Origin of the sequence: Acetivibrio saccincola (assembly GCF_002844395.1) — a bacterium.
Lineage (GTDB): Bacteria > Bacillota > Clostridia > Acetivibrionales > Acetivibrionaceae > Herbivorax > Herbivorax saccincola.
The window spans coordinates 2710563-2768233 of sequence record NZ_CP025197.1 but is presented as its reverse complement, the minus strand read 5'-3'; the positions used below and the strand labels follow the sequence as shown (position 1 = coordinate 2768233).

The window sequence follows — 57671 nt, the reverse complement described above, 5'->3', positions numbered from 1 at the left end:
CAGAAAAAAGGATTATATAGTAAAGATGTCTGATGAGTATAAAAACTATGCAAAATTTACAAACAACAATTATATTGTATGGATAACGCCAACGGAAGAAGAAAAGCGGGAAAACGCACCAACAATTTCTATGTTAAATATTGTTGAAATTGATGACATTCCTTAAAAAGTGAAATAATTTATAAATGTGAAATGCAAAACTAAAACGGGATGTGATTTAGTCACTCCTGTTTTTATTTTTTAATTTTGAACTAACATACTAAAACAGCATAAAGGATATTGTATACAATCCGCCTATTATTTTAAATACACATAAAACCTTGCAAATGCTTAAATACCGATATGTTAAATTATTTGGAAGTTAAACAATATTGATAAAATGTATTGAATGTTTTGCGTATATTTGTTATAATAAGCAGGGTTATTGTTAAAATGTTAACATACAATTTTTGAAAACAAAACTATCGTCTGTTAGGGGGTTATTGGAAATGAGCACAAATAATTGCTGCTGCTGTGGCGCTAAAGATGTAAGAGATGAAAAGCTCCAGGAAATTATTGAAAAGTATAAGGATACTAAAGGGGCTTTAGTTCCGGTACTTCATGAGGCACAAGAATTGTACGGGTATCTGCCAATTGAAGTTCAAAAAAAGATCTCAGAAGGTCTTGGAGTTTCACTTTCTGAAATTTACGGAGTAGTAACATTTTACACACAGTTTTATTTAAATCCAAAAGGAAAATACAAAATTAATATTTGTATGGGAACAGCTTGTTATGTAAAGGGAGCAGGACAGATTCTGGACAAATTCAAAGAACTGCTAGGTATTGATGTAGATGAATGCACAGAAGACGGGATGTTTTCTTTAGAAGCTTGCAGATGTATAGGAGCATGCGGATTAGCACCTGTTATAACAATTAATGATGATGTTTATGGAAGACTTGTACCAGAAGATGTTGAGGGAATTATTAAGAAGTATAAAGAATAATGAGGGACTTATCTTTACACATAATGGACATAGTACAAAACTCACTTTCTGCAAAAGCAGATAAAATTGATATAACAATATGTGCCCATACAGATGCTGACTTATTGGAGATAAAAATAAAAGATAACGGCGTTGGAATGGATGAAGAGTTTTTAAAAGACGTGAAAAATCCTTTTAAAACAACCAGAACAACCAGGAAAGTGGGGCTTGGTATTTCCCTCTTTGAAGCATCTGCAAAAAATGCTGACGGGGAACTTATTATAGATTCTAAAAAAAATGTGGGCACAGAAGTTATAGCTTATTTTAGAATATCTCATATTGACAGATTACCTTTGGGGAATGTAGCTGAAACTTTGACAACTCTTATAATGGCACAACCTCATATTGAATACAATCTGATAATTGACAATAAAAAAAAGCAGTTTGAATTTAGTACACTTGACATAAAAAAGACCCTTAAAGATGTGCCTATTACCCAGTTTGAAGTGATAAAGTGGATAGGCGAGTATGTAAATGAAGGAATAAAGACTATTTTTGGAGGTGTATTGGATGAAATCCATAGCTGAATTAGAAGAGATAAGAAAAAAGACTTTAGAACAGATTAATTTAAGAACAGCAGAAAAGGAAATGAGAATTGTAGTAGGTATGGCTACATGCGGTATTGCTGCGGGTGCAAGACCTGTGATGAACGCTTTTATCAGTGAACTTTCTAAAAGAAATATAAATAATGTGTCTGTAACAATGACAGGTTGCATAGGAACATGCAGGCTTGAGCCTATTGTTGAAGTAATAGACAAAGAAGGAAATAAAGTAACTTATGTAAATATGACTCCTGAAAAGGCAGTACGTGTTGTTGCAGAACATATTGTAAACGGAAGAGTATGTATTGATTACACAATTGGAGAAGCAGAAAAAGAATAATGTGTTTTATTTTGTAAAGGAGGGTTCAAAATGCAATTATATAGATCACACGTTTTGGTTTGTGGCGGAACAGGTTGTACGGCTTCAGATTCTGTCAAAATCATAGAAGAACTGGAAGTGCGGATAAAAGAATTCAACCTTCAGGAAGAAGTTAAAGTGGTAAAAACAGGTTGTTTTGGACTTTGTGCAGAAGGTCCCATTATGGTAGTGTATCCTGAAGGTGCAATGTATACAATGGTCAAAGTTGAAGATGTGAAGGAAATAGTTGAAGAGCACTTATTAAAGGGAAGGATTGTAAAAAGACTTCTTCAGGGTGCAAAGGCTGAAGAAGATGCATCTATAGAAAAATCTGACTTTTTCAAAAAGCAGATGAGAGTTGCACTTAGGAATTGCGGTGTAATAAATCCTGAGAATATAGATGAATATATTGCTTTTGACGGTTATAAAGCTTTAGCAAAAGTTTTGACTGAAATGAAACCGGAAGAAGTTATTGAAACTATAAAGAAATCCAATTTAAGAGGAAGGGGCGGCGGAGGCTTCCCTACAGGACTAAAATGGGAGTTTGCAGCAAGGCAGGAAAGCGACCAGAAATATGTTTGCTGTAATGCTGACGAAGGGGACCCGGGAGCGTTTATGGACAGGAGTATATTAGAGGGAGACCCTCACAGTGTTATTGAAGCAATGGCCATCGCTGGTTATGCCATAGGTGCAAATCAGGGGTATATTTATGTAAGAGCTGAATACCCTATTGCTGTAAATAGGCTTAATATCGCCATTAAAGCTGCAAAAGAGTATGGACTTTTAGGAAAGAATATATTTGGCACCGGTTTTGATTTTGATTTAGAGATAAGGCTTGGGGCAGGAGCTTTTGTGTGCGGTGAAGAGACTGCTCTTATGACTTCTATAGAAGGAAACAGGGGAGAGCCAAGACCAAGACCTCCATTTCCTGCAGTAAAAGGTTTGTGGGGCAAACCAACTATATTAAACAATGTTGAGACTTATGCAAATATCCCGCAAATTATTTTAAAAGGACCTGAATGGTTTAACAGTATAGGTACAGAAAAAAGTAAGGGTACCAAGGTATTTGCTATAGGCGGAAAAATTAACAATACCGGTTTGGTTGAAATTCCAATGGGAACTACACTGAGGGAAGTTGTATATGAAATCGGAGGGGGAATCCCTGGGGGTAAAAAGTTTAAAGCAGCGCAGACAGGTGGACCTTCTGGAGGATGTATTCCGGCAGAACATATCGATGCACCCATTGATTATGATTCATTAATCCAACTAGGTTCTATGATGGGTTCAGGTGGACTTATCGTAATGGATGAAGATACCTGTATGGTAGACATTGCGAAATTCTTCCTGGAGTTTACTGTTGATGAATCCTGCGGAAAATGCCCGCCATGCCGTATAGGTACCAAGAGAATGTATGAAATATTAGAGCGTATCATAGATGGAAAAGGTGAAGAAGAAGATATAGAAAAACTAGAAGTGCTTGCTAAAAATATAAAAGCTTCAGCCCTTTGCGGACTGGGACAAACAGCTCCAAACCCTGTTCTTAGCACATTGAGATATTTCAGGGACGAATACATTGCTCACGTTAGGGACAAGAAATGTCCGGCAGGAGTATGTAAATCAATGATGAAGTATGTCATTAATAATGAAATATGTAAGAGCTGTGGTATATGTGCAAAACAATGTCCGGTTTCAGCAATAAGTGGAGACAGGAAAACACAAACACCTTATGTTATAGATCAGGAGAAATGTATAAAATGTGGTGTTTGTATGGAAAAATGTCCGTTCAAGGCTATCTTTAAGAATGTTTAGTGAAAGGAGAGGTTTTAGAATGCAAATGGTGAACATTACGATAGATAACCAGAAGTTGCAAGTGCCAGCTAATTACACTATTTTAGAAGCTGCAAGAGAAGCGAATATAGAAATACCTACCCTTTGTTATTTAAAAGATATAAATGAAATAGGTGCTTGCAGAATGTGTGTGGTGGAAGTAAAAGGGGCAAGAAGCCTTCAGGCTGCATGCGTGTATCCTGTTTCAGAAGGATTGGAAATATATACTCAGTCTCCAGCAGTAAGGGAAGCTAGAAAAGTTACACTGGAACTGATTTTATCAAACCATGATAAAAAATGCTTAACATGTGTAAGAAACGGGAACTGCGAACTTCAAAAATTATCTGAAGACCTTAACATTAAAGATATTAGATTTGAAGGGGAAAGCGGCAACTATTCCCTTGATAACTTTTCACCATCAATTGTAAGAGACCCAAATAAATGCGTATTGTGCAGACGCTGTGTAAGCATGTGCAAAAACATACAGAAAGTTTCTGTTATAGATACAAATGAAAGAGGATTTAAGACAATAGTTGCTCCGGCATTTAACAAATCATTAAATGAAGTTCCATGTACTATGTGTGGACAATGTATTAATGTATGTCCGGTTGGAGCTCTTAAGGAAAAAGAAGATATTGACAGGGTATGGGAAGCTTTAGACAATCCGGAACTGCATGTCGTAGTTCAGACAGCTCCGGCAGTAAGGGTTGCTCTTGGAGAGGAATTTGGAATGCCAATTGGTTCCAGGGTTACAAGCAATATGGTTGCAGCTTTGAAACGCTTAGGATTTGACAAAGTGTTTGACACAGACACTGCAGCTGATTTGACTATAATGGAAGAGGGAACAGAATTAATTGACAGAATTAAAAACGGAGGAAAATTGCCTCTCATAACTTCCTGCAGCCCAGGATGGATAAAGTTCTGTGAGCATACCTATCCTGAGTTTATAGAAAATCTTTCAAGCTGCAAGTCACCGCATGAGATGTTTGGTGCAGTGTTAAAGTCTTACTATGCAGAGAAGGAAGGAATTGATCCTTCTAAAGTATTTGTTGTATCAGTTATGCCATGTACTGCAAAGAAATTTGAAGCTCAAAGACCTGAACTTGCTTCTACTGGATTTCCTGATGTAGACGCAGTTTTAACTACAAGGGAGCTTGCAAGAATGATAAAAGAGGCTGGAATTGATTTTAAACAGCTTCCGGAAGAAAACTTTGACGACCCAATGGGTGAAGCTACAGGTGCAGGGGTTATATTTGGTGCTACAGGAGGCGTTATGGAAGCGGCTCTTAGAACTGTGGCAGAAATCCTGACAGGTAAGTCCATTGAAGATATTGAGTACAATGAGGTAAGAGGTGTAGAGGGAATTAAGGAAGCTACCATTGAAGTGGCAGACCTTAAACTAAAAGCTGCTGTTGCTCATGGGCTTGGCAATGCAAGAAAGCTTCTTGACAAAATTAAAGCCGGAGAGGCAGAGTACCACTTTGTTGAAATAATGGCATGTCCAGGCGGATGTGTTAACGGTGGAGGACAGCCTATACAGCCTTCAAGTGTAAGAAGCTGGACTGACCTAAGGGTTGAAAGGGCTAAGGCAATATATGAAGAAGACAGAGCTTTGCCTATTAGAAAGTCCCATGAAAATCCAAAGGTAAAAATGCTGTATGATGAATATTTCGGAGAGCCTGGCAGTGAAAAAGCACACAAACTCCTACACACACATTATGAAAAGAGAGAGAATTATCCGTTGGATAAATAAAAATTCAAATAAAATTCCAATTTAATAAATATAAAGAACGGTAAATTTAAGGTGGGGTTTTTACTTCACCTTAAATTTTTATTATTACCATCTATTGAAGTTATGCCGTAATTATATTAACATTAAATTAAGAAGAATTTTCTACTTTTTTAAGTTGCTTTTTATTTAGGTATAGTCAAAAATTATAATTTTAACTGTAATTTAAGGGGGAAAATATGTTTAAAAAAATTTCAACGGTACTTATTTTTATGTTTTTATTCACATCTTTTATGTTTAACACTGTATTAGGTGAAGATTCAGATGAAGCGGCTGTAGAGGGTTTTATATTAACAATCCCGTCAGGCAAAATCGGGGATATTGACGGGGATAAAGAGGTAAATTCTATAGATGCTGCAATTTTAAAAAGGTATATAATAGAAGCCATTTCAAAACTTCCTGCAGAGGATGAAATGTGGGTGGCTGATGTAAATGGGGATGAGGAGATTAACTCAATAGACTATGCCCTTATATCCCAGTATATTCTCCACTATACAGACCAGTTTCCAAAGGAAGAAAGAAATGATTATATACAGGTTGAGTGCGGTATATCACACACAGTAGCATTGAAATATGACGGAACGGTGTGGGTTTGGGGAGACAACACCAACAGAAAATTAGGTATAGAAGAAGGAGCAAATATTACCAAACCTTTCAACATCAAAGAACTTCAAGATATAGTTTTGGTGTCAACAGGGGACGAACATTCCCTGGCACTTAAAAAAGACGGTTCTGTGTGGGCATGGGGAAGAAATGTTGATAACCAGCTGGGGGACGGGACAAATATAACAAGAAGGGTTCCTGTAAAGGTTGAACTGGAAAAGATAGTGGGTATAGCTGCCGGCGGAAATTTTTCCGTTGCACTGAAAAATGACGGAACGGTGTGGACATGGGGCGGCAACAGAAGGGGGCAGCTTGGAGACGGTACAACTTCCCAAAAAGCTTTTCCTGTAAAAGTAGAAGGCTTAAGCGGGGTAAAGAAAATAGCAGCAGGATACGACCATGTACTTGCTTTAAAAGAGGACGGAACGGTATGGGCATGGGGTTCAGGGGCTTTTGGACAGCTGGGAAACGGTTCTGAAGACTTAAGTACTGTTCCTGTAAAAGTAAATAATCTTACAAAAGTAAAGGATATATATGCAGGAAAGAATGTATCTTTGGCTTTAAAAGAGGACGGGACTTTGTGGCTTTGGGGAAATAATGACTCAGGCATGATGGGGGATAATTCTAAGGACTTTTATAATACTCCCAAAAAATATGAACATATAGAAAACATCAAAAAGGCTAATATATCTCAATCTTACATAGCTGTTTTAAAAAATGACGGAACGGTTTGGACATGGGGATATAGTGAAAAGGGTGCTCTTGGAAACGGAAGTACCGAAATTAGCAGTTTGCCAGGCAAAGTTGAGGATTTGTCTTCAGTAAGGGCTTTATCTGCAGGTGAAAACCATATGGCTGTAATAAAATCCGATGGCTCCCTGTGGTGCTGGGGGGATAATAAATATGGTCAAATGGGTAATGGCACGGGGAATTTTGTAAATGTACCTGTGAATGTACCTGATATTTCTAAAATTACAAAAGTAGTGACAGGGCTAAGGCATGTAGTGGCACTGGATGAAGACGGAAATTTATGGGGATGGGGAGACAGTTCAAGTCTTCAGTTAATAGACAGCATTGACTCTAATATAGTGGATTTTCCTCACAAAATAGAGAGGGAATCATTGGTAGCTGACATTGTTGCAGGACCAGGGCGTACAGGCGTAATCAGGCAGGATGGGACTGTTATGCTTTATGCAACTAAAGGTTTTTCAGATAATCAGATAAAACCTTTGGAAATTGAGTTTTTTAAAGACTATAAAAAGATAGGAATAGGAGATAAACATATAGTTGGAATAGCTGACAATCAAAAAGTATATTCTTCCGGGGACAGCTATTGGGGGCAATTAGGAAACGGATCTCAAAACCACCACAACAATTTTGGGGACAATTTCAACACCAGTGTGGAAGTAAGCTATTTAGAAGGTATAATAGACATATCCACAGGTAAAGACCATACAATAGCCCTAAAGGAAGACGGGACGGTTTGGGGCTGGGGGGTGAATTTAAACGGCGAGCTGGGCAATGGGTTAACATCTCATATTAGCTTAGTTCCAACCCAGGTGCTTGAGGTGGAGGATATTGTTGCAATATCTTCCGGCATGTATCATGTATTGGCTTTGAAAAAGGACGGTACAGTGTGGGCTTGGGGAAGAAACAGTTCAGGTCAGCTTGGAAACGGAACAACGGCATCCAGTGTGCGTACCCCCGTTCAGGTAAAAGGTCTTGACAATGTAGTTGCCATAATGGCGGGAAAAAGCCATTCCATGGCCATAAAAGCAGACGGTTCAGTTTGGGTATGGGGGGATAACACTTTTGGCCAATTAGGGGACGGCACAAATGAAAACAAGCTTCTTCCTGTGGAAAATGAAAAATTAAAAGGTGCAAAGCTAATATCGGGAAAAGGCGATTTTACAATAGTTTTAAAAGAAGACGGAAGGCTTCTTAGCATGGGCGACAACAGCTTTTCCAATTTAGGAATAGGAAGAACGGATATAGTAACCCGGCCGGTAAAGGTTTATTAATTGGAGGTTGGAAGTGGGAGGTGAGAGGCTGGATTTTCCACCTATCACTTCTTGCTTCCCACCTCTAACATCTAACCTCTAATTTCACATCGCTCTGTGGAAAGTCCTTGCTATTACTTCAGACTGCTGCTTTGGAGTAAGTTTAATAAAGTTAACTGCATATCCTGAAACCCTTATGGTCAGCTGCGGATAATTTTCAGGTTCCTTCATTGCCCTTTCAAGGACAGCCTTTTCAAGAACGTTAATATTAATATGGTGTCCCCTTTGGGCAAAATATCCGTCTAATATTGCAGCCAGATTTTTAATTCTGGAGTCAGTATCTTTTCCCAAAGAGCCGGGTACAAGGGTGGTTGTGAGGGATATCCCGTCTTTGCAGTATTCATAAGGAATTTTTGCCACAGAATTCAAAGCTGCCAAAGCACCTAGTTTATCTCTTCCGTGCATTGGATTTGCACCTGGTGCAAAAGGCTCACCTTTTTTCCTTCCGTCAGGGGTGGCGCCTGTTTTCTCACCATAAACAACATTTGAGGTAATGGTGAGGATTGAAAGGGTGTGTTTTGAATTTCTGTAAGTGGGGCATTTTTTTAATTCAGTATAAAAATCCCGCACTACAGAAACTGCAATGTTGTCTACCCTGTCATCATCATTTCCGAATTGAGGGTAGTCACCTTTTATCTCAAAATCCGTTATAAGACCTTTTTCATCCCTAATGGCTTTAACATAAGTGTATTTAATGGCACTTAAAGAGTCAACGAGAACAGAAAGACCTCCCAGACCAAAAGCCATAAATCTCTGGACTTCTGTATCGTGAAGTGCCATCATAAGCCGTTCATATGCGTATTTGTCATGCATATAGTGAATAATGTTCATAGTATTTACATATAATTTAGCAAGCCATTTTTGCATATGCCTAAACCTGTTCATAACTTTGTTGTAGTCTAAATATTCATCAGGGTAAGGTTCCATTTCAGGGGCAACCTGCTCACCTGTTATTTCGTCCCTTCCGCCGTTTAAAGCCAAAAGAAGAAGCTTAGGAAGATTGCAGCGAGCTCCGAAAAACTGCATGTCTTTACCTGTACGCATAGCAGATACACAGCATGAAATGCTGTAGTCATCCCCAAAACCGGTTCTCATAATGTCATCGTTTTCATACTGGATTGAACTGGTTTCCATAGAAACTTTAGCACAGAATTTTTTAAAGTTTTCCGGCAGCCTGTGAGACCAAAGTATCGTAATATTTGGTTCAGGAGCAGGGCCTAAATTAAACAATGTTTGAAGAAAACGAAAAGAAGTTTTAGTAACCATATGCCTTCCGTCTTCACACATCCCAGCTATTGATTCGGTTATCCATACCGGGTCACCTGCGAACAATTCGTTGTATTCAGGGGTTCTAAGGTGTCTTATCATCCTCAGCTTTATAACAAATTGATCAATTAGCTCCTGTGCTTCAGTTTCTGACAAAATCCCTTCTTTTAAGTCCCTTTCAATATATATATCAAAGAAAGTGCTTACTCTGCCTAGTGAGTTTGCAGCTCCATTGGTTTCCTTTAGTGCACCGAGAAATGCAAAATACGTCCACTGAATGGCTTCTAAAGCGTTTTGGGCAGGTCTTCTGATGTCACATCCGTATTCTTTAGCCATTTGGACAAGTTCATTTAAAGCTTTGATTTGCTCAGAAACTTCTTCCCTTAGACGTATTGTTTCTTCTGTCATATCCATATCCAGAAGTCTGTCTAAATCCTCTTGTTTTTTATTAATAAGCTTGGTAACGCCATAAAGGGCAACCCTTCTATAGTCTCCGATAATCCTGCCCCGGCCGTAAGCGTCAGGGAGACCTGTAATCACTCCGCATCTTCTTGCAAGTCTCATTTCTTTTGTATATGCACTAAATACACCTTCATTATGTGTTTTACGGAACTTATTAAAAACTTCATCAATTTCAGGAGATAATTTATATCCGTACCTTTCGCAAGCCTGTTTAGCCATCCTGATACCGCCAAAAGGAATAACAGCCCTTTTTAGGGGACTATCTGTTTGGAGTCCTTTAATTAGTTCATTTTCTTCATCAATATATCCCGGCGGGTGGCTTGTGATACCGGAAACTGTATGGATGTCAACGTTTAGCACTCCGCCTTTTGAATGCTCTTCCTTAAGAAGCTCTTTGCACTTGTCCCATAGTTTTTCTGTTTTAATACTTGGGGAAGCCAGAAAACTTTCATCCCCTTCATAAGGTGTATAATTTTTTACTATAAAATCACGGACATCAATATTTTCCTGCCAGATACCAGGTGTGAAGTTTCTCCATGCCCTTTCAGTCATAATATCCCTCCTTTTCTAAATCCTAAATTTAAAGTTCCCTCTCAAAACAAAAACCACCTGAGCGCTAATAATGCCCAGGCGGTCGGCAACCTTTAAAATCATACTCCCTTGTGGTAAACTCCACTTCCGCCAGTCGTATGATTTTGAACCACATTTAAAATTTATTATATGCATTTTTTTATATTTTACTTAGCAAAACATAAAAAAGTCAATGTTACTTTTTAGCTAAAACTTTTTTCAATTTTGCAAATCTTGGCAGTCCGTCTTCTTTTGGAGGAGCTGATTCTCCTTGAATTAACGGAAGAGCATATTTAATAAAGTCTTCTGTAACCCCGTTTCCTTCTTTGTTTATCCACTCTAATGGGAATTTCTTTTCTGTGTTTGCCACTTCATCTAATTTAACAAGCTTGGTTTTGCATTTGTATTCGCTGCCTTCTTCCCTTTCAAAAGCAACCATGTAGTCGGTTTTTCCTTCAACTGCGTATTTAACAGCCATTTCACCAGCCATATATGCTTCATTTACATCTGTTAGCGAACCAATATGGGAAGCACATCTTTGAAGAAGGCTGAATTCAATTCCGCGTACTTTGGTATTTAGTCTTTGCTTAACGGCATTAGCCAATATAGCAGCCGCACCACCTAGCTGGGCATGTCCGAAGGAGTCTTTTGAAAGCTCTGCTCCCATTTCTGCAATGTAACGTCCTTGTTCATCTTTACAGCCTTCTGAAAAAGCAACTAAAACCTTTCCGGTTCTGTTGTAAACTTCAGCTACTTCATCAAGGAATTTTTCCATACTGAATGGAATTTCAGGAAGATAAATCAAATCAGGACCGTATCCTTTGTATGAAGCTAAAGCAGATGCAGCTGTAAGCCAACCAGCATTTCTTCCCATAATTTCAAATATTGTTACCATACCTGTATCATAAACCCTTGCGTCAAGGTATACTTCCATTATGGATGTTGCAACGTACTTTGCAGCACTTCCGTAGCCAGGACAGTGGTCTGTTGCCCATAAGTCATTGTCAATTGTCTTAGGAACACCCATAACCCTGCATTCGTATCCGGCTTTCTGCATGAATTTGCTTACTTTATTGCAGGTATCCATAGAGTCGTTTCCGCCGTTGTAGAAGAAATACCTGATATTATATTTTTTGAAAACTTCTAAAAGTCTTTTATAATCAGTATCGTCTACATCAGGGTCTGCCAGTTTATATCTTACTGAACCAAGAGCAGATGAAGGAGTGGTTTTTAAAAGATCCAACTCGTACTTATCTTCTTTACTCATGTCATAAAAATTTTCTTCCAAAATACCTCTAATTCCATGGGCAGCACCATATACCTCAGTTATACAGTCTTGTTTTAAAGCTTCTTGTATAACACCTGATGCACTTGCATTGATAACTGATGTAGGTCCACCTGACTGACCAAAGATACATGCACCTTTCAATTTACTCATATTAAAAACCTCCTGAAAAAATTAATATACACATTTTGATATATACATTGTATGTATTTTCTTATTTTTTGCTTTTGCATTACCCATTGTATTATCCAATTTAAATACGACCAAATAAAAATATAACACAATAATGTGCAAATTGCAATTAAGTTTGATAAAAATTTATCAAATTTTTTTTAAAATTAGCTTGATTTTCATCTTGAATCTGATAAAATAAGTATGGTAAAAACTTAACAATGAGAATTTAATGCCTTTATTAGAATATGCATGAATTTTTAGCAAAAACTAATTGAAGCAATTGAACGCCATTTTATATATTTATGTAAACTTTACGTTCAATTAATTTCATATATAAGGAGTTGAAAATATGCCTTTAGTTACAAGTAAAGAAATGTTCAAAAAAGCATATGAAGGTGGATATGCTATAGGAGCTTTTAATGTTAACAACATGGAGATAATACAGGGGATAACGGAGGCTGCAAAAGAAGTTAATGCACCTTTAATTCTCCAGGTTTCAGCAGGGGCAAGAAAGTATGCAAACCACACATATTTAATGAAGCTTATTGAAGCTGCAATTGAAGAAACAGGGCTTCCAATATGCGTACACCTTGACCATGGTGACAGTTTTGAGCTTTGTAAATCATGTATAGATGGTGGATTTACATCTGTTATGATTGACGGCTCACACCTTCCTTTTGAAGAAAACATCAAACTTACAAAACAGGTTGTGGACTATGCCCATGAAAAAGGCGTGGTAGTTGAAGGTGAGTTAGGAAGGTTGGCAGGTATTGAAGATGATGTTAATGTATCAGAGGAAGACGCAGCATTTACAGATCCTGATGAAGTTGAAGAGTTTGTAGAAAGAACAGGGGTTGACTCATTAGCTATTGCTATTGGTACAAGTCACGGTGCTTTTAAATTTAAAGGTGAACCAAAATTAAGATTTGACATTTTAGAAGAGATTCAAAAAAGACTGCCAGGTTTCCCTATAGTTTTACACGGTGCTTCATCAGTAATACCAGAATATGTTGAAATGATTAATAATAATGGCGGTGAAATACCGGGTGCACAGGGTGTTCCTGAAGATATGCTAAGAAAAGCAGCATCAATGGCAGTTTGTAAAATAAACATAGACTCAGACTTAAGACTTGCTATGACAGGTACTATCAGAAAGTACTTTGCTGAAAATCCGTCTCATTTTGACCCGAGACAGTACTTAGGACCGGCAAGAAATGCCATAAAAGAATTGGTTAAACATAAATTAATTAATGTATTAGGATGTGCCGGAAAAGCATAAAATAAGTTTTAAGTTTAAATAGAAACTCTGCAAAAACAGACATGCCAGGTTAGAAAGTTGTTTTTTAACCTGGCTTTTTAATTTATATTAGTACCGGTGTCCCTTTTGTCAATCTAATTGAAAAATTATAGCAGTACCGTTATAATTATTTTATAACACTTTAATTCAAAGGATTTTTTAAAAGCTTATTTATTTTGGAGGTAGTTTTAAATGACCAGGAAAAAAACATTTTTGGCGCTATCCTTTGTGTTGATTATATTAGCAATTGCAGGGGGGATTTTTTTTCTCTCAGATAATAAAGAAGAAAAAGCAGAAGAACCAAAGCCCTTTGGACACGAAGCACTTAAAATAAACGGTACTTTTGTAAGTTCTGATATTTTTATTTCAGAAAGAAATGATTTTTTCCAAAAACACAAAAGAAATCCTGATATGATGCGTAAAACCGACGAAGAAAGAAATGATATGCTTCTTGATCAGATAATTGAAAAGGTAATACTTGATGACTATGCATTTGAGAAATCCGGAATAACAGTGACGGAAGAAGAAATAGATGCATACATATCAAGGTTTATAGATGCAAAATATGAAAATCCTGCAGAGAGAAACCAGTTTATGTTATCCCAGGGCTATCAAAATGAGGAAGAAATGAGGCAGGGCATAAAAGAATATATTACAAAACACCAACTGTTTTATAATGCGGCGCTTAAATACTCTGTACCTGTTGACCAAAAAGAATTTGAAGAAAAATACAATGAACATAAAATGCAAAACAAAAAAGTTGACTACAGGCATATATTTATTTCCAAAGAGGATATAGGAAAAGAAAAAGCGTATGAAAAAGCTAAAGGCATTTATGAAAGCCTTTTAGAAGGAGAAGATTTTGAAGAGCTGGCAAAAAAACATTCTGATGATAAAGAAACAGCAGAAAACGGCGGATTAGTTACCGGGGCAGTTTTTGCCAAAACCCACCCGGAAATAAACAGGCAAATATTCAGTGCAGAAGTTCACCAGTTACTAGAGCCTATAGAGACTTTAAATGGATATGAAATTATATATATTGAAAATATTGTGGAATATTTCAGGACGGAAGAAGAGTATAGGGAAATGTTTATTGTAAATGCATTCCTTAATTCTGAGGAATATAAAGAGTGGATAGAAGAATTAAAGAAGGAATATGAAATTGAAATTTTAGATCCGGAAATGAAAGCCTACAGGCTCTACAGGGAAGAAAATTACCAGGAAGCTGCAATTATGTACGAGGAGTTATACAAGGATTCAGGTAATGACTTTTATATTGTTAGAGCAATGGACAGCTATACTTTGGCTGAAAACTGGACAGGGTTAATACGTGTTAGCGAAGAAGCCCTGAAAAAAGGTCCTAAAAATGTTATGAATTATTTAAACTGTGCAGTAGGTTACTACTACGCAAATAATGAGAAAAAAGCATTGGAACTTTTAAAAAAGGCAGAAAAACTATCAGGGGAAAATCTGTATTGGCAGACTATGGTTAAAGAGACTTATGAACGCCTAGGGCTTACAGAACACATGGAAAATAAGTAATCATACTATTAGGATAAGGTAAAAGCTACATTAAACCTTAAGCCCTGATTTTAGCAAAAACCATTGAAAGAGCTGAAATTTTCGGCTCTTTTTTCTTTTACCTTTAAAACTTAAAAAATGCAAAAGACTCAAAATTAAGTATAAAAAAGATTCCAGAAGTAAATAATAGCTTTTGAGGTGTTGACTATGAACAAAAAAGTGGGAATACCCAGGGCATTATTTTATTATCAATACTATCCTTTATGGAAAGTTTTTTTTGAAGAACTTGGTGCGGAAGTGGTATTGTCTGACAACACAACAAAAAAAATTATGGATGACGGGGTAAAACTAACTGTGGACCAAGCATGTCTTCCTGTGAAATTATTTCATGGACATGTTTTAAATATTAAAGACAAAGTGGATTATTTATTTATACCTAGACTAACAAGTGTATCTAAAAATGAATATATATGTCCTAAATTCGGCGGGCTGCCGGATATGGTGAGGAATACAATAAAGGACATCCCCCAAATAATAGATACAGAAATAAATTTAAGAAAGTCTGATAAAAAAGCCTTAGAAGCTGTTTTGGAAATAGGAAAATTTTTTACCCAGGATGTAAGGCGTATAAAGAATGCATATAAAAAAGCCCTGGAAAACTATTATGAGTTTAGAAATAAAGTAAAAGGAGGAACATTGCCTTGCGATATTTTGGATAAAAAATTCAATGTCATTAGAAAAAACAGCAAACGAAGACTAAATATTGCATTAATAGGGCATGCATATAATATATATGATAAATATAGCAGTATGAATATAATAGATAAACTTAAAAAAAATGATATAGATATAATAACCATTGATATGATTGATGACGGGATTATCAATGAAAATGCTAAACATTTAAATAAACAAATGTTTTGGAATTATGGCAGAAAGGCCATTGGAGGAGCAACCTACTTAATAGAAAGAGGAGATATAGACGGTATAATATGTTTGATGGCTTTTGGCTGTGGCATAGATTCTTTTGTTTGCGACTTAATAGAGAGAAAAATCAGAAAGAATTCTAAAATTCCATTTATAGTGTTAAACATTGATGAACATTCGGGAGAGGCCGGAATGAATACTAGATTAGAAGCCTTTATTGACATGATAAGATGGAGGAATAGAGATGAAAATAACCTTCCCGCATATGGGTAATACATATATTGTTGCAAAATCCCTTTTGGATGATTTAGGAATTGATTATGTGATACCGTCCTTTAACAATAAAAAGGCATTGGAAACAGGCACAAAATATGCCCCTGAAATGGCGTGCCTGCCGCTTAAGATGAATTTAGGAAATTATATAGAGGCTTATAAAAAAGGGGCGGACACAGTATTAATCGTAGGCGGCTGCGGTCCCTGCAGGTTTGGCTATTATTGTGAAATGAGCAGGGAGATTTTGCAGGATAACGGTTACGATATGGATGTTTTGACTTTGGAGCTGCCTAACGGGGATATAAAAGAATTTTTAAGAAGGATAAAAAAGCTTACAGGTGGCTTTAATATATATAAAATTTTAAAAGTTATAAAAAATACAATTATGGTAGCAAAAAAAGTAGATGATTTAGAAAGATTAACATTTAAATTCCGTCCAATAGAAATTAAAAAAGGTTCTGTGGACAAAATATATACCGGATTTCAAAACAAAGTTTTAGAAGCAAAGGGCTCCGGAGAAATTTTAAAATTAATAGAAAAAACAAAAAACCAGATTTTAAGGCTGGAGATAGATAAAAAGATAAATCCTATAAAAATAGGAATAGTAGGAGAGATATATACCACAATAGATTATTTTACCAGTTTTAACATTGAAAAAACATTGGGGAATATGGGTGTGGAAGTTGATAGGGCAATAACGATAAGTGATTGGATAATTGAACATATAGTAAAAAATATTTTGCCAATTAAAAAGGACGATGGTTTTAAAATAGCTGCAAAGCCTTATTTAGGAGCAATGATAGGAGGACACGCACAGGAGACAATAGGAAACACGGTAATATATGCCAATAAAAATTATGACGGGGTAATTCAAATCTATCCCCTCACATGCATGCCGGAAATAGTTGCAGAAAGTATACTTCCGTCTATAGAACGGGATTTAGGCTTCCCAATACTGACCCTTATTATTGATGAACTTACAGGAGAAGCCGGATATATGACTAGAGTGGAAGCTTTTATAGACTTACTTGAAAAGAGAAGGGAGAGAACAGAAGTTGGAAATGAAATTGCTTTATCTGGGAGTTGACGTTGGTTCGGTAAGTACAAATTTCGTATTGATAGATGAAAAAGACCAGGTGGTGGAAAAAATATATCTGAGAACAGGCGGTCAGCCAATTAATGCATTAAGAAAAGGAATTGGGCTGTTATCAGAAAAGCTTGGTGAAGATACAATAATAAAAGGTGTCGGGGCTACCGGAAGCGGAAGACAGTTAGCCGGTGTTATAATAGGGGCGGATATAGTAAAAAATGAAATTACAACCCATGCCGTTGCAGCACAAAAAGTTGTACCGGATGTAAGGACAATTTTAGAAATAGGAGGCCAGGATTCAAAAATAATATTATTGAGAAACGGAATTGTATATGATTTTGCAATGAATACAGTTTGCGCTGCCGGTACCGGGTCTTTTTTAGACAGACAGGCAGCAAGGCTTGAAATATCCATTGATGAATTTGGAGCTTTAGCCCTAAAATCCAAGTCTTCTGTAAGAATTGCAGGAAGATGTGCAGTGTTTGCTGAATCGGATATGATACACAAGCAGCAGACAGGACATAGTGTAGAGGACATTTTAAACGGACTTTGTGAAGCACTGGTGAGAAATTATTTAAACAATCTTGCAAAGGGAAAAGAAATAGAAGAACCCATTGTGTTTCAAGGAGGAGTTGCTGCAAACATTGGAATTGTTTCTGCTTTTGAAAAAACACTTGGCAAAAAAATTATAATTCCTTCATATTATGATGTAATGGGGGCATATGGTGCAGCGTTAATTGCAAAAGATAAAATGAAACAAGGGGTTAAAAATACGAAATTTTATGGGTTTGAAATGATAAAAAACGACTACAAAGCAAAAAGCATTGAATGCAATGACTGCTCAAATCTTTGTGAAATAATAGAGATTACTTCCAACGATGAAGTGTTAGCCAGATGGGGAGATAGATGCGGGAAGTGGTCAAATGTGAAAAAACACGGTGAAGAGGTGGGGTAAAGTTTAAAAAAAGTGACAAAAACACTATATAAATGGCAATATTCGAAATAGATTTACATTTTCATTCATAAATTCATAAATTATTATGTATAATCCCCCGGGAATTCGATTTTTGCTCGGAAAACGGCATTATACAGCGTTTTAGGCACCTTGACATATTTTAAAATTACACGTATAATTTAAGTTATGGATTAATGGGTTATTGACAAAAAAGAAAATAAATAATAAAATACTCTTAGTTTTAGGTTAATTATTTTAAGAAAAAAATAAGATAAGTAAAATAGAAAAATAAAAAAGTATTGTAGCGGCCTTTTAAGAATACATATGTAGTGATGTATGCAGTGGATATTATGGAGGGTATATTAGCAAATGCGTTAAACGTACACACTCTTGATATGTAGTACGTTTAATATAAAAAACAAAAACATTAAACAAGGGGGAACCGAAATGAACAAACAGTATATTAAAAAAGGTGTAGCGGTTGTACTTAGTGTACTTATGACGGCTTCACTTTTGGTTGGTTGTAAAAAAGATACTGATCAACCACAGCCAACAGATCCAGCTGAAACACAACAAAATGGCGGCGAAGAAACTCAAGGCAGCGGTGAAGAAGGGAAGAAAGAATTAAAAGGCACACTTGTATTTGCGCATTTCAATAACGACGAAGCTAGTGTACTTGCAAAAGCATTTGAAGACAAATACCCAGGTGTTACAGTTGAAGTACAGATTACAGACAGAGCTAATGATGCTTATGTTACAGCAGTTACTTCAGACATAAGAGCAGGAAATCCACCTGATGTATTTGCAGCAGAAGCAGCTGACGTTAAAAGACTTGTTAACTATGAGGGCGGGTACGAAGATCTATCAGCAGCTCCTTATAACGCAGAAGAATTAAAATCAAAATTACTTCCTTATACCATTGAAATTGGAAGAAGTGATGACGGTAAGATAAGAGCGTTATCACACCAGGGAACACCTGCAGCTATAGGATACAAGAGAAGTCTTGCAAGAAAACATTTAGGAACAGACGATCCTGCTGAAATAGCAGAAATGTTCTCAAGCAAAGAAAAAATTCTTGAAACGGCTAAAAAATTAGGGGATGCAGGAGTAAATATCTTCCCAACTTGGCAAGAATTAATGAGAATTTATCTAGGTGCACGTGAAAAACCTTGGGTTGTAGATGGTAAACTTACAATTGATGATAAAATATATGAAATGATAGACCTTGTTAAAGAATTGAGAGACAATGGCTATGAAGGAGAAATGAATGCTTGGGATACACAGTGGTATGCGGCAATCGAAGACGAAGAAAACTTTGCATGGGCAATTCCTACTTGGGGATTAAGATGGATAATTATTGCCGGAATGGAAGGCGAAGAAGATAACCCAATGGCAACTGCTGGAGAATGGGGTCTTGCACATGCTCCTACACCATACTACTGGGGTGGAACATGGTATGGTATAGCTCAAGACAGTGAAAATAAAGAACTTGCTTGGGAGTTCATTAAGTTCTTAACACTTGACGAAGAACAGTGTGAAGCACATGCAAGGAAAACCGGAGACTTTACAAGTAACTTAGCAGTAATAGAAAAGCTTTCAAAGGATGAAAGTTTCGTACATGAATTAATCGGTCAGAACCCATATGAATTCTACCTACCATTATTAGATAAAATTAATCCTAATCTTATGACCAGATACGACGGAACAATCGAAGACGCTTTCCAAGAAGCAATGAAATCATACTTAGCAGGCACATTGACTAAAGATGAAATGCTTCAGCAATTTAAAGACAAAGTAAGAAGTGACATTCATGATATAGAAGTTGACTAATTTGAAATTTAAATATTGATTATTTATAAGAGTTCTATTGCCCTATTGCCCAGCTTGGGTAATAGGGCAAAGATTTTTGAGTATAGGAGGGTGTATCTTTTGCTTAAAAGTATTAGGAAAAATGACAAATACGCCCATTGGGGATATATATTTGTATTACCTTTCTGTGTTGTAATGGCTATATTTTTGCTATATCCTATTTTTACTACATTTTATTTAAGCTTTACTGACTGGAATGGTGGAAAAGCAGGTCCAAACTTTGTAGGGTTTGATAATTATGTTAAGCTTTTAAAGGACATTACAACAGGGGGGCTTTTTCTAAAAAGTATTGGTAACACATGGATTATGTGGATAATGAATGTTATACCACAGTTTGTTATAGCATTGGCATTGGCTGTATTGTTAACAAATAAAGACTTTAAAGGGAAAGATGTTTTTAGAGCAATTTTTTATTTACCAAATCTTATAACAATGGCATCGGTAGGTGCATTATTTGTATTCCTTCTACAATACCCTGGAGGCTCAATTAACAACCTTTTAGTATCTGTGGGTATTTTAGAAAAACCCTTTAATTTCTTTCAGAGCGTTTGGGCATCCAGAATTGCAATTTCTACTATTTTGACTTGGATGTGGTTTGGTTATACAATGATTATTTTTATGGCAGGTATAAAAGCTATACCAGAAGAGTACTACGAAGCAGCAAGAGTGGATGGTGCAACTAAATGGAAAGCGTTTTTGAATATAACACTTCCTTTGCTTAAACCTATAATGTTGTATCAGATTGTTACATCTATTATTGGCGGACTTAGTATGTATGACTTGCCTGAAGTTTTAACACAAGGTCAAGGTGGTCCATTGAATTCAACTATGACTATGGTTATGCAGGTTTACAGACATGCATTTGGAAATGATAATTATGGATATTCAGCAGCACTTGCCATCGGATTGTTCTTACACATATTTGTCGTTGTTTTCATTGCAATTAAATTTGTAAAACCACACCAAATTGATTAATTGAAGGGGGGATATTATGAATACAAATTTATCTAGTCGTAGTGGTTCGGTTATTAAAAGGAAGAAACAAGGCTTTAAAATTGACATTGGGAAAATATTGATTTATATAGGTCTATTCATTTTGGCTGTTGCTTGTTTTTTACCATTTTATATAATGATTATTAATGCAACTCATAGTAATGCAAGTATTGCACGAGGTCTTAATCTATTACCGGGAAGCAGAGCATGGGCTAACTATTTAACTATGAGTAAGCGCGTTAATATATGGAGAGGATTTCTAAATAGTATATTAGTTTCAGGAATAGGTACAGCATTGTTAGCTTATTTTGGAACTATGACATCATATGCTTTATCTAAATTTAAATTTCCTGGAAATAAGATGATATTTTGGATTATACTGTGTACTATGATGATACCACCTCAGTTGTCTGTTATTGGTTTTTATAATATAATTATGAAATTAGACTGGATGAATAAATTAAGAGCATTAATTATACCTATGATAGCAAATGCTCAGTTTGTATTTTTTGTTAAACAGTATCTGGATGCAAACTTGCCTAAATCCATACTTGAATCGGCAAGAATAGACGGGGCGTCTGAAATCGGAATATATAATAAAATAGTATTGCCCTTGGCCAGTCCGGCAATTGCGACAATGGGAATGTTTGCTTTCATCTTCCAGTGGAATCAATTATTAATTCCTCAGATTGTTTTAAGAAAAGAATCTGTTAAAACTGTTCCTATTTTAGTTGCAAATGCAAGGGGAATATATAAGTCTGACGTTTCTGCTGCATATATGGCAATTGCCCTTTCGGTTATACCTGTAATGATTGTCTTTGTAATGTTCTCTAAACGTATAATAGGCGGAGTTACAGCAGGGGCAGTTAAAGGATAATTTATGTGAAAATTTTAATAAAGCTATTTTAAGGCTGTTGCGCTAGAAAATTGGTGCAGCAGCCTCTTTTGATGAAAAAATTTTAGCATAATAAAATCCTGACTTTAAGAAACTTATTAAATATTAATAAATATAAAGAGGGCTGTGCAAAGCAGTTAAAACTTCTTTGTACAGCCCGTTTTTTATGAATATTTCATTATAAAATCCTTATTATTGTATTGCCCATCTAATTAAAGGCAAATCAAACTGATTTATTAAATCAGGGTGATTTGGAATTACCCTGAAGGTATAACCATATTCTCCGCCTTCAAAAAGGGTTATATTTGTACTATAACTGTAAGTATTGTCGGATATTTTTTCTTCCAATTGCATATCAACTATATGTGGATTTTCTATTTTATTGCCGTTGGTTACATTTCCATAGCAAATTTGAACTTTAACACTTGATGGTTCAATATTTCCAAGCTTAACTGATGCGTATATAGGTATTGCTTCCCCTGATATAAAGTTTTTGTTGTTTAGCTGGGTTATTTGCTTATCAGGGATAATATCCACCTGAGGCCATTCTCTTGAAATATGCTTTTTCCAGTTGGATAAATCAGTTGCAAGCTTAAAGTTATTTGAAGTCAGTCTATCAACTCTTTCCATTAAAGGAACATAGTACATATTTGTGTAGTCTTGAACCATTCTATGAGTGCTAAATAAACTTGCAGCTGATTTTATCGATTCCTTCATAATTTCAACCCATTTCTCAGGTATACCTTTTTCATTTCTCTCATAGAAGGCAGGAATTATTTGTTTTTCAAGTATCTCATAAATTGATTCACTATCTGCATTATCCTGGTGGTATTCATTGTCGTAGAAGGTTTCATCTCCAATAGCCCAACCATTTTTACCGTTGTATCCTTCACACCACCAGCCGTCTAAAACGCTGAAATTAATAATTCCGTTTATACAAACTTTCTGACCACTTGTTCCACTAGCTTCTAAAGGTCTGCGCGGGTTATTTAGCCACACATCAACTCCCTGTACTAAATTGCGGGCAAGTGTCATATTATAGTTTTCAACTAAAACAACTTTTCCATAGAAGCCTTCTTGTTTTGCAATGTCATTAATATGTTTGATTATCTCATGTGCTGGTGCATCAGCAGGGTGTGCTTTTCCGGCAAATATAATTTGAACAGGTCTTTCAGGGTCATTAAGTATTTTTTGAATCCTTGCCAAATCCCTGAATATTAAGTTTGCCCTCTTATAAGTTGCAAACCTTCTGGCAAATCCGATGGTCAGGGCATTAGAATCCAGGAGAGTATCAACTTCCTTGATTTTTTCTATGGATTCATTATTGGCTATTCTTTGTTCCTTTAGTTTTTCACGTACATATCCAATCATTTTTGTTTTCAGTACACAATGGGATTTCCACAATTCTTCTGCAGGAATATCATCAACTTTATCCCACACACTTTGATCATAAAGTCTTTCATACCAGTCGCTGTCTAAGTATTTATCGTATAAATACTTAATTGTGGGAGACAGCCAGGTAAGAGTATGAATACCATTGGTAATGTGACCAATAGGAATTTCATCTTCAGGAATTCCCGGCCATACATTTTTGAATATGTTACGGGATACAGCCCCGTGAAGTTCACTAACCCCGTTTCTTTGACCTGAAAGATTTAGGGCTAAAACAGTCATATTAAAGTTTTGATGATCCCCAATTTTCAATCCTAAGTCTAAAAACTCATGTCTGCTTATTCCTAAAGAAGGCCAGTAATGGCTGAAATATTTGTCAATCATCTCCAATGGGAAGACGTCGTTTCCGGCAGGTACAGGTGTATGAGTGGTGAATACAACTGATGATGTTACAACTTCCCTGGCCTCATTAAATGGAAGATTTTTCTCCTGCACAAGCTTTCTGATTAGTTCAAGACCTAAGAAAGCTGAATGACCTTCATTCATGTGGTAAACAGTAGGTTTGATTCCTAAGGCATCAAGAACCCTGGAGCCTCCGATGCCAAGGAAAATTTCCTGCTGAATCCTGGTTTCCTGGTCTCCACCATATAATCTTGCAGTGAGTGCTCTGTCACTTTCATTATTGTGTTCATGATCTGTATCCATTAAGTATAGTTTCACCCGACCAATTTGCACATACCATACTTTAGCAAAAACTATACGTCCAGGAAGTTCCACCTCTATGGTAACCTTATTACCATTCTGGTCTAAAACCGGTCTTATAGGCAAATTAGACGTATTCAGGTCGGTAAATATTGTCTCTTGCCACCCGTCTGCATTAATATGCTGGTGAAAGTAACCTTGTTTATAAAAAAGTCCTATTGCAGTAAAAGGTATTCCCAGGTCGCTGGCAGACTTACAGTGGTCTCCTGATAAAACTCCCAGACCGCCTGAGTAAACAGGAAGGACTTCATTTAAACCATATTCAGCAGAAAAGTATGCAACCATGTGATCCTTTTTATCTGGAAAGTTCCTGCTAAACCATGTATCGGTTTCATTCATGTAGGCTTCATACTTTTCGACTACCTTTCTGTACCTACTCATAAAATCCGGATCATTGACTTTTGCTTCTAATTTTTTTTGACTAACCTCTTTGAGAAACCTGACTGGGTTTTTCCCGAGTTTTTCCCAAAGAGCAAGGTCAATTTCCCTGTAGAGGTCTATGGCATCAGAATTCCAAGACCACCACAAGTTATAAGCAATGTCTTTTAGTTTAGATAGTTCTTCGGGGATAACAGCAGTTACAGTAATTTTTCCAAATAGATACATAGGCACCCTCCATTTTAGTTTATGTTATATTATTATCCTGTTTGAGATAATAAATAACATAAATTTTTAAATATATTATATTTTTTAAATAGAACAATAAAACTGTGCTCAAAAACAATGGTTTAAATTAGTAATAACTTTGCCGGTAAAGAAATAAAATTACAATAGAAAAGATTACCTGAATAACTTACTAAATATAATACCACATATTTTTAAAATATGATAGGGGTTTTTCATAAAAAAATAAAACTTTTATATTAAAATGTATTCAAATTAACTTTTTTTGTACATTAAAAAGCCGTGATTTGTGTCTTTTATTTTGCAATCACCACCTTTTGAAAGCATATAAATAAAGAGGATTATGTCACCTATGGAACATGCCATATTAAATATCGTACAAAATGCAAAATAAAAATAAGTTTTTTTAAAAAAATAAGATAAAATTATAAATAAAACTGATAAAAATAATAATGGTGAAAACATTATTACAAACATTTCTTTAGTTCCGTATACATTACCGGAGGTATCTGCAGTGTATATATTAAGATGCTTAAATCCAAATTTAAGCTTAGCCCCAAAAAATTTATATGCAATACCATGTATGAATTCATGTAATATAATTATAATTACAAAAAGACAGAAAATTAAAAGTAAGAAATTGATATTTAAAATATAATTTAAAAAATTTAGATTATATAATTTTAAAAATGCAGATGTTGCCAACACAAAAACCAATAAAGATATTAAATTTATAACAAGTGAATTTGTTTTATTTAATTTAAATTCTCCAATTTTAGTCAATACAACACCCCGTTTGATTAAATTTTTCTAAGTAATTTAATAAATCACAAATTAAATCACAAATTTTATAATTCTCAAAAGTAACCCAATATATTCATAATTTGAAGCTAAACTATATATGTTAAAATATGGGTAAAAACAAGGCGTTTAAAAAATTAGCAATGCAAAATAGAAGTAAAAGCTAATAAAACAATAAATTACAACTATTAAAAAGTTTTATCATGTAAAAAATAAAAGTATGTTAAAAAGATTTATAATTTATGGCGTAATTGGATGGAGTATAGAAATAGTATGGACCGGTTTGCACTCCCTGATTTTTGGGGACATAGTAATGCAAGCCTACACAAATTTATGGATGTTCTTTATATACGGTTGTGCAATCTTTCTAGAACCCTTACATGATATTATGAAAGAGTGGAGGTGGGTATTCAGAGGAGTTTTATGGGTTGTTATAATCTGGGGGATAGAATATACCAGCGGGACAATACTACTTAACCTTTTAGGACGTTATCCCTGGTACTACTCAGGTAAATTTGCCATTGATAATCTGGTAAGGATAGATTATGCACCGGCATGGTTTGTGGCAGGATTGTTTTTTGAGCGAGTTCACAAAACTTTAGACATATATAATATTGCCTGACATAAATATATTTAAGGGAGGGCTTTTCAAAAATCTCTCCCTCCTTTAAAAGTATTAAATATTTGTGTAAATAAAATCTTAACAACTGTAACAAAATGTATTTTTATTAATTTATGAATAAGGGCTTGGTTTTTTTGATAATTTAAGGTATAATTGATAGTAAGTCAAGTATTATTTGAATATAATAATTCACATAGCAATTCTTCAAATTTTTAGATATAACAACTCTTCAAACTTTTCAATGTAGTATCCTTCCAGGGTCATTTTGCTTAATTTAAAAGGGGTGATGTCATGAGTAATAAAAAGGAAGCACTAAGCTCGGTGAATGAGGGTATGAGGAGTTTAGTTGATATCATTTCATCTAAGTTGGCATCAGGGCAAAGTCAAGGAAAAGAGATATTTTCCAGTCTGTCAAAGAATTTAAAAGACAGTATTCATGATACTTCAGAAAAAGCTGCTGATTTTATTAATTCACTAAAGAAGGATAAGATAAGAAGTTTAGAAAAGCTCTTAAATGTTGACAAAAAAGATCTTATGACATCTAATAAGAAAAGCTTTATATACAGTAATGAGTCAGGCAAAATGGTAATTGTGGAAAGGGACATATGGGGTGATCCTTGTACAGTTACTATTAAGGACTCTAATAAAGTTGAATTAAAAATGGTGAAATTTTTTAAAAACCGTCCTTATTTGTTCCCGCCATTTAGCGAGAAGAAAATAAACGGGGACATTATTTTCATGGGCGAAAAAGAAATTTGGTATAGAAATAAGGACGATGTCACTGTTGTTTTATTTGAAGATGAAACCCCTGATTTTTTAAACATTAATCTTAAAGGAGTTCAAAATTTCAAAGAGAAAGATGTTTTAGACTATATTGAAAAGAGGAAGAGACTTTATATTGATGAAAAGCTTAGAAACTTGCTGTTGGATGAAAGACAAATTGACATAAATGATATTTGTAAAATATCCTCCAATCACACTATTTATAAAAATTCCAGCGGCAGTTATACAGTACTTTTATTTGATGAATTTAAGGAATTGTATAAGGAATTTACTCTAAGAAAAGTGCCTGATTTAAGTGATGAGGCAATGACCCTGATTTTCTCAAAGGATATAGCAGAGTACATTTTTTCAAAAGGGTATGAATTTGAGAGTTTTAAACAGTCCGGTAACCATATAGAATACTGGCAGGATATAGGAAGAAACAAAGTTTGTGTTATGAGAGTTAAAATTTAAAAAAAGCTATTAGCTTTTTTTTTGTCTATAATTATTTACATAAAGCCCGTAAATATATCAGTTGAACTTTATATTTTTTTTTAGTAGAATGTATATAAAGTTATATTCGGTGAGGAGAGATGAGAAAGATGAGTAAAAAAGATGTGAGAAAAGTATTTTTAAGCGAGGAAGACATTCCTAAGAGATGGTACAATGTATTAGCAGACATGCCTAACAAACCGGAACCGTATTTCAGTTCAAGGACAAATGAAGTTGCTACTCCGGATGAGCTTCAAGCAATTTTCCCCATGGAATTAATTAAACAGGAAACTTCCGAAGAGAGATGGATAGACATTCCTGACGAAGTAAGGGAGATGTATAAGCAGTGGAGGCCAAGTCCTCTCTATAGGGCTGTGGGTTTAGAAAAACTTCTTGATACACCGGCCAGAATTTATTATAAATATGAAGGGGTAAATGCTACCGGAAGTCATAAGCTTAATACTGCCATACCACAAGCATATTACAATAAGAAGGCCGGCATAAAAAAGCTTACGACTGAAACCGGTGCCGGTCAGTGGGGAAGTGCATTAAGCCTTGCATGTAATCATTTTGGCTTGGAATGTGAAGTATATATGGTTAAAGTCAGCTATGGGCAAAAGCCATATAGACGTTCATTTATGAAGGCATTTGGTGCTAATGTAATACCCAGTCCAAGTAATTTAACTGAGTGTGGAAGGTCTATATTAGAAAAGGATCCGGATTCTACAGGTAGTTTAGGTATAGCAATAAGTGAAGCTGTTGAAGTTGCAGCCACAAATGATGATACCAATTATGCACTAGGCAGTGTTTTAAATCATGTATGTTTGCATCAGACAATTATTGGGCTTGAGGCTAAAAAGCAGCTTGAGGTGCTGGATGAATATCCGGATATTGTTGTTGCTTGCTGTGGTGGAGGAAGCAATTTTGCAGGAATTGGTTTTCCATTTGTAAAGGACAAGTTAGACGGAACCAATATTAGATTAATTGCTGTAGAGCCTACAGCTTGCCCTACACTTACAAAAGGTGTTTTTGCATATGATTATGGGGATACTGCAAAGGTTGGTCCAATTGCAAAGATGTATACATTAGGACATGATTTTGTTCCGGCGGGTATTCATGCAGGAGGACTTAGATATCATGGAGCGTCACCAATTGTAAGCCAGCTTTATCATGATGGAATTATTGAAGCACAAGCTGTTCCACAAAGAGAAGTTTTTGATGCAGCACTTAAATTTGCAAAGACAGAGGGTATAATACCTGCTCCTGAGTCTGCCCATGCCATAAGAGGTGCTATTATTGAGGCGTTAAAGTGTAAGGAGTCAGGTGAGTCAAAAGTTATTCTGTTTAATTTAAGCGGACATGGATATTTTGATATGGCTGCATACGACAATTATTTAAATGAGAAGCTTGTAGATATTGAGTATTCAGATGATTTGATAAAGGAAAGCATGAAGAATCTGCCTGATATTAAAAAGTAAATTGGAATTGGCGAAAAGGACCCGTTCTGGAAACAGGACGGGTTTTTTTAATTTTTGTTGTCAAATAAAAATATAAAATGAAAATTAATTAAATAATGTCAAAAAAGTGTTGACAAAAAACAAATAAATATGTATAATCATATGAAGAAGGTACCTTCAATAACATGAATAACAAAAATGGTTAAAATGTTGAAAAGAGTAAGTGTTTTTGTATTATCATTAGCTCTAGTTTTAACATTTGCAGTAACAGTTGTAAATGCGCAAAACCCTTCCTGGGGAGGAGAGTATTATACATCAGGCGGTGCTAGTGGAGGCGATACCTACGGTGTTTATATGGTAGGTATAGGAGGTTCAAATAGTACATATGATGCACCTTTTGCTTACATTACATCTGCACACAAAGCCGATTTAAAGATTACAGATTTATCCATAATTTACAATGGTCAGGTAGTATCATTTCCAAATCAAATATCTAATGACAGTAATTACAGTAATTATTTAAGATGGGAGAAAGGATACAGACCAAGAACAGTTACTTATATACAATGTAATTTTTCAAATACTTCACACTTATATGGTGTGTGGTATGGTGCAGCACGTTTTCCTTCCTAGAAACTACATGAATGTTGTAGTAAGTATCATAGTTGTATAATATTAATCATACAGGCAGCTTAAATAAGCTGCCTGTATGATTAATATTAAGTTCAAAAAACAAAAGGTGATTTAGCATGACAAAAAAATGTATAATAATGATTTGGAGTATGATTTTTTCTGTTTATTTTTGTGGGTGCTTAATTAATGTTAATGATGATGCTGTATTGAGTGTAGATAGTAGAAATATAAAATTTCAAAAGAGCGACTATGGAAATCAAATTGGAAACAATTCTTCCGTTTCGATGTCCCAGTTGCCGTCTGCAAATGGGTGTATAGTGAGAATGTTTAAAGGAAACTATGTTATAGATTACGACAGTTTAGAAATAAATTATTTATGCGGCAGGTTAGGATGCAGTCACAGTGGACCACCCTGTATCTCCCGTTATTCGATATATAACCTTCAATCTTATGAAAATATGATATTGTGTAAAAATGCCGATTTGTCCTATACCACCATATATAGTATAGAAAATAATGTAATGAAACCGTACATAAACTTGGAGAAAGATTTTGAGTATTTTATAAGGTATAAGGATTACCTTATTGTTGTTAGTACTAATAATATGCTGCGGGTGGACTTAAAAACAAAAGAAGTATTGGAAATTAATCAAAAACCCGGATTAGTTGGCAATATTAACTGCTATAATGATAAAATTTATTTTTGTGAACAGGATTTTTATTTATACGAAATGGAACTTAATGGCAGCAATAAGAGGCTTTTAGCAAAGCAGGCTGTAAAACCGCAGGCTGTAGATTCAGCATTATATTATCTGCAGATAAAAGAAGATAACTGTAATTTAATGCGTATAAATCTTGAAACGGGGGAATCTGAATTGATTTTAGATAATGTAAGTGGGAGTTACAACGTAAGCGGTAGGGATATTTTTTATATAACTGAAGATAGAGATGGCATTCCCAGTCTGTATAAATATAATTTAGACACATCAGAAATAACTTTATTGAAGAAAGATCACCATCGATTAAATCTTTATGTATGTGATAATTCAGAATGGATTTTTGAAGTGGTTGAAACGGATGAAACCGGGACCGGAATAAGTAATCCATATATAAATGCAATTAAAAAAGACGGAACTGAAATTGTAAAAATAGAACCTTGAAATGTCTATAATTTGATGGAGGGTGTCATGAAAATAGAGGTACAGAATTTAACAAAATATTATGGGAAGAAATTGGCATTAAATAAATTAACAGCGGTATTTGAGCCGGGTATTTATGCTCTTCTCGGACCGAACGGGTCAGGTAAATCAACCTTTATGAACATTTTAGTGGATAATTTAAAAAGAACGGAAGGTACTATTTTATGTGATGGTACGGAAATTTTATCTTTAGGAAAACACTATAGAAAGAGAATAGGATTTCTTCCTCAAAAAGCAGGGTTTTATCCTAATTTTACAGGAAGGGATTTTTTATATTATATATGTGCATTAAAAGGCATTAAAAAGGACAAAGAAAAAATGGTCAGCCAGCTTTCAGAGAAGGTGAATTTAAATGATGTAATAGACAATAAAATCAGTACATATTCAGGGGGAATGAAGCAGCGGCTGGGGATTGCACAGGCATTTATTGGTGAACCGGAATTAATTGTACTGGATGAACCGACAGTTGGCCTTGATCCAAAGGAACGAATGCATTTTAAAAACATGTTGATGGATGCAGGAAAAAACAGCATAGTAATTTTATCCACTCATATTGTTTCAGACGTGGATGAGATTGGGAAAACAGTACTGCTGCTAAAGAATGGCCAATTAATAAAGAATGATTTACAGGAAAATATTACAAAGGAATTGGAAGGTGCTGTTTGGAAGATAGAAGATAAGTACCTGGATTATGTAAATAAAAAGCAAATAATAAAGACAATAACCGAAAAAGAAAAAACTTACTGTATAGTATATGACAAGAAACAACCAATAAAAGAAGCCGTCAGTCAAACTCCGTCCTTGGACGATGTTTATTTCTACTATTTTGGGGAGGGGAACCAATGATAGAGCTATTATATGGTGAGTTAAAGAAAATTTTTTTTAGAAAATCTACAGTTATTGTAATAATTTTAATGCTGTTATTAGCCGTGATTGGGACAATTTTATTTAATTATAAATATACATTTACATATGGGGACGGATACCGGGAAGTATGTGATAAATATGGAGGAAAGATGACGGAAGAAAAGGAAAAAGAATTAAGAAACCTTGCTGACATGTGGTTGGATCCCATGCTTATTGAAATTATATATGCAAGATATATTTTAGAGCAGCTTGATCAAATAAATAATAGAAAAGATTATGTAGAGTTTATTAGAAGCCAGGGGAAAGAATTAGAACAATATGGATTAAAAAACAATGATAAGCACATTGCAAATAAAGGGAAACTTGTTCAGGCTCTGTATAAAAACGAGAAAAGCCCTGTGTTTGTGAACAATATAGAGTATGTGTGTATACTGAACTTAGGAATTTTATACTTGTTGTTTTTATTAGGGATTGTTTTTTTAGTTGGCAATTCTTTTAGCATGGAAAGTACATACAATATGTTTGAAATATTGAATGCTACACCGAATGGAAGGATAAAGCTAAGATGTGCCAAAATATTGGCGGTATTTTGTTTTGTATTGCTATTAAATGTTTTATTTTTTGGATTTTTAATTATAATGCTTAAATGTTTTGGATATGAATTTCAAAATCTGAACGCTCCTTTATATATGTTGAAGGGTTTTGAAAAAACTGCTTCCGGTATGACAATTGGTAAGTTCTTTATGTATTCTGTTTTAGCCCAGGTTGTATTGTCTCTTATTTGGGCTGCCGTTATGATGTTTTTTTCCAAGATTACAGACAGTTTTATAGCGAGTATAGTTATGGGCGTTATTTGTATTTTAGCAAGCAGTTATTTTGAAATTAATTATTTTTTGAAAAATATAGGTTGGATTAGAGATTTTAGAGATTATTCTCTTCAAGAATTGAGTTTTATTAAGTATCAGAAAGCATTTAATCCCATGGCTTATTTAAACCCGGCTTATTACTTTGAAATGCCAAGATATGGGGAGATAGCCGGACATCTTCTCAAAATTTACTATTTTCCTATAATTACATCAATAATTATTGTAATTATATTGGGAGCATATCTGATTTTAGGTGAAAAAAACATTTTAAACAGGAGAAGTAGAAAAGATGGAACTTTTAATAAAGGAATTTAGAAAAAATTTAAACGGCAAAATGATTTTTTTCCTTATTGCCATGTTTTTTGTTTGCCTTTGTATTTCTATTTGTTATGTAAAATTGGATTTTACAATTGACAATTTAAAAGAGAGTGTTATTTTGGAATATCAGGCAAAACTTAGTGGACCGTTAAATGCTGAAAAGATAGAATATCTGATGGATGAGGAAGAGTTTATTATACAAACATTTAATCTGTATCCTGAAATGCATGAAAAATTTTTGAAAGGCGAGTTAGAGAGGGATGAGTATAATACATTTATGGATGATTATAACAGTTGCATGACAAGAGAAAGAGAGTTTCAGTATATATACGAAAAGTGGCAGTTGGTAAAAGAAAAAGAAGAGCCTTGGATTGTGTATGATTATTATTGGGAAAAACTGTTTAATCAAAAAAATGTTGTACTGTTTCAATTAATTGCAGTTATATTTTTAGCCTGTGCGGTGATGTTGGTGGAAATGAGAAACGGGTTTTATCCTATACTAAACTCTACGCCTTTTGGAAGATGGAATGTTTTAAGATGTAAAATGATATATGCTGTTGTAAGCAGTTCAGCGTTCAGCCTTATGTTTTCATTCTGTAATTTATATATTTATGACAAAGTATACGTGCTGCCGCAAAAGGGAGCACCTGTATACAATATTTCTTTATTTTCAAATGTATCCGCTTCTTTAACACTGTTACAGTATTTTTGGCTGAATGCAGCAGTTAGAATATTATTAATATCATTGCTGTGTGTGCTGGTTGTGCTTGCATGTTATTATTGGAAGCGTCCATCTGCTTTGTTTATGCTGCTGTGTGCCATAATCGTAGTAAGCGAAATATCCTATATGATTTTTAATTTTCAGTATGGTTTGCCGGTATCTGAAATATTTCAGGCAAACTGGATTTTAAATATATGAAATAAAAGGGAGTGAAGTTATGAAAACAATATCAAAAAATAAAAAAATAGGTATTGTTTTGGTATTGGCATTAATTTTTATTGGAGCTGTTGTCAAAGTTATTATTGATGGTTATAAGGGAGAAGAGCCTGATAATGTAATTACAATGGAAGATGATGTATCTTTGAAAGAGAAAGATGCACCTGATGAGCAAAGATTAAAGATTATTAACAGAAGAGGATATTAAAGAATTTGAAGAGAAGTATGACATGGCTGGAGGATTTTATTTATATCATAGAGACGGTAAACTTGTTGGCAGGGAAGACTTTTTAGAATTTTAGAATTGAATAATGGCTGTTTAGATTGTAGTTTTGAATTTATGAATATTTCTAAAGAAGAGATACAATTTACATTACTTTTATTTGTAGATGGTGAAATTCAAAGCTTTTCTGCAAATGGTGAGAGTGAAAAATATTTTTACCATAATAAAAAGTTGGCTAGCAGAGAAACTGATAAAATAAAGATTAAATTAAAGCCAAATTTAAAAGGTGGCAGAGAAGAGCATAAAATAATGTTTTACTCAATATTTTTTCCTGTTGACTGCTACGATGACAAAGCAACTTTGACAATTAAAGCAATTGCAGAACATGAACTTAGGGGAGAAAGTACCTCATTTAATTTTAATACAGAAACTGAAAGTTATGATTATACTGAACAAATTACTTTTATTGATGGGGAAAAACTTTCAAGCGGAGCTTTGTATTCACTGGCTTTAAGTGGTGAACCGGATGACGATATGACATTTAATAAAAAAATAACTGCTGATGAGCAAAATAAGATTTATTATAAACTGCTTACTGCAAATACAGGCACTTATAAAGCAGTTGTATTGCGTGATGGGGAAATTATTCCTGCATTTGACGATAATTATATAATTGAATGGGAACAAAAAGAAGGATTATTATCTATCATTCCGGTAGATACAAAAATTGAAGACTTAAAAGAGCATTCTTTTCTTTTAATTTTTTACGGTGAGGATATAGAAAATTTTGAAGTACATAATTCTTATGTAAATATTGTCAGAACCCGCTAAACTATATAAAAAACTTACTCACTCTTTGCAAGCTTTATTGTGTACCTTGATACAATGCCGGGTAAAATTTTAATTGAAAAAGGTTCAGGCACAATGTATTCTTGAGGGAATTTGTCCTCTGAAAATTCCGCCTTATAAATTCCTTCTTCCATTTTAAACAAAGCTATTCCATCTAAATTTGTTATAGAAAAGTACCTGTCAGGTTCAGTTCCCGGTTCTAAGCAGTTTTCGTCCGGTGGTTCTAAACTGTTTTTGTGCTCTCCTTCTAAGTTTTTATTTGTTTTTAAATTTTCAATAAAAACCTCTATACCTTCAAAAGGCTCATTATTTTCATCTAATATTTCTATTTCCACTATCCCATAGTTCTCCATTTCATTGTATTTGTCAAGATTAATGGTAATAATGGTGGTTCCTACAGATGTTAAATCGAAGTAAAAAGGTGAAGGCATAATATAATTATCTGACAACTGGGTAGATGAAAAATCAATATAAAAAGTACCCTTCCCAAGATGAAACTTTGCAGTTCCCTCATGGTCGGTAACTTTTGACAAATTGTAATGCCTGTCGCCTGTTTCCGTTTTACCGTCTACTTTTATTTCAATGTTTTCAACAGGGTCATTTGTATCGGAATCTACGAGATTAATCTGTAAGGTATATATAGTTTCATTTTTGGCAGATACAACTTCTGTAGCGGAATTATAATTGGTATATTTAGATACAATATTTGAAAAATTATTGGCGTTAAAATCCTTCTTAAAAGAGTGGACATTGTATGCTAATCCAAAAATTGAGGCTGCAAATAAAAAAGTGCAAAGGGTATACTTTAAAAGTTTTGTATGATTTTTCATAAATGAAAATTTAAACACTCTTTTATTTACAACGGATTTATAAACAGCTTTATTAATAATTACAAATATGTAAGTTAAAAGAAATAAAAACATACCGGATAAAAGGCAAAGAAGCGCAGGCAAAGATACAGAGTCTTGTATATAAGACAAAAGAACATCCTGGTTTATTGGAATTGGCAGCGCAGCCTCATTAATCAGGTTTGGGAGCATATTATGAGAATAAATATAGATGCATATGGCAAAAACAATAAGAAGAAAACTACAGGAAAAACACAAGTATAAAAGCCATTTTCCAATTTTGCCAGCTCTTTTAGAAATAATCATTTGAATTAAGAGCATAAAAAGTATTGCCGGGATAAAAAACTTTGGTATTGAATTTACAAAGAAAAATACAAGTTTTATTAATAAAAATACCTCTAAAATATCACTCCTGTTTATAGACATTATAAGTGCATTTAAATTTAATCTTGTTATTCTGTTTGAAACATAATTAGAATTGGCTGTTTGGTTTTCCCCATATGCATCATCTAAGTTTGGAGGTTTCATATCCACATAGATATCAGGTAAAAACCTCCTTTTTCCGTTAAAATACTGAAAAATATCCTGATTTATATTATCTAAATTTATTCTTACCATTTCAGGGGAAGTGGAATTTTCTAAAATATAAATAATTTCTTTTTGCTGTTCATTTAATTCCGGGGACTGTCCCTTTATAAGTCTTACTACATCTTCACGGGAGCTGTCAATTACTCTTTGCGCTTCGGAGTAAACTTCATTTTTTTCAAACATATTTTTATGAAAATCCGCTGTCATAACAGTATTTTTAAAAATCAGCGAAAGCACTACCAAAAACAGAAAAATCCCGGAAATTACAGATGTAATTATGATAAATACATTTTTTAAACGGTGTAAAAGACTACGCATAGCAAGCCTCCTAAAGATTAGAGGTATGAAAGCCTTATATATATTATATCACTAAATAATTATGAAAGCCTTAGGGAAAATGTGGTATGGAAAAACACGTAAAAAAACTTAAAGCAATTTTTAGAAGCTAAAGTGAATTGGGATTTAGAAACAAAAACTGTTGTTATAGACGCAAAATAAAAATTATACTTAAGATAAAAATATGTGACCGGCTTAAATTGTAGTTGAGTGAAAATTAATGAACATAAATGTAAATAGGTGTTGATAATTTCAAATGCCCGTTATATAATTTACATGGGATAAGATTTAGAATTTGGTTCAACCTAAAAAGTAAGGACTTTTAGAGAAAATAAAGAATAAAAAGAAATACAAATAAAACCTTAGGAGGTAAGCAAATGGGCAATATATTAAGTGAAATAAAAGAAGCCGGTGAATATATAAAGAAAAAAATAGGGAAGACTCCCCAAATAGCAGTTGTTTTAGGTTCTGGTTTAGGAGCTTTGGTAAATGAGATTGAAGAACCTTTAGTGCTAGATTATGGCGACATTCCGGGATTTCCCGTAACCACCGTTGAAGGTCATGATGGAAAATTGATATTTGGTAAAATCGGGGATAAATACATACTTGCTATGAAAGGACGTTTTCACTACTATGAAGGATATGATGTCTCAAAAGTTGTATTTGCCATCAGGGTTTTTAAATATATGGGTATAAACAATCTCATTGTTACAAATGCTGCCGGAGGAATAAACAAAGATTTTAACCCGGGGGATTTAATGATAATTAAAGACCATATTAGCTTTTTTGCACCTTCTGCACTAAGGGGCGCAAATATTGATGAGTTTGGAGTAAGGTTTCCTGATATGAGCAAGGCATACAATCCGGAGCTTATACAGCTTTGTAAAGATGCTGCTTTAAAAGAGGGCATTAATGTAAGAGAAGGTGTGTACATTTTTGCAAAAGGTCCTATGTATGAGACACCTGCAGAAATAAGGGCTATGAGTATTTTAGGGGCAGATGCAGTGGGGATGTCCACCGTTCCTGAAGTTACTGTTGCAAATCATGCAGGTATGAACATTTTGGGAATTTCATGTATAACAAATATGGCAGCGGGAATACTTGACGAACCATTAAGCCATGAAGGGGTTATGGAAGTAGCAAAGATTGCTGAAAAGAACTTTGTAGCATTAGTAAAAAGAGTTGTAACCGATTGGGAGGTATAAAAGAATGTATAAAATAAGAAATATTGATTTAGCTGAATCAGGAAGGCAAAAAATTCAGTGGGTAAGAAAGAACATGCCTCTTTTAAGAAGTTTGGAAGATGAGTTTTCAAAGACAAAACCTTTTGACGGGGTGCGGGTATCCATATCCGTTCACTTAGAGGCTAAAACTGCTTATCTTGCAAAGGTTTTAGCCATTGGAGGGGCGGAAGTATCAGTAACAGGAAGTAACCCACTGTCTACTCAGGATGATGTGGCAGCTGCCTTGGCAAAAGACGGTCTTAAGGTGTATGCATGGTATAATGCAACAGAGGAAGAGTATAAAGAGCATTTAGAACTTGCATTGGGATATAAGCCCAATATTATAATAGATGACGGAGGGGATCTGGTAAACCTTCTTCATACAAAAAGGCAGGATCTTTTGCCACATGTTATGGGTGGTTCGGAAGAGACAACAACAGGAATTTTGAGATTAAAAGCCATGGAAAGGGAAGGAGTATTAAAGTTTCCCATGGTTGCCGTAAACAACGCTTATTGCAAATACCTTTTTGACAACAGGTATGGAACGGGCCAGTCAGTTTGGGATGGCATAAACAGGACTACAAATCTTATAGTAGCAGGAAAAAATGTGGTGGTTGTAGGATACGGATGGTGCGGCAAGGGTATAGCCATGAGGGCTAAAGGGCTTGGGGCATCAGTTATTGTATGCGAAATTGATCCTATAAAAGCAACTGAAGCAGTTATGGACGGTTTTAAAGTTATGACAATGGACAAAGCTTCATCCATAGGCGATATATTTATAACAGCCACAGGATGTAAGAGGGTTATACATGGCGAGCATTATAAAAAAATGAAAGACGGAGCCATACTTTGCAATGCAGGTCATTTTGATGTGGAGGTTTGTGTACCGGAACTGGAAGAAATGGCTTGTGAGAAAAAAGAGCAGAGAAAAAATATAATGGGATACAAAATAGAAGACGGAAGATGGATTAACCTTTTAGCGGAAGGAAGGTTGGTTAATCTTGCGGCAGGTGACGGGCATCCGGCTGAAATAATGGATATGAGCTTTGCCCTCCAAGCCCTTAGTGCAAAATATGTTTTAGAAAACTATGAAAAGCTTGGGAATAAAGTAATTGATGTTCCTGAAGAAATTGATAAAAGGGTTGCACTAATGAAATTAAAATCCTGGGGAATAGAAATAGATGAACTTACTGAGGAACAGAAAAAATATTTGGAAAGCTGGTGTTAAAAGCATCAGCTTTTTTTAATAGATTTTTTTAATAAATAAATGAGTATAGGCACAAAGCAACTTATAATTCAAGTGCGTTTAATGACAATTCACCCCCCCTTTTTTGCCATTCAAGCGTTATTTAGCTGGCACATCAAAAAAATGATACAATATATGGGTAAATTATATTAAATATAAGTGAAATGACATCTTAATTTAAAGGGGGATTTTTTTGTGAAAACTGAACTTTTTCTACTGAAAAAATACTGGATGTCTCATAAAAAGCAGGCTTTGTCCATATTAATATCCATAATTATAATGTCATCGGCAGTGATGTTTATTTCACTTCTTACCCGTTCAGAAGACCGCTATAGTTTTCATGAATCATTGGATATGTGCGGTAATTTTGATGAGGGATTATATAATTTAACGGAAGAGGAAATTGAGTTATTAAAAGAACAAGAAGAGATAGATTTAATTGGAAAAACAATTGTTTTTGGACGTATTGGAAGTCCGGATTACTCTGACCGTACGGTAGCAGTTGGATATTTTGATGATGATATAGAAAAGGAATTAATGCACCTTCCCATTTCTAAAGGGAGATTTCCTGAGAAAGAAGATGAAATTGCAGTTGAGATGTCTACACTTATTTCCATGAATATTCAGCCTTTAGTTGGAGGTGAGATAAAATTTGTACTCTATGGCATGGATAAAAAGCTAATAGGGGAAAAAGCATATACTCTTGTTGGAATTATTGATGATCTTTCTTATAATTCTTTTCGTGAAAATAATGATATATCAAATCTTGATCCATGGAATTATGTATCGGAATATCCTGACCCTTTAGCAATTGTATCAAAAGAGGAGGGAGAAAAATATCCTGCTTTATATACCAATGTGCATCTTACTTATGTTAATGGTGATAAGATGGGATTTCCGTCTTTAAAAGAGTTTGATGAAGATGTGGCAAAGATTATTAAGGAAAAAAGTTCTAATGCTTTTGGAGGAAGAAAAATGGCAATATCAAGTTTTGTCTATTATCCTTCTGGTGGGAATATTTCTGAAAAGTTAATGGCAGGAGAAAAACAAGAACTTGCTAACAAATACAGGCTTATAAGAATATATGCATTTATATGTCTTATAATATCTGCGATATCAATTTATATGATTATATCCATATACTTATTAAGACGTCTTGAAAGTTTCAGGCTGCTTCGTTTATGCGGTATGACAAGGAAAAGGACTTTGAGAATAATGGTTATGGAGATGTTTATATTTGGGATAATAGGAACAGCAGCCGGTATGGTTATTGCTTCTCTTGCCCATGAAATTACTCTGTTTATAAGACATATAATTTATAATGTACCTATTTACAGGGGATATTTTATTGAGTATGTTCTTGAAACCCGTTCATTTAATCCGTTTATATTTACCGTTATTGTCACCGGGCTAACGGTACTTATAGGTTTTATTTATCCTTTTATAAAAGTTTTGAAAACTCCTATAGGTAGCAGCGAAATTGTTAAAAAAATCAGAGTAAAGAAATATGGAAATGCCCTAAGAAAAACCATAACTGCTCGCAGAAGTACTGCACTTATGATGCTTTTTATATTTATAACCATATTAAGCAGTACTCTTGGAATGATGGTAAGGGCAGGTAATGTGGCAAGTATAGAAAGACAGTCATTTACAGCACAAGTAATGACTGCTGGTTTTGACGGATATATTTCAAGAAATAAGTGGAATGATACCAGTAAGTTTGCAAATATAAATTATGATAAAGGTTTTCCATCGGATATAATTTCTGAGCTTGAGGAGAAAGAATATGTTTCATCAGTTTCAGCTGTGCTTACAGATCATACTGTAAGGGTTTATTTAGGGGAAGGGACAAGAGAAGATGAATTAAGAAAGAAATTATCTTCCATTGAATTAAAAAATCAGGTTGAAAAGGTGTGTCAAATAGATAAAACGATTGATTTTGACCGTGAATGGCAAAACTATTTGCAGTATTTTGAAGACTTTGGACTTGATGATACTTATGCGTATTACAGTATTCCCGTAGCTGCATGTAATGATTATCTTTTGTCACAGTTAGAAGAATATGTTACAGACGGAGAAATAAATATAGAAGCTTTAAATAGCGGGGAACAGGTTCTTGTTATTGAACATATTGACAATTTAAGGAAGGTTAAGAACGCATTTGAAGTAGGGGACAAAGTTAATATTTTAACTTCAGTTGCAGTTGATGAAAAACAAATATCAGAGCTTATTTATGACAGGCTTGCCTATCTTCCGCAGAAACCATTTTTTGCTCATCCGGTGGTGGGAGGAATTATTACCGTTACAGATCCGGAAATTTCAAGTCTCCTTGAGTACATAGGGGATAATCCCGATAAAACCCCGGGATTCAATTTTGTTACCTCATTTGAAGGATACCAGGCATGGGGTTTTCCACAAAAGAATTATGACAAGGTGGGTATAAATCTTACCTCAGAAGAATATGCAGAAGAACTTGATGAGTTTATTTATAGTAAATTATCCTCTGAAATGGGAGTAACATATGTAAGTATGTCAGAGGAGCTAAAAGGTATCCAAAGGCAAATGAAAAACAAAGCTTTTGTATACCTGGTAATGCTTGTACTTATGTTGGCAATATTCGTGATAGGTTTTGCCAATTCATTTACAATGTACCTTAACAGTTCCATGAGGCATTTTTCTTCCCTTCGTGCCTTTGGAATAAGTCGGCGAAACCTTAAAAAGCATATTATAGTTGAATCTTTAAAACTTCCTGTAATTTGTGCTCTAATATCCGGGATAATATGCTTTTTAATAAAAAAGGCATATAAATTGCTTTTTGACTATCAGCAGGCACTGCTTACAGTTAAAGCTCCGGGAGCATCTCCGGATGAAGTTATGGTACTTACGGAAAAATATACAAATATCCAAAATAAGTTTTTTATGGACTTTAAACTTTGGGAGCAGGATTTTATATCACCGCTTGTTGCCATAAGCCTTGGTATAGCCTTGCTTTCAGCAATTATCATCCTTGTTATACTTAGAAAATCAGATGACAGTATTATTGAAAAAATCAGGAGCAGTTTTAAGGAGGAGTAAAAATGAATATATCAGTTAAAAATCTTACAAAGGTTTACGGAAACACTGAATATGGTGTGAGGGCGTTAAACAACGTGTCTTTTGAGATACCTGATAAACAGTTTATTTCAGTTACAGGACCGTCCGGCAGCGGAAAATCTACTTTGCTTCACTTGCTAGGAGGAATTGAAACCCCTACATCTGGTACGGTTTTTTACGGTGAGGAAGATATTTATACCCTTGATGATAAAAGGCTTTCAGAAATAAGATGCAAAAAAATAGGCTTTGTATTTCAGTTTTACAACCTGATTCCTGAGCTTACTGCACATGAAAATATAATACTGCCTCTACTTATAGATAAAAAGAAAGTTGATAAAGATTATCTGGATGAAATAGTAAAAACATTGGGGATATCCGACAGATTAAAGCATCTTCCTTCCCAGATGAGCGGAGGCCAGCAGCAGAGAGTGGCAATAGCCAGGGCACTGATTAACAATCCGGAAGTTCTCCTGTGTGACGAGCCTACAGGAAACTTAGATACCAAATCAGGTACGGAAGTAATAGAACTTCTTAAAAAAGCACATGAAGTATTTGGAAAAACAGTGATAATAGTTACCCACGACCCTAAAGTTGCAGATTATACAAAGAGAAGAATACAAATTTCCGACGGGGAAATTATAAGTGATGATTTTAGACATTGAAAATAAGCACAAATACAGTGAATATAAATGTAAATAGACGTTGATAATTTAAAATGACTGTTATATAATTTAATACATACAAAAACATTGAAACTTAAAAAATACATCTCTTTAGGTAGTTTGGAAAAACTACTTAAAGAGAAATTTTATATTGAGGTGTATCTGATGGAAAAGGAAATTCTTACTTTAGAAGAAGCGGCGGAGCTTTTTAACGTCAGTGTAAAGACATTTATAAAGCTTCTTAAAGAAGAAAAAGTTCCTGCAAGGAAAATAGGGAGAGAGTGGAGATTTAGTAGAAAAGCCCTTATAGACTGGCTTTCAACAGGGGAGTCCCAGTATTATTCAGCAAGTGAAGCAGATACAAAGGAATACTATAACAAAGTTGCACCTAAATGGGAAGAAATTCGCCAAAATTACTATGACGAATCCATCAAAGACCATCTTCTTAAATTAGGGATACTTGAAAAAGATAAAACTGTCATGGATTTAGGAGCAGGAAACGGATATATTTCAATAGCTGTGGCAAAGCATGTAAAAAAAGTTATAGCAGTTGATATATCTGAAGAAATGATAAAAGAACTTAAGAAAAATGCAAAGGCTAATGGCATTAAAAATATTTATGCAATTGAAAGTGACGGCATTGATATTCCTGTGGAAGATGAAAAGGTTAATGTAGTTTGTGCTAATATGTATCTTCATCATAAAGAAGAGCCTACACTTGCCATTAAAGAAATGAGGAGGGTGCTAAAGCCCGGAGGAATTGTATTTTTGTGCGATTTTTACCAGCACAAAGATATGGAACTTAAAGAAAAATTGCATGATATATGGCTTGGGTTTGACACTGAAAAAATAAAAAAGTGGTTTTTAGATTGTGGATTTACAGATGTTAAAATTACTGCAATTAAGCAAAATGAAAAAGAAAAATCCAAAGCTCCAAAAGCAAAAATATTTGCACTTACAGCGGTAAAAAATACGGACTTTTAAGGAGAGTTGTTCGTGAAAATACTAATTAAAAATGTTGATATAATTACATGTGATAATCATAAGAAAATAATTAAAAATGCATATTTGGCAATTGAAAACGGGTATATAACCTATATTGGCAATGATGAAAAAAAGGATTTTAAACCTGACAGGGTTATTGACGGGAAAAACAAAGTTTTAATACCGGGCTTAATTAATGCCCATACCCACTGTGCCATGACCATTTTTAGAAATTTTGCAAATGACCTTAATTTAGAGGAATGGCTTTTTAATAATATTTTACCTGCAGAAGAAAAACTATTGCCGGAAGATGTGTACTGGGGCACTTTGCTGGGAATTTCCGAAATGATTAAAACCGGCACCACCGCATTTTTGGATATGTACCTCCACATGGACAAGGTGGCGGAAGCGGTGGCGGATGCCGGCATTAGGGCAAATCTTTCGAAAAACCCCTTGGATTTTGATGAAAACGGAAAGGTAATTAATGAGGATTACAGCTTTTTTGAAAAATGGCACAATGGAGAAAACGGAAGGCTCAAGACATCCCTGGAAGTCCATTCTGTCTATCTTTACAATGAAGAGTCGTTGACTAGGTCGGCGGAATGTGCAAAAAAACTGGGTGCAAGGATAAATATACATATACTTGAGACTGTACGTGAAAGGGAAGACAGTTTTAAAAAGTACAAAATGAGTCCTGCTGAGATAGCTTTAAAAACAGGGATTTTAGATGTGCCTGTGACTGCAGCCCACTGTGTGCATTTATCCCAAAAAGATATTGAGATAATAAAAGAAAAGAAGGTGGATGTGGTTCACAACCCCAGCAGCAACTTAAAGCTGGGAAGCGGCATTGCCAAAGTACCTGAACTATTGAAATCAGGTATAAATGTGGCACTGGGAACTGACGGGGCAGCCAGCAACAACAATCTTAACATGATGGAAGAAATGCATTTAGCAGCACTGATACATAAAGGGGTTAATATGGACCCAACTTGTGTTAGTGCATATGATGTTTTAAATATGGCAACTGTTAATGGGGCAAAGGCTTTGGATTTTGAAGGGGAAATAGGTGTTATAAAAGAGGGAATGAAAGCAGATGTTATATTAATTGATATGGATAAACCCCATATGTGGCCTGTAAATGATTTAGTTTCAGCAGTTGTATATTCAGTACAGGGCTCAGACGTGGATACCGTAATTATTGACGGAAATATTGTAATGGAAAAGGGAGAAATTAAAACAATAGATGAAGAAAGGGTTAAATTTGAAGTTGAAAAAACAGCAAAGAGGATTTTAGGATAGAAAGAGAATTTAGATAGTATTTTAAAATAAAACCGTTGCTTTAAAAAGAAAATTGAAATAATTATTAAAAGGCTCTGCCTTACAAGAGACAGAACCCTTATTATATATTTTTTATCAATTAAAGAGTACTTATAACACCTAACAGGTAGCGGCTTAGTAATATAGCATCTGCTGAGTCAATTATTCCGTCACCGTTTATATCTGCTGCAAGCTCACCTTCAGGGAAAGGGAAAGTTTTAACTATTTCTAATATATACCTGCTCATTAAAGTGTAATCACTTGAATCAATATACCCATCGTTGTTAATGTCCCCAAGGGTGTAGTTGCCTGTTGGAGAGTCTTTTAATTCAAAGCTCATCCAGTTAATATTAAACAGTTCGCCGTCAGCATAAAGTCTTATAGTCTGAATTCCCGCATCCAGGTAGACTTCAGAGGATATGGTGGTCCAGTTTTGCCAGCCGCCGGTATTTGGTACTGTAACGGTAGTAAGTACATTGTTGTCGCTTCTTAGTGAGAATTTACCTGAATCGGATTCACTTGCTACTCTAAACTCCACTTTGTAGGTTCCTGATCTTTGGATAAGTACGACATAACTCAACCAATCCCCTACATCTATATAACCTACATTTTGTCCCCCTTCTGTACATGGTTCCAGCTCAATTCCACTCATACTGTCATAGTTTTCAGCTTCAATAACACCCGGTATTCTTGACTTAGGCAGTTGTGGTATAGGGGAATCAGTTGGTATAGGCGGTGTGGGAGATGTAGGCGGGGTAGTAGGTGTGGTAGTAGGCGAAGGTGGTATAGGAGGATTGTAGTTTTGCCTCATTACAGATTTCACAAACCTTCCTGACTGGCTTAATTCAGAGTCATTCCAGCCGCCGTTTGGATTTGCACCGGGATTAAGTGCTGCTGAAGCTTCAGCTTTGTCACAAAGGGACCAGTTTACCCAGCTGATATTTCTTTCGTTTAAATAGTTAATCCATTCTTGTGCCTGAGGGATAAACGGACCGCCGTCCCCGGTTGCATCACTTGTTCCCCACTCACTAACAAAGATAGCGGCATTTTTGTTCATTGCATAGTCTATCCTGGATCTTAAGTCATGTCCGTGAGTTCCGGAATAAAAGTGAAGGGTATACATTATGTTGTCAAAGTTTAGAGGGTTGTCAGCTGCATGATGTATATCCTGGCTCCACATGCTGGTACCTACCAGGACTATACCGTCAGGGTCATTTGCACGGATAACAGGGATAATTTCTTCAGCATATGGTTTAATCTGCCCGTTCCAGCTCACTCCCCATCCATTAGGCTCATTGCATATTTCATAAATAACGTTTGGATATTGACCAAATCTCGATGACATTTCGTTAAAGAAGTCTTTTGCCTGGTTTTTGTATATATTAGGGTCTCCGTCTTCTAGTATGTGCCAGTCAATAATAACATATATACCCAAATCAATACAGATTTCCACCGCTTCTATTACCTTGTTTTTAACTGAAGGATTGTGGATGTATCCTTTGGAATCGGTGTACATAGCAGCACGGAATACAGTCATTCCCCAATCTTCCTTCAATGTTTTAAGGCTGTTGTAGTTGACAAACTGGGGATACCACTGAAGCCCGTGGGAACTCATACCCCTTAGCTGGATAGGTTGCCCGTACTGGTTGCACAACTGGTTTCCGATTACCTGAAGCTGACCATGTGTCGCCACAAAGTCAGATGATGCACTGCCAGGAGTTGCAGTAAACACAGAAGCAACAACAGATAAAAATACAATTAAAAATAAACTTTTAAAAAATTTGCTTCTTTTAAAAAAAAACATTTTTTATCTCCTCCCTAAAATTAATAAAATTTATAATAAAATAAAATTTTAATCTTTGTTTATAATAAAAAATCAATTACAAATCTACAAAAAACACTAAAAGTACAAAATGCACAAAATACACAAAACACACTAAATATGCTAAATGTGCTAAATGTGCTAAATGTGCTAAATATGCTTAAATATACCTTCTATCTAAATTATTTTAATAAAATTTACCTGAACAAATGATTATTATGATATGCTGTTTGAAGTTAAACTTAGAAAACACAGCTTAAGAACTGTAAATCTTACACCACATTATATAATGTGGTGTAAGATGGGATTTATATTTTTTACATAGAATTGCTTATTTTTTATACTGTTACTGTACAACTGGTAATACTTTCTTTAATGCTGTACAAATAGCGCTCTATACAAAGCAAATCTGTCTTTTAAAAGCGGTTTAAAATGTCATAACAAACTAACGGAAAGAGTTATTTGCTTTTCAAGGTTCTTATAATATCATTATAACATTAGTTTGGTAAATTTACCAATCTTTTTTCAAAACTCTTTAACTTTTCCCTTATATTCCACTACTATTTTAAGTAAATCTTCATCCTTTGAGGAACTTCCAACCATAATTTCAAATTCCCCAGGCTCCACACATCTTCTGCAGTTGGCATTTACAAATGAAAATGACATAAATGTAAGCTCAAATTCAACGGTTTTGGTTTCGCCGGGATTTAGAAAAACTTTTTTAAACTCTTTTAATTCTTTTACAGGTGTAGTTACAGAAGTATAAATATCATTTATATAAAGCTGCACTATTTCTGAACCTGCCATCTTACCTGTGTTTTTCACCTGTACTGATACAATTAAGTTTTCATCACAATCAATTACCGGCTTTGATGCTTTAAGGTCAGAGTATTCAAAAGTTGTGTAAGACAGTCCGTATCCAAAATTAAAAAGAGGCTCGGCATCTACATCAGCGTACTTTCCTCCATGCCAGCCAGGGAGCTGGTTATAATAAACAGGCTGCTGTCCCACTGTTTTAGGAAAAGAAATAGAGAGTTTACCGCATGGATTATAATCCCCAAATAAAATTGATGCAACTGCATTTCCCCCTTCCATACCGGGATTCCATGCTTCCACTATGGCATCGGCATTTTCCTTTATCCATGGTATTGTAAGGGGTTTTCCGTTAATGAGGACTACAACAAGGGGTTTGCCTGTATCTTTTAATGCTTTAAGTAATTTTTCCTGTGCCCCTGTAAGGTCTAAGTTAGACCTGTCACGGGTTTCACCATTTAAAACTATTGTATCGCCCACAACAGCTATTACAATATCAGATTTTTCTGCAATTTTAACTGCACATTTGATATTTTCAATTTCCGGGTCAATTACGTCACAGCCTTTTTCATAGTAAACTTCAAAGTCTTCGCCTGCACGTTTTTTTATTCCTTCTAAAATGGTTACAATTTTGGATATGTCATAATCAGGATGATAATCAAAAGTTGGTATTTCCGGGTGGTATCTAGGGCCAAAAGACCAGTCTCCTAATTGGGCTTGTACATCATCTGCATTTGGTCCTATTACGGCAATTTTTTTTATTTTATCCGATATAGGCAGGATATTATCATTGTTTTTAAGAAGAACAATGGATTCAAGAGCACTTTCATATGAAGCCTGTATATGTTCGCTGCAGCCCATATATATTTTATATTTATCAGAGTCAGGGTACCTTTTGTGGTCAAATAATCCCAGCTTAAATTTAATTTCAAGGATTCTGGAGCAGGCTTCATCAATTAGGGATTCAGGTATAACACCTTCTTTCACTAATCCAACGGCATTTTCAAAAAAGTCAGGAGTGGACATTATCATGTCATTGCCGGCTTTAATGGCAATTTCACAAGATTCTTTCATGGTAGAGGCAATTTTTTGTAAGTTGTGCATATGACCCACATTGTCCCAGTCTGTAATCACAATACCCTCAAATCCTAATTCATCTTTTAATACATCTTTAAGCAGCCACTTATTAGCGGAACAAGGAACTCCGTCAATTGCCTGATAGGCAACCATAAAAGTGGCACAGCCGGCATCTACGGCATCCTTAAAAGGAGGCAGGAAAATAGATCTTAGTTTTCTTTCAGAAACATCACTTTCAGAAGCATCTCGTGCCCCCTGGGTTTCGCCATATGCTATAAAGTGCTTGGCACAAGCCAGTATACTTTCAGGGTGGGAAAGGTCTTCACCCTGGTACCCTCTTATCATGGCAGCAGCCAGTTTACCTGCAAGATATGGATCTTCACCGAAAGTTTCATCCACACGTCCCCACCTTATATCTCTTGCAAGACAGATAACAGGTGAAAAAGTCCAGTGCAACCCCGTTACACTTACCTCTTTGGCAGTTATATTTCCTACTTTCTCAACTAGCTGGGGATTCCAACTAGAAGAAAGAGCCAGTTGAGATGGAAATACAGTTGCACCGCTGTGGAATGCATGTCCGTGAATTGCGTCAATTCCAAATAATAAGGGTATGCCAAGTCTGGTCTCTTCTGTAGCCATTTTTTGCAAATTAATTGCCTTTTCCCCTCTGACATGCAAAAAAGATCCTATGTTCCTTTCTTTTATCCAGAATTCAGCATTTTCGTTTCCGTCAATTTGGCACATTTGTCCTATTTTTTCTTCCAAAGTCATTTTTGAAATGAGGTCTTTAGTCCTTTCCTTTGGACTTTTAGACGGGTCAGTGTAAATAGCACTCATTTTTGCACCTCCATGTAATTACCATAATTATAAACATTAATAATTATAAATATTGTCTCATTAATCAGGATATCATACAAGGCTTTTTTAAAAAATAGAACAATTTGATTAAAAAGTTAGCGTAAAGTTATTGTAGGGAATGAGACATAAAATACCATATAAAATTGAAAAGAAGATGACATCCTGTTAAGATATTAATACAAAAAAAATCTAACAGAAAGGATGACATCTTCTATGTATAATAGTATACAACATTTTAATGAATTTGGGGCAAAAAGAATTGAAAAAAAGATAAAAAATTTTATTGAAGAAGGAAAAGACTTAGCTGATCTTATTCTTGGTCTGAAAGAAGATTTATTTAAACTTGGACGCGATATACTTAAAGAAGTGCTTGAAGATATGGATGAATATTTACGTAACTGTGAAATAAGGAAACAGTATTGGGAAATTATAAGAAAAGATAAAACATCTATTTTAACGACATTTGGAACACTAAGTTATAACAGGACATATTTTAAGCATAAGGAAAATGGTAATAGACAACACCTGGTCGACAGGATTGTAGGTGTAGAACCACATGACAGAGTAAGTGCCGATGTTGTAATTAATGCAATAGAAGAAGCAGCTGACAGCAGCTACAGAAAGGCAGGAGAAAAGGCGACATATATTGATGAAATCAGCAAACAAGCTGTGATGAATAAAATACATAATATTGAAATAGTTGAGCCTGAAATAAAAGTAGATAAAAAGAGAAAAGTAAAAATATTGTATGTTGAGGCAGACGAGGATCATGTAGCATTACAACAAAAAAGTATATTGAGACAGAATGAGAAGGGCAAGAGAAATACAATTATGCCAAAACTTGTATATGTGCATGAGGGAATTGACTTTGAAAAAAGTAATAAGAAGAGAAAAGTATTAAAGAATGTTCGATATTTTGGGGGTGTGTATAATAATTCAGAAAATTTGTGGCTTGAAGTATCGGAATACATATATAAACAATATGACGTTGATTTTTTAGAGACGGTGTATATATTAGGAGATGGGGCGTCATGGATAAGGCAAGGAGTTAACTGGCTTTCAAAAAGTAAATTTGTACTTGATAGATACCATCTTCAAAAATACGTAAGAGTTGCAACCACACATTTAAATGATGAAGCAATAAGCCAAGATTTACAGGACGCATTGAATTTATCTGATAAAAAAAAGCTAACAAAGGTTTTTAAAAAGATAATCGAAAAGACAGGCGATAATGAAAGTAAAATAAAGGCTATAAAAAATGCAAAGCGATATATTTTAAATAATTGGGATGGTATAGAAATAAGGTCAAACAGAGGAATAGTGGGTTGTAGTGCTGAAGGTCATGTGAGTCATGTATTTTCATCCCGTTTAAGTTCAAGACCTAAAGGCTGGTCGAGAAAAGGTGTAGAAAAGATGTCAAAGCTGATAATATACAAGAAGAATGGCGGTAAGGTATATGACATAGTTATGGCACAAAAACAAAAAAAGTTAGCAGCTAGTAGGCAAGAAATTCAGGAAAAATTAATTAAGGAATTAAAGAAGTCATCAAACAGGTATGAGAGTGTATGGAATAGTAATTTAACTGTTATTCATAAGGGGTGTAAAACTGGTTTATATAAAGAATTAAGGCGTATTATAGGTATATGCGGATAGGGATGAGGTAATAATAAAGCAAAAATTACGGGAAAGTTTACAAGTAAGCCTATCCAATAGGAATTATACATATCTAAAAAAAGACAAAGAAAAAGAAAAAACATAAAAAAAGAAAAAGAAAAGAAAAAAGCAAAACTTTAGTACCATGACCCGCGAAGCCCTACTACTTGTCAAGGCCGGGCTTTGCCCGCTTGTTTTAGCCTTGACAAAATGGAAAATGGTACAATAGAAATACTTTTTTCTTTTAAAAGTAGCGTTAAAATGTGAAGGAACATAGATAACAAAATGTACTGATTTGTGACAATCATTGAGTAAAATGGATTCTTTATAGGAAGAAAGAGTTATATGGTATAATAGAGAATAAGTTAGAGGAGTTATAAAAGAAAATAATTAGCTCAGCATGCAAATTATGCAAAATACTCTCGTTACTAAGAGACCGTTATTTGAAATAGTTGTATAAAAAATGGGATGCCATCTACTTTTCTTTTTCCTACAATAAATTGACGCTATCGATTAAAAAAATGAGACTTGTAAAAACATCTATTATGAAATAAAATATAAATATAAGGATTTTTTTACTGACTGTTTGATTCATTTCTTAGAAAGTAAATCCACATACAGTTAAATCATTTCGTTTTTTATTTTAAAAATATGTAGGAGATATGTATGTTAACAACAATTAAATACCAGGAGGTAGTACATGATAATTTTTGGATGGGGTTATCAAACCTTAAAAAGATTTGGTCCGGTACAGAAAACCAGTTGCAGCAAGTGCAGAAATGAAACCAGCTGGCATTTAAGGAAAGTAACAAGTTGGATTACATTGTTTTTTATACCTGTAATACCATACCATATGAAATATTTATTAGTATGTTCTGATTGCGGATATTCTTTAGAATTGGAAAGAGAAGAGTTTGAAGAGTTAAAAGAGAAAGCGGGCAGGGTAGATGAACAGTTTTTTAAACAGGATATAATGAGAGATGATATGGCTATGGATACAGGAAGGGTTATCAGGACTGAAACCCAGATTAATTTTATAAGGCAAATGAAAGAATTGGAAGCTAATAAAAAAGATTAAGCCTGATGAGTGTTATTAAAAATTAATATTAAAATAATTAACTTTTTAAAAAACAAGATATTCTTAAACTTAAGGACATCTTGTTTTTTTTATGCTCTAAAATTTTAAATAAATTAATAAAAAACCTTGATAAGAAACAAAATTTATGTTAAGATTACACAGGATAAACACAAATGTTCGTCGGTGGAGGACAGAGGATATGGATAATGCTTCTAAGTACTACCTTGTTGATTCTTCTGTTTTACCAAAAGTTTTTACAAAGGTGGTAGAAGTAAAGAGAATTTTAGAAAGCGGGACAATCAAAAATGTAAATGAAGCTGTTAAAAAGGTAGGTATAAGCAGAAGTACGTACTATAAGTACAAGGATTTTGTGTTTCCATTTTATGAAACATCCAGGGGGAAAGTTATAACACTTTTTTTCACTGTTGAAGATTCCCCAGGAATACTGTCCAGCATTTTAAATAAAATAGCAGCTTCAAGGGCAAGCGTGGTTACGATAAATCAAAATATACCTATAAATGGATTTGCAAACATTACAATTACAATTGAAACAGGAGGAATGCTAACTGATATCAAGGCTCTTTTAACAGAGATAAACAAAATAAAAGGAGTTAAAAGTCAAGAAATTATTGCCAGGGAATAACTAGAAGAGCATACGGGGAGTAATTGTAAGAGGATAATTGAAAAGAATATTTTCCAGGTAAAAATTCAAGGAGGTAAAAAGTAATATGATTAATGTAGCTGTATTAGGTTATGGGGTAGTTGGCTCAGGAGTTGTTGAAATAATTAGAAAGAACTCTTTAAGTATATCCAAAAAAGCGGGGAAACAAATTACAGTAAAGCGTATACTGGATATAAGGGATTTTCCTGATAGCCCTGACAAGGATATACTTACAAAAAATGCTGATGATATTTTTAATGACCCTGATATAAATGTAGTTGTGGAGACAATCGGCGGTATAACAGCTGCTTATGAATTTACCAAAAGAGCCCTTACACAGGGAAAACATGTTGTGACATCAAATAAAGAGCTTGTTGCAACACATGGACCGGAGCTTTTAAAACTTGCCCGTGAAAATAGGGTGAATTATTTATTTGAGGCAAGTGTGGGAGGGGGAATCCCAATTATAAGGCCTTTGAACAGGTGTCTTGCAGCTAATGAAATAAGAAGCATTGTTGGAATTTTAAACGGAACCACCAATTATATTTTAACCCAGATGAAAAAAGAAGGAAAAGAATTTGATGTGGCGCTAAAAGAAGCTCAAAAGAACGGCTATGCTGAGGCAGACCCTACTGCAGATATAGAGGGGCATGACGCATGCAGGAAAATTGCAATTTTATCTTCCATTGCATATGATGAATTTGTTGATTATAAAAAGATTTATACAGAAGGAATAACTAAGATTACACCTTCTGACATAATGTATGCTGAGAAAATGAATTCTACAATAAAATTAATAGCCATGAGTGAAAAGCTGAATGGAATGATAGAAACAAGGGTAAGCCCGGTTATAATAGAAAACACCCATCCTTTGGCAGGGGTTGAAGATGTTTTTAATGCTATTTTGGTAAATGGCGATGCCATTGGGGAAGCTATGTTTTACGGCCGTGGTGCGGGAAAACTTCCTACAGCCAGCGCTGTAGTTGCAGATGTAATTGAAATTGTAAAACATTGGGGCTCCTTTGGCGGGTATAACTGGAATGTAAAAGAAGAAAACAATGTGATTGACATTATGGAAACTGAATCTAAATTTTTTGTAAGAGTAAAGGTTAATGATAAAGACAAAGGAACAAATGAGATAGAAAAGTTATACCAAAAAGTTGAATGGCTAAAACCTTTAGAAGCTGCCAATGGTGAAGAATTAGTTTTTATAACTGAATGTATATTAGAAAAAGATGCAAAAGATATGCTGAAAAAAGTTAGCCAATTAGATTGTGTGGAGGAAGTTTTAAGTACAATAAGGGTATTTGATTATAGACCTTAATGCCATAGTAAGATATAGTAATATTTAAAATAAGTAAAATAAGATGTTAAAGCAAAATTTAAGATATCAAAGTAAAATTTAATTTAAAATATTAAAGTAAAATTTAAGATATTAAACTGAGATTTGGAGGATTGTTATGAAAGTTGTAAAATTTGGAGGAACATCACTGGCAAGTGCAGACCAGATTAAAAAAGTTTGTGATATTATTTTATCCGACCCTAAAAGGCGTTTAATAGTTGTTTCCGCTCCGGGTAAAAGATTTGATGATGATATTAAAGTAACAGATTTATTAATAGATTTAGGGGAAAAGTATTACCAAACTAAAAAAGCTGAAGAAGAATTTAAAAGGGTTATTGACAGGTTTGATGAGATAGTTAAAGGATTAGGATTAGGCGAGGAAACAATAAATATGGTCTATGAAGACTTAAAAGGACGTCTTGAGGGAAGCTATGACAGTAAGGAAAAATTCATAGATGTAATGAAGGCGGCAGGGGAAGACAATAATGCCAAAATAATTGCACAATACTTAGTAAGTATAGGTGTTGATGCAATATATATTAACCCTAAAGATGCAGGTATGCTGCTGAGTGAACAGTGCGGGAACGGCCGTGCGTTGCCTGAAGCATATGATAATTTGAAAAAACTTTCTGAGAGAAAAGAAATAATGATTTTCCCTGGATTTTTTGGTTGCTCCAAAAACGGTGATATTGTTACATTTTCCAGAGGAGGTTCAGATATTTCAGGCTCAATACTTGCAGCAGCCGTTAATGCAGAAGTGTATGAAAACTTCACAGATGTGGATTCAGTATTTGCAGCAGACCCTAAGATGGTTGAAAACCCAAAACCAATACCTGTATTTACCTACAAGGAAATGAGGGAACTTGCATATTCAGGTTTTTCAGTTTTACACGAAGAAACATTTGAGCCTGTTTACAGAAAGAAAATCCCTGTATGCATAAAAAACACAAACAACCCCACTGCTCCCGGAACATTAATTACCCCTGAGAGGGATTCTAAGGGCAGTACCGTTATAGGGATTGCAGGAGCCAGGGGATTTTGCAGCATTTACGTTACAAAATACATGATGAACAGGGAAATAGGCTTTGGTAGAAAAATATTGTCCATCATTGAAGATGAAGGATTATCATACGAGCATACACCTTCCGGAATAGACGATATATCCATAATATTAAAACAAAACCAGCTTGATGAAGAAAAAGAGCGCCGTGTAAAAGAACGCATTATAAAAGAATTGGAAGTGGATGATATATCCATAGAACGTGATTTGGCTTTAGTAATGGTTGTAGGTGAGGGAATGAGGGAAACAGTAGGTATTGCCGGCAGGGCAACAACAGCTCTTGCAAAAGCAGGTGTAAACATAGTGATGATAAACCAGGGTTCTTCAGAGGTTAGCATGATGTTTGGGGTCCAACAGGATGACAACGAAAAGGCAGTAAGGGCATTATATGATGAATTTTTTAAATAACGAAATTTTATGAAAATCAATGAGGTTTTAAACCTGTGCTTGCAAAACCGGTAAAAAATATATATAATGAACTTGCATTAAAGGTAATATAATTACCACTTTTGAAGGAAATATTCCTTAGAAGAGGTTATTTTTACAGTTAAAGAGATACAAGCGACAAATAATATAGGGGGACGAACCAATGAGTTTATACCTGCTGTTGGAAATTTTTATTGCATATGTTCTTGATATTTTGTTAGAAGACCCTCCATGGCTCCCTCAACCGGTTAAGTTTTTAAAATGGCTTATTAAACATGCAGAAAAACTTATAAGAAGTATTGTGGAGGTATTTTCCGCAAAGAAAGTAAAAGCTTTAGGGGACGATGTGGTCCGCAATACCAAAAAGAAAAAAAGAAATGAAAAAATAGCAGGTGTTGTACTTGCAATATTTATTACAGCTTTTGCTTTCTTTTCTGTATACATAATTATCCGGGCAGCGTATAAGGTGCATCCTGTTCTTGCCAGTGTAATAAATATTTATTTCATTTATACTGCTTTTGCAGCCAGAAGGACAGCAGCTGAAGGCTTTAAAGTTTTTGATGCCTTAAAAGAAAGGGATATTTTCAGAGCCAGGAAATTTCTTTCCACAGTGGCAGGAAAGCACACGGAGAATTTAGATGAGAAGGAAGTAATAAAAGGGGCAGTTGAAGCAACTGCAGAAAGTACTTCTGATAATGTGATAGCGCCTGTTTTTTATACTTTTGCAGGCTCATTTTTCGGGCTGGCAGCACCCTTTGTGTATGCATTTAAAGCCATTAGTACTTTAGACTCAATGGTAGGATATAAAAATGAAAAGTACAGGTATTTAGGATGGGCTTCTGCAAGACTGGACGATATTGCAAATTTTATCCCTGCAAGGCTTACAGGGATTCTTATAGTGGTAAGTGCCTTTATAAGCCAAAATGACTATTCATCAAGTTATGCTATAATGAGAAGGGACAGGAGAAAACACTTTAGCCCCAATTCCGGTTATCCGGAAGCTGCAGTTGCAGGTGCCCTTGGTGTAAGGCTTGGAGGCAGTGGTCTTTATTTTGGTGACATAGTTGAAAAGCCTATAATAGGGGATCCGGTAAATGAACTGGATATCAGGAATATAACCCAGGCAATAGTTCTTATGTATATTGCATCTGCTTTATCAATGGTTTTGTTTACCATTTTTTATATATCTGTGTACTTTTTGAAGGGGTTTTTTGCATAAAGTGTTTGCATAAAGTATTTATAAAGTATTTATAAAGTATTTTACATAAAGAATATTGTAAAGCATTTTGCGTAAATCAAACAGGTGAGTGTTAATATGGAGAATTGTTTTAAAAAAAGAGAGCCGTCATGCTCTCTAAATTTTATTATGATTACCGGTGGAAGCAGGAGCGGTAAGAGCACTTTTGCTGAATCAATTGCCAAAGGCTATGAATACAACAAAAAAGGTGATGTATTATACATTGCCACATGCATACCTTTTGATGAAGAAATGAAAACAAGGGTAAGAAAACACAGGATGCAAAGACCTTCCCATTGGCATACCCTTGAAGCATATAAAGATTTTGATGTGCATTTAAAAAAAGATGAAAACAAAAAGACAATCATTTTAGTTGACTGTATAACCCTTATGATTTCTAATATAATGTTTGAAGAAAATTCAGACTGGGAAAATGCAGGGGAAAACCAAATGAATTATGTGGAAAACAAGATAAAGAATGAGATAGATAAACTTCTTGATGCAGTAAAAGAAAATAATGCCACTTTAATAGCTGTTACAAACGAAGTAGGGATGGGTATTATCCCGGCAAACAAATTATCAAGGATTTTCGGGGATATTGCAGGAAGGGTTAATCAAAAACTTTCGAAAGTAGCCAGTGAAGTTTATTTTTGTGTATCCGGCATTCCTGTAAAAATTAAAGGTTAGGCTCATTAAAACCGGGTTAAGTTATTTTAAACTTAGGTGCAGAAGTTTATTTTTAAGAAAAAAGTATAATTTTAAAAG

Annotated in this window: 45 protein-coding genes and 1 riboswitch (1 of these 46 only partly in view); of the genes, 38 read left to right on the top strand and 7 right to left on the bottom strand. The window is 34.8% G+C overall.

Going from position 1 to position 57671, the window contains the following annotated elements; genetic code table 11:
- From HVS_RS12400 to HVS_RS12370, 7 genes are all read left to right on the top strand, one after another.
- Positions 1 to 166 carry the 3' portion of a hypothetical protein gene (locus HVS_RS12400; protein ID WP_101302841.1) on the top strand. The gene continues 53 nt to the left of window position 1, outside the view, so only the last 166 of its 219 coding nucleotides appear in the window; its start codon lies off the left edge, out of view; its stop codon occupies positions 164 to 166.
- A gap of 322 nt (positions 167 to 488) precedes the next feature.
- Positions 489 to 983, top strand: coding sequence for an NADH-quinone oxidoreductase subunit NuoE (nuoE, locus tag HVS_RS12395; RefSeq protein ID WP_101302839.1), 495 nt, complete (start codon positions 489 to 491; stop codon positions 981 to 983).
- On the top strand, positions 983 to 1549 hold the full coding sequence (locus HVS_RS12390; protein WP_101302837.1) for an ATP-binding protein: 567 nt from the start codon (positions 983 to 985) through the stop codon (positions 1547 to 1549). Before nuoE ends, HVS_RS12390 begins: the two co-directional genes overlap by 1 nt.
- A complete protein-coding gene (locus HVS_RS12385; protein ID WP_101302834.1) occupies positions 1533 to 1904 on the top strand; it encodes a (2Fe-2S) ferredoxin domain-containing protein in 372 nt (123 codons plus the stop codon). Before HVS_RS12390 ends, HVS_RS12385 begins: the two co-directional genes overlap by 17 nt.
- 30 nt (positions 1905 to 1934) lie before the next feature.
- Positions 1935 to 3731: an NADH-quinone oxidoreductase subunit NuoF gene (gene nuoF, locus HVS_RS12380; RefSeq protein ID WP_101302831.1), complete on the top strand. Its 1797-nt coding sequence runs from the start codon at positions 1935 to 1937 to the stop codon at positions 3729 to 3731.
- 19 nt (positions 3732 to 3750) lie between these two features.
- The gene (locus tag HVS_RS12375; protein ID WP_101302829.1) at positions 3751 to 5502 is read left to right on the top strand and encodes an NADH-dependent [FeFe] hydrogenase, group A6; all 1752 of its coding nucleotides are present in this window, start codon (positions 3751 to 3753) and stop codon (positions 5500 to 5502) included.
- Between the two features lie 215 nt (positions 5503 to 5717).
- Entirely contained in the window at positions 5718 to 8162 is a 2445-nt protein-coding gene (locus tag HVS_RS12370) for an RCC1 domain-containing protein (RefSeq protein ID WP_101302826.1), read from the top strand.
- Positions 8163 to 8246: 84 nt separating this feature from the next.
- Here HVS_RS12370 and pflB read toward each other — a convergent pair whose 3' ends face one another.
- The gene (pflB, locus tag HVS_RS12365; protein ID WP_101302824.1) at positions 8247 to 10481 is read right to left on the bottom strand and encodes a formate C-acetyltransferase; all 2235 of its coding nucleotides are present in this window, start codon (positions 10479 to 10481) and stop codon (positions 8247 to 8249) included.
- Between the two features lie 65 nt (positions 10482 to 10546).
- Positions 10547 to 10628, bottom strand: a riboswitch (ZMP/ZTP riboswitch).
- Between the two features lie 67 nt (positions 10629 to 10695).
- Positions 10696 to 11937, bottom strand: coding sequence for a 6-phosphofructokinase (locus HVS_RS12360; RefSeq protein ID WP_101302822.1), 1242 nt, complete (start codon positions 11935 to 11937; stop codon positions 10696 to 10698).
- A gap of 370 nt (positions 11938 to 12307) precedes the next feature.
- On the opposite strand from HVS_RS12360, the gene fba reads away from it, so the two are divergent.
- The 8 genes from fba (at position 12308) to HVS_RS12320 (ending at position 21760) form a co-directional block, all read left to right on the top strand.
- Complete coding sequence (gene fba, locus HVS_RS12355; protein ID WP_101302820.1) at positions 12308 to 13237, top strand: class II fructose-1,6-bisphosphate aldolase; 930 nt, start codon at positions 12308 to 12310, stop codon at positions 13235 to 13237.
- 210 nt (positions 13238 to 13447) lie between these two features.
- The gene (locus HVS_RS12350; RefSeq protein ID WP_101302818.1) at positions 13448 to 14797 is read left to right on the top strand and encodes a peptidylprolyl isomerase; all 1350 of its coding nucleotides are present in this window, start codon (positions 13448 to 13450) and stop codon (positions 14795 to 14797) included.
- A 186-nt stretch (positions 14798 to 14983) separates the two neighbouring features.
- Positions 14984 to 15976: an acyl-CoA dehydratase activase-related protein gene (locus HVS_RS12345; RefSeq protein WP_101302816.1), complete on the top strand. Its 993-nt coding sequence runs from the start codon at positions 14984 to 14986 to the stop codon at positions 15974 to 15976.
- Positions 15948 to 17063: a CoA protein activase gene (locus tag HVS_RS12340; RefSeq protein WP_101302814.1), complete on the top strand. Its 1116-nt coding sequence runs from the start codon at positions 15948 to 15950 to the stop codon at positions 17061 to 17063. Before HVS_RS12345 ends, HVS_RS12340 begins: the two co-directional genes overlap by 29 nt.
- Complete coding sequence (locus tag HVS_RS12335) at positions 17038 to 18021, top strand: acyl-CoA dehydratase activase (RefSeq protein ID WP_101304274.1); 984 nt, start codon at positions 17038 to 17040, stop codon at positions 18019 to 18021. Before HVS_RS12340 ends, HVS_RS12335 begins: the two co-directional genes overlap by 26 nt.
- Positions 18022 to 18468: 447 nt before the next feature.
- Positions 18469 to 19851, top strand: a complete 1383-nt coding sequence (locus tag HVS_RS12330; RefSeq protein WP_101302812.1) for an ABC transporter substrate-binding protein — start codon at positions 18469 to 18471, stop codon at positions 19849 to 19851.
- A gap of 99 nt (positions 19852 to 19950) precedes the next feature.
- Complete coding sequence (locus tag HVS_RS12325) at positions 19951 to 20865, top strand: carbohydrate ABC transporter permease (protein ID WP_101302810.1); 915 nt, start codon at positions 19951 to 19953, stop codon at positions 20863 to 20865.
- A 16-nt stretch (positions 20866 to 20881) separates the two neighbouring features.
- Positions 20882 to 21760: a carbohydrate ABC transporter permease gene (locus HVS_RS12320; RefSeq protein ID WP_101302808.1), complete on the top strand. Its 879-nt coding sequence runs from the start codon at positions 20882 to 20884 to the stop codon at positions 21758 to 21760.
- A 210-nt stretch (positions 21761 to 21970) separates the two neighbouring features.
- Here the strand turns inward: HVS_RS12320 and glgP are convergent, their stop codons facing one another.
- Positions 21971 to 24538, bottom strand: a complete 2568-nt coding sequence (gene glgP / locus HVS_RS12315) for an alpha-glucan family phosphorylase (protein WP_101302806.1) — start codon at positions 24536 to 24538, stop codon at positions 21971 to 21973.
- Between the two features lie 273 nt (positions 24539 to 24811).
- Positions 24812 to 25339: a DUF3267 domain-containing protein gene (locus HVS_RS12310; RefSeq protein ID WP_159063454.1), complete on the bottom strand. Its 528-nt coding sequence runs from the start codon at positions 25337 to 25339 to the stop codon at positions 24812 to 24814.
- A 238-nt stretch (positions 25340 to 25577) separates the two neighbouring features.
- Between HVS_RS12310 and HVS_RS17765 the strand changes: the two genes are divergently transcribed.
- From HVS_RS17765 to HVS_RS12260, 10 genes are all read left to right on the top strand, one after another.
- Entirely contained in the window at positions 25578 to 25979 is a 402-nt protein-coding gene (locus HVS_RS17765) for a putative ABC transporter permease (RefSeq protein WP_101302802.1), read from the top strand.
- A gap of 291 nt (positions 25980 to 26270) precedes the next feature.
- On the top strand, positions 26271 to 27215 hold the full coding sequence (locus tag HVS_RS12300) for a hypothetical protein (protein ID WP_101302800.1): 945 nt from the start codon (positions 26271 to 26273) through the stop codon (positions 27213 to 27215).
- 128 nt (positions 27216 to 27343) lie between these two features.
- Complete coding sequence (locus HVS_RS12295) at positions 27344 to 28711, top strand: TrpB-like pyridoxal phosphate-dependent enzyme (RefSeq protein WP_101302798.1); 1368 nt, start codon at positions 27344 to 27346, stop codon at positions 28709 to 28711.
- A gap of 177 nt (positions 28712 to 28888) precedes the next feature.
- The gene (locus tag HVS_RS12290; protein WP_101302796.1) at positions 28889 to 29323 is read left to right on the top strand and encodes a hypothetical protein; all 435 of its coding nucleotides are present in this window, start codon (positions 28889 to 28891) and stop codon (positions 29321 to 29323) included.
- A 116-nt stretch (positions 29324 to 29439) separates the two neighbouring features.
- On the top strand, positions 29440 to 30483 hold the full coding sequence (locus HVS_RS12285) for a DUF5050 domain-containing protein (protein ID WP_101302794.1): 1044 nt from the start codon (positions 29440 to 29442) through the stop codon (positions 30481 to 30483).
- A 27-nt stretch (positions 30484 to 30510) separates the two neighbouring features.
- Positions 30511 to 31368, top strand: a complete 858-nt coding sequence (locus HVS_RS12280) for an ATP-binding cassette domain-containing protein (RefSeq protein WP_159063453.1) — start codon at positions 30511 to 30513, stop codon at positions 31366 to 31368.
- Positions 31365 to 32570, top strand: coding sequence for an ABC-2 transporter permease (locus HVS_RS12275; RefSeq protein ID WP_101302790.1), 1206 nt, complete (start codon positions 31365 to 31367; stop codon positions 32568 to 32570). The genes HVS_RS12280 and HVS_RS12275 overlap by 4 nt, the downstream gene beginning before the upstream one ends.
- Complete coding sequence (locus HVS_RS12270; RefSeq protein WP_101302788.1) at positions 32545 to 33492, top strand: hypothetical protein; 948 nt, start codon at positions 32545 to 32547, stop codon at positions 33490 to 33492. Before HVS_RS12275 ends, HVS_RS12270 begins: the two co-directional genes overlap by 26 nt.
- Before the next feature lie 19 nt (positions 33493 to 33511).
- Positions 33512 to 33718 (top strand): hypothetical protein, encoded by a 207-nt coding sequence (locus HVS_RS12265; protein WP_101302786.1) that lies wholly within the window; start codon positions 33512 to 33514, stop codon positions 33716 to 33718.
- Between the two features lie 96 nt (positions 33719 to 33814).
- On the top strand, positions 33815 to 34564 hold the full coding sequence (locus HVS_RS12260) for a hypothetical protein (protein WP_101302784.1): 750 nt from the start codon (positions 33815 to 33817) through the stop codon (positions 34562 to 34564).
- Between the two features lie 14 nt (positions 34565 to 34578).
- Here the strand turns inward: HVS_RS12260 and HVS_RS12255 are convergent, their stop codons facing one another.
- Positions 34579 to 36336: a hypothetical protein gene (locus HVS_RS12255; protein ID WP_101302782.1), complete on the bottom strand. Its 1758-nt coding sequence runs from the start codon at positions 36334 to 36336 to the stop codon at positions 34579 to 34581.
- Between the two features lie 395 nt (positions 36337 to 36731).
- On the opposite strand from HVS_RS12255, the gene HVS_RS12250 reads away from it, so the two are divergent.
- The 6 genes from HVS_RS12250 to HVS_RS12225 all read left to right on the top strand — a co-directional run bounded on the left by HVS_RS12250 (position 36732) and on the right by HVS_RS12225 (position 44861).
- Positions 36732 to 37559 (top strand): purine-nucleoside phosphorylase, encoded by an 828-nt coding sequence (locus tag HVS_RS12250; protein WP_101302780.1) that lies wholly within the window; start codon positions 36732 to 36734, stop codon positions 37557 to 37559.
- Between the two features lie 4 nt (positions 37560 to 37563).
- On the top strand, positions 37564 to 38805 hold the full coding sequence (locus tag HVS_RS12245) for an adenosylhomocysteinase (protein WP_101302778.1): 1242 nt from the start codon (positions 37564 to 37566) through the stop codon (positions 38803 to 38805).
- Positions 38806 to 39018: 213 nt separating this feature from the next.
- Positions 39019 to 41898 carry an FtsX-like permease family protein gene (locus HVS_RS12240; RefSeq protein WP_101302775.1) on the top strand — a complete coding sequence of 960 codons (2880 nt, stop codon included), beginning with the start codon at positions 39019 to 39021 and terminating at the stop codon, positions 41896 to 41898.
- 2 nt (positions 41899 to 41900) lie between these two features.
- Positions 41901 to 42578: an ABC transporter ATP-binding protein gene (locus tag HVS_RS12235; RefSeq protein ID WP_101302773.1), complete on the top strand. Its 678-nt coding sequence runs from the start codon at positions 41901 to 41903 to the stop codon at positions 42576 to 42578.
- Between the two features lie 165 nt (positions 42579 to 42743).
- The gene (locus HVS_RS12230; protein ID WP_101302771.1) at positions 42744 to 43562 is read left to right on the top strand and encodes a methyltransferase domain-containing protein; all 819 of its coding nucleotides are present in this window, start codon (positions 42744 to 42746) and stop codon (positions 43560 to 43562) included.
- A 12-nt stretch (positions 43563 to 43574) separates the two neighbouring features.
- Positions 43575 to 44861 carry an amidohydrolase gene (locus HVS_RS12225; RefSeq protein ID WP_101302769.1) on the top strand — a complete coding sequence of 429 codons (1287 nt, stop codon included), beginning with the start codon at positions 43575 to 43577 and terminating at the stop codon, positions 44859 to 44861.
- Between the two features lie 118 nt (positions 44862 to 44979).
- On the opposite strand, the gene HVS_RS17560 is transcribed toward HVS_RS12225, so the two are convergent.
- Together HVS_RS17560 and HVS_RS12215 are read right to left on the bottom strand one after the other, a co-directional pair.
- Positions 44980 to 46683: a cellulase family glycosylhydrolase gene (locus HVS_RS17560; RefSeq protein ID WP_101302767.1), complete on the bottom strand. Its 1704-nt coding sequence runs from the start codon at positions 46681 to 46683 to the stop codon at positions 44980 to 44982.
- A 543-nt stretch (positions 46684 to 47226) separates the two neighbouring features.
- A complete protein-coding gene (locus HVS_RS12215; protein ID WP_101302765.1) occupies positions 47227 to 49428 on the bottom strand; it encodes a glycoside hydrolase family 3 N-terminal domain-containing protein in 2202 nt (733 codons plus the stop codon).
- Positions 49429 to 49662: 234 nt separating this feature from the next.
- Between HVS_RS12215 and HVS_RS12210 the strand changes: the two genes are divergently transcribed.
- The 7 genes from HVS_RS12210 to cobU all read left to right on the top strand — a co-directional run bounded on the left by HVS_RS12210 (position 49663) and on the right by cobU (position 57593).
- Positions 49663 to 51102 carry an ISLre2 family transposase gene (locus HVS_RS12210; RefSeq protein ID WP_242971560.1) on the top strand — a complete coding sequence of 480 codons (1440 nt, stop codon included), beginning with the start codon at positions 49663 to 49665 and terminating at the stop codon, positions 51100 to 51102.
- Between the two features lie 700 nt (positions 51103 to 51802).
- Positions 51803 to 52180 (top strand): zinc-ribbon domain-containing protein, encoded by a 378-nt coding sequence (locus tag HVS_RS12205; RefSeq protein WP_101302763.1) that lies wholly within the window; start codon positions 51803 to 51805, stop codon positions 52178 to 52180.
- 199 nt (positions 52181 to 52379) lie between these two features.
- A complete protein-coding gene (locus HVS_RS12200) occupies positions 52380 to 52823 on the top strand; it encodes an ACT domain-containing protein (protein ID WP_101302761.1) in 444 nt (147 codons plus the stop codon).
- Positions 52824 to 52908: 85 nt separating this feature from the next.
- Entirely contained in the window at positions 52909 to 54165 is a 1257-nt protein-coding gene (locus tag HVS_RS12195; RefSeq protein ID WP_101302759.1) for a homoserine dehydrogenase, read from the top strand.
- Positions 54166 to 54301: 136 nt separating this feature from the next.
- Positions 54302 to 55651, top strand: coding sequence for an aspartate kinase (locus tag HVS_RS12190; RefSeq protein ID WP_101302757.1), 1350 nt, complete (start codon positions 54302 to 54304; stop codon positions 55649 to 55651).
- A 181-nt stretch (positions 55652 to 55832) separates the two neighbouring features.
- On the top strand, positions 55833 to 56888 hold the full coding sequence (cbiB, locus tag HVS_RS12185) for an adenosylcobinamide-phosphate synthase CbiB (protein ID WP_101302755.1): 1056 nt from the start codon (positions 55833 to 55835) through the stop codon (positions 56886 to 56888).
- Positions 56889 to 56984: 96 nt separating this feature from the next.
- Positions 56985 to 57593, top strand: coding sequence for a bifunctional adenosylcobinamide kinase/adenosylcobinamide-phosphate guanylyltransferase (gene cobU, locus HVS_RS12180; protein ID WP_101302753.1), 609 nt, complete (start codon positions 56985 to 56987; stop codon positions 57591 to 57593).
- The last annotated feature ends 78 nt before the right edge of the window (positions 57594 to 57671 follow it).

Bases quoted from the DNA above. Each gene is read 5' to 3' on its own strand.
- nuoE (WP_101302839.1), top strand. From the start codon at position 489: ATGAGCACAAATAATTGCTGCTGCTGTGGCGCTAAAGATGTAAGAGAT.
- HVS_RS12390 (WP_101302837.1), top strand. From the start codon at position 983: ATGAGGGACTTATCTTTACACATAATGGACATAGTACAAAACTCACTT.
- HVS_RS12385 (WP_101302834.1), top strand. From the start codon at position 1,533: ATGAAATCCATAGCTGAATTAGAAGAGATAAGAAAAAAGACTTTAGAA.
- nuoF (WP_101302831.1), top strand. From the start codon at position 1,935: ATGCAATTATATAGATCACACGTTTTGGTTTGTGGCGGAACAGGTTGT.
- HVS_RS12375 (WP_101302829.1), top strand. From the start codon at position 3,751: ATGCAAATGGTGAACATTACGATAGATAACCAGAAGTTGCAAGTGCCA.
- HVS_RS12370 (WP_101302826.1), top strand. From the start codon at position 5,718: ATGTTTAAAAAAATTTCAACGGTACTTATTTTTATGTTTTTATTCACA.
- pflB (WP_101302824.1), bottom strand. From the start codon at position 10,481: ATGACTGAAAGGGCATGGAGAAACTTCACACCTGGTATCTGGCAGGAA.
- HVS_RS12360 (WP_101302822.1), bottom strand. From the start codon at position 11,937: ATGAGTAAATTGAAAGGTGCATGTATCTTTGGTCAGTCAGGTGGACCT.
- fba (WP_101302820.1), top strand. From the start codon at position 12,308: ATGCCTTTAGTTACAAGTAAAGAAATGTTCAAAAAAGCATATGAAGGT.
- HVS_RS12350 (WP_101302818.1), top strand. From the start codon at position 13,448: ATGACCAGGAAAAAAACATTTTTGGCGCTATCCTTTGTGTTGATTATA.
- HVS_RS12345 (WP_101302816.1), top strand. From the start codon at position 14,984: ATGAACAAAAAAGTGGGAATACCCAGGGCATTATTTTATTATCAATAC.
- HVS_RS12340 (WP_101302814.1), top strand. From the start codon at position 15,948: ATGAAAATAACCTTCCCGCATATGGGTAATACATATATTGTTGCAAAA.
- HVS_RS12335 (WP_101304274.1), top strand. From the start codon at position 17,038: ATGAAATTGCTTTATCTGGGAGTTGACGTTGGTTCGGTAAGTACAAAT.
- HVS_RS12330 (WP_101302812.1), top strand. From the start codon at position 18,469: ATGAACAAACAGTATATTAAAAAAGGTGTAGCGGTTGTACTTAGTGTA.
- HVS_RS12320 (WP_101302808.1), top strand. From the start codon at position 20,882: ATGAATACAAATTTATCTAGTCGTAGTGGTTCGGTTATTAAAAGGAAG.
- glgP (WP_101302806.1), bottom strand. From the start codon at position 24,538: ATGTATCTATTTGGAAAAATTACTGTAACTGCTGTTATCCCCGAAGAA.
- HVS_RS17765 (WP_101302802.1), top strand. From the start codon at position 25,578: ATGTTAAAAAGATTTATAATTTATGGCGTAATTGGATGGAGTATAGAA.
- HVS_RS12300 (WP_101302800.1), top strand. From the start codon at position 26,271: ATGAGTAATAAAAAGGAAGCACTAAGCTCGGTGAATGAGGGTATGAGG.
- HVS_RS12295 (WP_101302798.1), top strand. From the start codon at position 27,344: ATGAGTAAAAAAGATGTGAGAAAAGTATTTTTAAGCGAGGAAGACATT.
- HVS_RS12290 (WP_101302796.1), top strand. From the start codon at position 28,889: ATGGTTAAAATGTTGAAAAGAGTAAGTGTTTTTGTATTATCATTAGCT.
- HVS_RS12285 (WP_101302794.1), top strand. From the start codon at position 29,440: ATGACAAAAAAATGTATAATAATGATTTGGAGTATGATTTTTTCTGTT.
- HVS_RS12280 (WP_159063453.1), top strand. From the start codon at position 30,511: ATGAAAATAGAGGTACAGAATTTAACAAAATATTATGGGAAGAAATTG.
- HVS_RS12275 (WP_101302790.1), top strand. From the start codon at position 31,365: ATGATAGAGCTATTATATGGTGAGTTAAAGAAAATTTTTTTTAGAAAA.
- HVS_RS12270 (WP_101302788.1), top strand. From the start codon at position 32,545: ATGGAACTTTTAATAAAGGAATTTAGAAAAAATTTAAACGGCAAAATG.
- HVS_RS12265 (WP_101302786.1), top strand. From the start codon at position 33,512: ATGAAAACAATATCAAAAAATAAAAAAATAGGTATTGTTTTGGTATTG.
- HVS_RS12255 (WP_101302782.1), bottom strand. From the start codon at position 36,336: ATGCGTAGTCTTTTACACCGTTTAAAAAATGTATTTATCATAATTACA.
- HVS_RS12250 (WP_101302780.1), top strand. From the start codon at position 36,732: ATGGGCAATATATTAAGTGAAATAAAAGAAGCCGGTGAATATATAAAG.
- HVS_RS12245 (WP_101302778.1), top strand. From the start codon at position 37,564: ATGTATAAAATAAGAAATATTGATTTAGCTGAATCAGGAAGGCAAAAA.
- HVS_RS12235 (WP_101302773.1), top strand. From the start codon at position 41,901: ATGAATATATCAGTTAAAAATCTTACAAAGGTTTACGGAAACACTGAA.
- HVS_RS12230 (WP_101302771.1), top strand. From the start codon at position 42,744: ATGGAAAAGGAAATTCTTACTTTAGAAGAAGCGGCGGAGCTTTTTAAC.
- HVS_RS17560 (WP_101302767.1), bottom strand. From the start codon at position 46,683: ATGTTTTTTTTTAAAAGAAGCAAATTTTTTAAAAGTTTATTTTTAATT.
- HVS_RS12215 (WP_101302765.1), bottom strand. From the start codon at position 49,428: ATGAGTGCTATTTACACTGACCCGTCTAAAAGTCCAAAGGAAAGGACT.
- HVS_RS12210 (WP_242971560.1), top strand. From the start codon at position 49,663: ATGTATAATAGTATACAACATTTTAATGAATTTGGGGCAAAAAGAATT.
- HVS_RS12205 (WP_101302763.1), top strand. From the start codon at position 51,803: ATGATAATTTTTGGATGGGGTTATCAAACCTTAAAAAGATTTGGTCCG.
- HVS_RS12200 (WP_101302761.1), top strand. From the start codon at position 52,380: ATGGATAATGCTTCTAAGTACTACCTTGTTGATTCTTCTGTTTTACCA.
- HVS_RS12195 (WP_101302759.1), top strand. From the start codon at position 52,909: ATGATTAATGTAGCTGTATTAGGTTATGGGGTAGTTGGCTCAGGAGTT.
- HVS_RS12190 (WP_101302757.1), top strand. From the start codon at position 54,302: ATGAAAGTTGTAAAATTTGGAGGAACATCACTGGCAAGTGCAGACCAG.
- cbiB (WP_101302755.1), top strand. From the start codon at position 55,833: ATGAGTTTATACCTGCTGTTGGAAATTTTTATTGCATATGTTCTTGAT.
- cobU (WP_101302753.1), top strand. From the start codon at position 56,985: ATGGAGAATTGTTTTAAAAAAAGAGAGCCGTCATGCTCTCTAAATTTT.